This is a genomic window from Sanguibacter gelidistatuariae (assembly GCF_900096585.1).
Lineage (GTDB): Bacteria > Actinomycetota > Actinomycetes > Actinomycetales > Cellulomonadaceae > Sanguibacter > Sanguibacter gelidistatuariae.
Map to the genome: position 1 here is coordinate 510,813 of NZ_FMYH01000001.1, position 55,959 is coordinate 566,771.

Here is a 55,959-nt window from a genome sequence, read left to right on the forward strand (position 1 = left end):
CGTGCCGAGCAGGATCGGGGGGACCTGCGCGGGCGGGAAGCCGAGCCGGACGCCGTCGAGCTGGACATGGTGTCCATCGACCGTGACGGACTCCCCGTCGAGCAGGGCGCGCAACGCCGTCGTGGTCTCTTCGAGGGCGGTGAACCGCCGCGATGTGCCCGCGCCGATCTGGTCCATCCACGACGGGATCCCGTGGCCCAGTGCGATGGTCAGGCGGCCGGGCGCGATCCGGGCCAGCGCTGCGATCTCCATGGCCGCCGTCGCGACGTTGCGGGTCACCGCCGGCAACAGGCCGATCCCGACATGGACCCGCTCGGTGCAGGCCAGTGCGGTCGCGGCCATCGCGATGCCCCCGGCCCACGGCAGGTCCTCGCTGAACCAGATCTCGTCGAAGCCGGCCGCCTCGGCCCAGCGGGCGAAGTCGGGGAGTTCTTCGGGTGCCCAGTCGGGCTCGAAGCGCACGCCGATGCGCGGCGCGCGGGTGGTGGCGCCGTCGGGAAGGACTGCCTCGATCGCGGCGACCAGCGCGGGGTCCTCGGGGGTGACCCCCGAGCGGAAGCGGGTTACCTGTCCGCCGGGGGAGACGAGGAACTTCTCGAAGTTCCAGCCGACGTCCCCGGCCGTGCCTTCGGCGTCGGGCACCTGGGTGAGGTGGGAGTAGAGCGGGTGGCGGCCCGGCCCGTTGACGTCGATCTTGTCGAACATCGGGAAGGTCACCCCGTAGTTGCGCTGGCAGAACTCACCGATCTCCTCGGCGGTGCCCGGCTCCTGCGCCATGAACTGGTTGGACGGGAAGCCCAGCACGACCAGGCCGCGCTCGCGGTACGTCGTGTAGAGCTCCTCGAGGCCGGCGTACTGCGGGGTGAGCCCGCACCGCGAGGCCGTGTTGACGATGAGCAGCGCCTTGCCGGCGTAGTCGGAGAGCGCGGCGTCGGCGCCGGCAAGGGTGCGCAGGGTGATGTCCGGGAGCGTCATGGGATCAGCCTAGGGGCGGTCCACCTGTGTGAGCGGCAGCGTCGATCTCCGCTAGCCATTTGTTCAGTTCGGCGACGGCTTCCCCTAGCGTGGGCGTGACGTCGGTGCCCCGGGCAGCGCGGGCGTAGTCGATGGTCCAGTGCTCATGGGCGAGCGCGGTGCACGGCCAAGTGCGCTCTGGATTTCCCAGTTCGCGGGCCTCAGCGGCACGGGCGCTGAATATGTCGACGACGGCCTTGCGGACGCCTGCGGGGTCATCGCCGATCCCGTCGAGGCCGCGCAATAGCAGCAGGTCGACGACGTCACGTGCGCGGTCGTTCTTCGATGCCGGCGGGTTGTGCGGGTCCGTGCATGCGTGGATCTTCTGCGCGACCTGATAGCGCATGGTCAGCCCGGCGAGCGTCTGGGGACCGTCGAGGCCGAAGGGGGCAAGTGTCGGTGGTGTCACGAGTTCGGATTCGCGGCCGGCATGGCCCTCGTCAGGCGCTATCTCGACCTGGACTTTGCGCCATGTCTTGCCTTTGAGTTCGACGATGACGTTGAACCGCCGGGGCTTGATGACCTTGAAAGGCGTGTCGATGGTCTCGACGCCGGTTCGTCGAACAGTGAGCGGTCCCCAAGGCTCGGTCAGTACATCGTCGAGACAGATGATGAATTCGTCGATGTCGCCGCGAACCAGTCCATCGACGTCTTTGGTGGCTCGGGAGGAGAGGCCGAGGCGGTGCTGCAGCAGAGTTCCGCCCTTGAGAAGGAAACGTGGATGGCCCGTTGAGTCCAAGGTGCGTTGAAGCACCGCGACGACCACGGTCGAGGCGACGAGCCAGGCGAGGCGCTCGGCCGGATCGCCCATCTTGGCTGCCGCCTGGTTGATCCAGTCCGAGAGGATGCGCGTTGACGCAGGTTCCTTGTCCCTTGGTGTGAGTCCAGACAAATATCGTGATCCGTCATCAGTGGCGTCGTTCACGTCGCTCCAGAACTTGTCGGAGATTGTCCGCTACGGGCGCGGTGAGGCGTCCGGTGCCAAGCGCCTGATCGATGGCTTGCCGCAATAGGTATGTCGGGGTCCCGTAGTCGATGCACTGGGCGATCGCTGTCGCTGGATCCACGGTCGGGATCTGCTCGGCCCAGCCGATCTGGCGTTGCAGGAGGTCTTCGTGGTGCACCTGGTATCGGTCGCCGCCGCGGCGCCTGATCCGGTGCTTGCGAGGAATGGTCACGTGGATGCGGTCGGGGATCAGATCGCTGAGCTCGTAGAGCGCAAGTGCCGTCTCGTGAGAGAGGCAAGCGGTATCGACACCGGTCCACAGCACAGCAAGGTGTAGTTCGTCGTGCTCGGTCGGTGGTACGACTGGGTCGCGATAGACACCGTGGGCAGAGCGTTCGAGCGCGCCCCGGGTGACCAGCATGTCAAGTGCGGCCGGGGAGGCTCCGTTTCGCAGAGCTTCGGAGCGACGGATGTAGCCGTGGTTCTCGAACGCCTCCTCGCGAAGGCGATCTCGGGTCGTGGTCATGTCAATAGTCTATCGGAAACGATAGTATTTTGACACGCATCCGCAACGGACCGTCAGCCTAGGGGCGGTCCCGCGCGGAGCTGCGCGGCAAGTGTGTCGACGCGGCGGGCGATGTCGTCTCGCACGAGGCGCATCCGCTCCATCCCCTCGATGCCGCGCGCGGAGGGCTCGTCGGTCTCCCACGTCTCGAACCGCGGTCCCGGAACCGGCTCGACGTGGGCTTCGCTGCCCAGTGTCACGACGACGTCGACCCGGGCCAGCAGGGCGGCGTCGATCGGTTGCGGGTGCTCGCCGCGGATGTCGACGCCGATCTCGAGCAGCGACTCGACCGACTGGGCATTGAGGGCCCCGCCTGGGGAGGTCCCGGCGGAGTGCGCCTCGACGAGGCCGCCCGCCGCGGCGCGCATGAGACCGGCGGCCATCTGTGACTTGCCGCCGTTCTTGACGCAGACGAACAGGACGCTGGGGCGTGGGGAGGTCATGGCTGAAGTCTGCCAGCACGCCCGGGGGGACCTGCTAGAGGGCCGACCATCCCGAGGTCAAGAGGTCGAAGATCGCGTCGAGGGACTCGCGCGGGTTGGGGTCCATGCCAGCGATGTCGGGGATCTCCAGGACGTAGCGGGCCAGGGCGCGCGTGGCGGCTCCCGGGGCTTCCTGGTTCGCCTCCGCGGCGATCGCTGCGGCCAGGGCGTCCTCGCTCGCGACCCACAGGCGCCGTTGATAGCCGCGCAGGGCGGGGGTGGCCACGATCAGTTCCCGCTTGCCCTGGAGGTCCGCGGGCAGGTCGCCGGCGAACGGGCCGCGCCCCGCCATGTATGCGTGGAGCGCCTCGAGCACCGGTGTGCCGTCCGGTCGATCGCGGACGGCTTCCACCAGGGCATCGCGCCGTTCGGTCCCGTCGTCGAAGATCAACGCCTCCTTGCCGTCCGGGACGTGCTTGAACAGCGTGGCCAGCGAAACCTCCGCGGCGTCGGCGATCTGGGCGACCGTCACGCCGTCGTACCCGCGCTGGAGGAAGAGCTTCAATGCGGCGTCGGCCAGGGCCTGCCGCGTTCGTGCCTTCTTTCGCTCACGCAGTCCGGTCGTTTCCATGTCCCTATGCTAGCCGCTTTTGTAGACCGACTACTAAATCAGAGTGACTATCTTTTTAGAGTGACTACGCATATGGTGGTGGACGGGCCCCGCTCGGGCAGCCCGCGGCCGCCGTGGAAGGACAGAGATCATGACAACAACCGAACCGCAGGTGGCCGCGAGGACCGCCTCCGCCCGAGCGATGTGGGCGATCCTGGCGCTGGTGCTCCTGGCCGACGCCCTCGACATGATCGACTCCACGGTCACCAACATCGCCGCCCCGACCATCGTCGCCGACCTGGGCGGAGGTGAAGGGCTGATCAAGTGGCTGGGAACGGCATACATGCTCGCCATGGGCGTCCTGCTCGTGGTCGGGGGCCGGCTTGGCGACAAGTTCGGCCAACGTCGGCTCTTCCTCGTGGGGATGACCGGCTTCACCCTCGCCTCGGCGGTGGCCGGGCTGTCGCCCGATCCTGCCCTGCTGGTCGCCGCCCGGGCGGCGCAGGGTGCTTTTGGTGCGCTGATGCTGCCTCAGGGCATGGCCATCATGACCAGGACCTTCTCGAGGGACATGCTGTCCAAGGCGTTCGGGTTCTTCGGCCCGCTCCTGGGTGTGGCTACTGTCGGCGGCCCGGTGCTCGCCGGGTTCATCATCGACGCCGATCTGTTCGGGCTGACTTGGCGCCCGATCTTCCTGGTCAACGTGATCCTGGGCGTGATCGGCCTCGCCGTCGCCGTCCGGATCCTCCCCCACGACCAGGGCGACCGCTCGACCGTCGTCGACGGCTGGGGATCAGGCCTGCTCGCGGGCACGATGTTCGGGCTCCTGTACGGGCTGATCGAAGGCTCCACCAACGGATGGGGCCCACTGGCAGTCGGGGCGGTCGTCGCCGGCGTCGTGTTCTTCGTCGGATTCGCCTACCGTCAGCGCACCGCCCCCGACCCCTTGATCAAGCCCTCCCTGCTGCGCAACCGTGGATTCACCTCCGGCATGCTCGTCGGACTGGTCGTGTTCGCGGCCCTCACCGGCCTGGTCTACGTGCTGTCGCTGTTCATGCAGACCGGGCTGGACGCGAGTGCCCGCGAGGCTTCCTTGGCGCTGCTGCCGCTCACGCTGGGCATCATCGCCTCCGCCTTCGCCGCGATGGGCGGACTCGTCGCCAAGCTCGGCCGCACCCTGATCTTTCTTGGGCTGGCCGCGGTCCTGCTCGGCGCGGCCTGGGTCTTCGCCCTGGTCGTAGCATCGGGCACCGACGTCGGCCTCTGGTCCCTCACACCCGCCCTGTTTGTCATCGGCCTCGGGATGGGGTGCTGCTTCAGTGCGATCTTCGACGTCGCCCTCGGCGACATCGATCCCGACGAGGCCGGCAGCGCCAGCGGTTCTCTCAGTGCGGTCCAGCAGCTCGCGGCGGGCATCGGCTCCGCGGCCGTGACCTCGATCTTCTTCCAGACCGCCAGCGGCGGCATGGACCACGCCATGCGCGTCACGCTCCTGGTCGTCGTGGCCCTGATCGCGATCGCCGTCCCCGTCGTCACGCTCATGCCCCGCAAGGCGCCCCAGGAGACGCATCACTGACATGACCGGCAACGCCAGGGCTCACTCCGCGTCGCGCACGCAGTTCGCGACCTGCACCCGGTTGTCCACGCCGAGCTTGGTGAACAGGTGGCCCACGTGCGACTTCACCGTCGCCACGCTCATGAACAAGGTCTCGGCGATCTGGGCGTTGGTCAGGCCCCGGCTGATCGCGACGGCGACCTCGCGCTCACGGGTGGTCAGGCAGGTGAGGCGGCCCGCCGCCGCCTGGTCGACGGCTCGGGGGGTGGCGTTCAGCGCGGCGATCAGCTGACCGGTGACGCTGGGGGAGAGCATCGGTTGGCCGGCGGCGACCGCGCGGACCGCGGTGACGAGCTGAGCTGGCTGGGTGTCCTTGAGCAAGAACCCGCGGGCTCCGATGCGCAGCGCCTCGAGCACCAGGTCGTCGGTGTCGAAGGTGGTGAGGATGAGGATCTTGAGATCGGGGCGGGCGGCGAGGGCGCGGGCCGTCGCTGCGAGCCCGTCCGTCCGCGGCATCCGGATGTCCATGAGCACGACGTCGGGCACGGTCGCGGCGATGACCGTCAGGGCCTGCTCACCGTCACTGGCCTCCCCGACGACGTCGATGGTCCGGTCGCCACCGAGGATCAGGCGGAGCCCGGACCGGACGAGGGCGTCGTCGTCGACGATGACTACCCGGACGGGTGCGTCGTCGCTGGTCATGTGGCCCACGGCAACCAGGCTCTCACGGTGAACTGGCCGGCGTCCTCGCCGGCGGTGAGCGCGCCACCGGCGAGCGCGGCGCGCTCGGCGAGGCCGACCAGACCCAGTCCCGGTGTGGCGACGTCGCCCACGGCGCCGGCCGGGGACGCAATCGCGTTGTGCACGACGAGTTCGAGCCGGTCGCCCGGCGTCCCGGTGATCTTGACCTCGACCGCTGCGCCCGGCGCGTGCTTGCGCGCGTTGGTCAGGGCCTCCTGCAGGATCCGGTAGGCATGGCGGCTCGTGCTCGCGCCGAGCGTGGGCAGCAGGTCAGCTGTCGCAGCGTCGGCCGTCAGCGTCACGGGGGTCCCGGCCTCGCGGGTCTCGGCGAGCAGGTCGTCCAGGGTGGCCAGGGTGGGCTGGGGACGATCGGGAGAACCGGGCTCGACGGAGGTGTCCCGCAGGATGCCGAGCACCTCGCGCAGCTCGGCGAGGGCGAGGTGGGCGCTCTCCTGGACGGTCGTGGCGGCCACTCTCACCTGCTCGGGCGTGAGGTCGGTGCGGTAGGCGAGCGCTCCGGAGTGGATGGCGACGAGCGAGATGCGGTGGGCGAGGACGTCGTGCATCTCCCGGGCGATCCGGGTGCGCTCGGCGGTCCGGGCCTTCTCGATGCGCTCGGCCTGCTCCCGCTCGATCGCCTCGGCGCGGGCCTGGAGACTCGCGATGCGCGCGCCGCGGGAGCCGATGTACCAGCCCGCGACCACGCATGCCCCGTAGGCGATCACCACAAGCAGCACAAGCGTCGACGCCAAGAGCGACCATCCATTATTACGGCCCACCCCGAGGTAGTAGGAGCCGCGAAGGACCAGCCGAGCCGCGACCGCAACCCAGAGGACGCCGACGCCGACGATCTCCCAGGGGCGCCTGCGCATCGCGACCGCGACGGCCGCGACGACGGCGGGACCGCCGGCGAGGAGGGAGAACCCGAAGCAGGCAACGATGATCAGCGCGACGGGGACCGGCCACCGCAGGCACCACCCGACGGCCACGAAGGAGACCGCGGCAACGACGAGGACCCGATCGAAGGTGTGAGGCAGGAAGAAGAAGTTGGAGAACATCATCACGTAGAGGACGACCAAGAGCGCCATCACCGCGAGCGCGGCGAGCGCCGGACGGACCCGCCACCCGCCGGCGATCCGTCGCAGTCTTGCCCGGAGTGGTGCTGCTGCCTGTGGCGTCATGTGTGAAGGCTAGGGCGCGCCCGCCGCGTCCGGGAACCTCCCTGGGTCGAGCGGGTCTTCCGACCAAAGTTGTAGTTCGGGAGTGTTCCCTTCGGTCAGTGCAGCGTGAGCCACGTGATGTCGAGGTCGCCGTCGAGATAGGTCCCGCGGCGGGCGAGGAAGTCCTGCATGTGCGGTAGGTCCAGGTGTGCCTGCAGGTCCGCGGCCGAGCGCCAGTGCTCGTAGAACACGAAGTTCCCGGCCGGGTCGGTGTGCAGCAGGTACTGGACCGAGCCCGGCTCGGCGCGGGTCGGTTCCGCGAAGGAGAGCAGCAGCGAGCGCAGCGCCTCCTCGCGGCCGGGCAGTGGCCGTGCGGTCCCGATGAGGACGACGGGGCCGGCGGTCGTAGGTACGTCGATTGTCATACCTCGACCCTAGAGCGTCCAGAGGTATGATTCAAGTAGTACCTACAGAGGCGCGGCTCCGCGCCGGCCCACGACGATCGAGGAGACATGTCAGACGACCGCGACCCCCAGATCGAGCTCGGGCGCGTGCTCGCGGCCCTCGCCGACGGGTCGCGGCGGCTCATCGTCGTTGACCTCTCCCGGGACGCCTCCGACGCCGAGCATGCCTGCGGCTCCTTCGACCTGCCACTGGCCAAGGCCACCAAGACGCACCATTTCAAGGTGCTCCGCGACGCCGGGGTGATCTCCCAGCGCAACCACGGCAACGGCAGCGCCGTCCGGCTCCGGCGCGTCGAGGTCGAGCAGGCCCTGCCCGGCCTCCTCGCCGCCGTCGTCGCCGCCGAGGACCGTGCCCGGGACGACGCCGCTGTCTGAGGCCAGCGCTCGATCTACTCCGGACCCCGGCGTACGGCCCGGCGACCGAAGAACACGGTCAGGGCCAGCCCGACGGTCACGAGGACGACCATCGCGGGATACCCGCCGATCGGGCCAGACTGGCAGTCATCGATAAAGGTCCCGTCGACCGACGAAGCGCAGCTCCCGCTGCGGTACCCGAAGACCAGCACGGTGAACACGAGCGCCGCGAACGTAGCAGTCAGCCACCCCCAGTGAATCCTCATCGAAGCAACCTATTCCTCCCGACCTGAATAGACGCGCATTCCTCGGGCCACGAATTCACCCAATCTCCCCGCCCCCCACCGCAGGTCAGACTGGACATGACGGCCGAATCCGCGTTCCCTTATGCCATGCCCCACGCCGCGTGTGCTCCCACCCGCCTGCCCGCATCGCCTGTCCGACGACGCCCGCCCGCCCGGCGCGCCGGCGCGCTCGCCCTCGTGCTCGCACTCGTCACGGGAGGTCTCGCGGCCTGCGGCTCAGACGCACCCGACCCCACGGTCGCCGCGACGGCCCTGGCCGCGGGGATGGCGGGCGGCGACCTGACCGCCGTCGTCTTCGACGGGGCGAGCGCGGCCGACGCGACGACCCACCGAGACACGGTCCTCGAACCCCTCGCGGACGCGACCCGCACGGTGACCCTCGGCGACGTCGTCCTCGCCGAGGACGGCGCGACGGCGACCGCCACCCTCGACTACGCCTGGGTCATCGGCGGCACCCCGTGGAGCTACACCACGACCGCGCCCATGGCCCTGGTCGAGGACACGTGGCACGTGGTGTGGTCACCGGGCCTGCTCATCCCTGACCTCGCGATGGGGGAGCGGCTGCAGACCTCGCGCACGTCGGCCCCACGCGCCGACATCCTCGGGGACTCCGATGTCGTCCTGGTCACCCAACGCCCGGTCAAGCGGGTGGGCATCGACAAGACGCGGATCGCCGCGGCCGAGTGGGACGGCGCCGCCCGCGCGCTCGCCGCGCTGACCGGGATCGACTCCGAGGCCTACGCCGCGAAGGTGGCCAGCGCCGGGGAGAAGGCCTTCGTCGAGGCCGTCACGCTCCGTACCGAGGGCGACTACGACTGGCCTGCGATCGGGGAGTCGCCCGGCGTGCTGCTCGTCGACGCCTCCCTGCCGCTGGCACCCACCCGCCAGTTCGCGAGCGAGATCCTCGGCCGGGCGGGTGACGCGACCGCGGAGATCATCGAGGCGTCCGAAGGCGCGATCCAGGCGGGAGACCTCGTGGGCCTGTCCGGCGTGCAGCGCCAGTACGACGCCCAGCTGCGTGGCACGCCCGGGCTGGTCGTGGAGATCGTCGGCGCCGACGGCACCGCGCGGGACGCCTTCCGGGTGGACCCGGTCCCCGGCGAGCCGCTGCGCCTGACCCTGGACCCGACCGTGCAGTCCCTCGCCGAGAAGACGATCGCCGACCAGATCGTGCCGGCCGCGATCGTGGCGATCCGTCCGTCCACCGGAGCCGTGATCGCCTCGGCCAACTCGCCCGCGAGCGACGGCCTGTCCACCGCGACCACCGGGATGTACGCCCCCGGCTCGACGTTCAAGGTTGTCACCGCGCTCGCCCTGCTCCGCGGCGGATCAACCCCGGAGACGATGATGGAATGCTCGGCCGACACTGTCGTCGACGGTCGGACGTTCACGAACTATCCGGACTACCCGGCGAACCGCATGGGGCAGATCGCCCTGCGGGACGTCATCGCGAACTCGTGCAACACGGCGATCATCAACGCCGCGGGTCAGGTGTCTCAGGCCGACCTGGTCTCGGCCGGGCAGTCCCTCGGGCTGGGTCTGGCCCCGCAGGCCGGCCCGGGCGTCTTCACCGGCTCCGTCCCGGGCGACGCCTCCGGAACCGAGCACGCCGCCTCGATGATCGGCCAGGGCAAGGTCCAGGCCTCTCCGCTGGCCATGGCCGGGGTCGCGGCGTCGGTCGCCTCCGGGACGACGGTCCGCCCGACCTTCCTCGCCCAGGAGGCGGAGGCCCCGACCTCCGACCTGCCCGTCGCTCCCGGCACGGCGCTCACCACCGAGGAGGCCGCGGCGCTGAGCTCGATGATGCGCTCCGTGGTGACCGACGGCGGCGGTGCGTTCCTGCAGGGCGTGCCCGGCGGCGACGTGTCCGCCAAGACCGGCACGGCCCAGTACGGCGACGGCTCGACCAACCATGCCTGGGTCATCGCGATCCAGGGGGACCTCGCCGTCGCCGTCTTCGTCGAGACCGGGGACTACGGCTCGACGACGGCCGGGCCGCTGCTCAAGGCCTTCCTCACCGGGCTGGCCTGAGCCGGCTCGACCACACTGAGCCGGTCGACCGTCCTAGCGGGTCAGGCCGTGACGTCGACCGAGCCGCTCGCTGCCGCCTTGGCGGCCGTGACGGCCAGCTGGTCGGCCTGGATCTTGGCACGGTCCGCGGTCAGGACCGCTTCGCTCGCCTTGTCCCGCTGATCCTTGGCCAGCGTCTTGACGTCCTTCTCGTACGTCGCCTGGGCCTTCGTGACCGCAGCGCTTGAGATTTCCATGAGTTTCCTCTCCGTTGGTGTCCGGGCCGGTCGGCCCACTGGTCCCATCGGCACCCGGGCGCCCGGTGTGACGGGCATCAACCTGTGAGGACCATAAGTGTTCTCGGCTCTGCGGCTAGGGTCGGGGGATGCTCACCCCGCAGGCAGGACGGTTGCGGCTGGCGCGCGCCGTCGTCGTCGCGGGGACGACCCTGAGCCTCTCGCTCGGGGCGCACCTGATCGCGGGCGGCTCCGCCCCGGCAGCTCCGGTGCTTGTCCTGGTCGCCATGTTCATGCTGCTCACCTGCGTGGCGCTGGCCGGCCGCGGATTCACCCCCGTCCGGCTGCTCGCGGTGCTCGGCCTCGGCCAGGTCGCCCTGCACGGCGTGTTCAGCTGGCTCGGCACAACTGCCTGCGCGGTCGTCCCCGCCGCGCCCGCCTCAGGCCTCGGGCACGCCGCCACGCACGCCCACCATCAGCCCGACGTCGCGCTGGACCTCTCCACCTGCCTCGCCCCGGGTACGCCATCCCCGGCGGGAAGCGCCCCCGTGGAGTCGCTCGCCCATGCCGCGCACCTCGGCTCCGGGGCCCCCGCCACGGTCACGATGGTCGCGGCCCACGTCGTGGTGACGCTCCTCGTCGCGGCCCTCGTCGCCCGCGGGGAGCGGGCACTGTGGCGCGCCGCCGAGGTCCTTGTGGTCTGCGTGCGCGGAACCCGGCTGTCGGCTGTCCCGCTCGTCCTGCCAGCCCCCGACCTGGCGACCGTCATGGCCGGCAGTCCGGTACTGACCCCGCAGCCCCGGCACCACCTCGCCGTCGCACCGCGTCGCGGTCCGCCGAGGGATCGCCTAACACTCGCAGCCTGAGGCGGCACCGCCCCTCAGTCCCCACGGATCGAATCCACGCCGGCCTCACCGCCTCGGGTCATCCGTCGTAACCGAAAGCACGACGCCCACGGGCGTCTCTGACGCGCGCCCGGAATCCGGGCGCTGGAGAACCATGACACCCACCCAGCTCATCCCTGCCCGCAGCACCTCCCTATCGACCAGGACGACCCGCGCAGCCCACCCCGTCCCCGCGCCCCTCCGGGCGCTCGCCGCGCTGGCTCTCGCCACGGGCGTCGCCCTCCTGACCGGCGCACCGGCGAGTGCGCACGACTCGATCGTGGGGACCAGCCCCGAGGACGGCGCCGTGCTCGACGCCGCACCGGCGAGCGTCGCCGTGACCCTCAGCGATGTCCCGCAGGCGATCGCCCCGCGGATCATCGTCACCAACTCCGCGGGTGCCACCATGCTCGACGAGGAACCCGTCATCACCGACCGGTCGGCGAGCGTCGAGCTCCCCGCGCTCGAGAACGACACGTACCAGGTCGCCTGGCGGGTCGTGTCCTCCGACGGGCACCCCATCCAAGGCACGTACTCCTTCACCGTGGCCGCGCAGGTCGCCGAGGAGCCGGCCACGGATCCGGCGGCGACGCCCGCCGCCTCGGACGAGCCAGCCGTCGGCGAGACGGCCTCTTCGACCGCCGCAGCGGACCCGACCTCGACCGCCTCGACGTCGACCGACGCGGAGACGACCGACGCAGACGAGGGCTCGAGCTCGACCGCCCTGGTGGCGGGCGCGATCGTCGCGGTCCTCGCCGTCGCCCTCGCCGGGCTCGTCCTGGTGCGCCGTCGCAGCTCGCTCAAGGACGAGTCGTGAAGGCCCCGGGCGGGGCCGTGGCCCCGGCGACCGTCGTGCGGCTCGCGATGCTCGTCTCCGGCATCGGGGTGTCCTTGCTGCTCGCCGGGTGCGGGACCGACGAACCGGCGACCCATCCCGGGTCGACCCACGCGGGCGCGGCCGCCACGGGAATGACCGACCCGGACGCCCCACCCCAGGCGGACTCGCTGACCGTCACTGATCCGTGGACCAAGGCCGCCGAGGATGGCATGACGGCCTCCTTCGGCGTCCTGCACAACTCCGGGACGAGCGACGTGCGGGTCGTGGGGGCCAGCACGTCGACGGCCGCGATCGAGCTGCACGAGATGGTCACGGGAGCCGACGGCGCGATGACCATGTCCGAGGTCGAGGGCGGGTTCCTCGTCCCGGCCGGCGGTGAGCGGACGCTCGCGCCGGGCGGGGAGCACCTCATGCTCATGGCGATGACCGCTCCGGTCGAAGCTGGCACCGACCTTGAGATCACCCTCGAGCTCGAGGACGGTTCGACGCTCGTCTACACGGCACCCGGGCGCACCTACGCCGGTGCCAACGAGTCCTACGACGAAGGCATGGACATGGGCCACGGCGACGACACAGGGGGCGCCGCCGCCGCCCACGCCTCCCATGGCTGAGGTGAGCCGCCGGTCAGCCCTGTTCGGCGGGGTCGGGCTGGTCGGCGGTGCGCTCGGGGGAGCCCTCGCGATGCGGGGCGCCCAGGCGCCGTCTCCCGACCCGGGCTCTGCGCCGGGCGAGGGCGGCGGCGCTCCCTGGGCCGGCGTCGGGCAGGCGGTCGAGACGTTCTACGGGGCCAACCAGGGCGGGATCGCCACGGTGCCGCAGGCGCGGCTGGCGCTCGTCGCCTTCGACCTGCTGGCCGGGGCTTCGCGATCCACCCTCGTGCGGATCATGCGGATCTGGACCGACGACGCCGCGCGCCTGACGCGCGGGGCGCCGGGGCTGACCGACACCGAACCGGAGCTGGCCACCGTCCCGGCCCGGCTCACCGTGACGGTCGGCTACGGGCCCGGGGTCTTCGAGGCGGCCGGGCTGCAGGCGCGCCGTCCCGAGTGGCTCGCGCCCCTGCCGCCGTTCTCGGTGGACCGGCTCGAGGAGGGGTGGTGCGGGGGCGACCTCGTGCTCCAGATCTGCGCGGACGACGAGGTGACCGTCGCACACGCCGTGCGGGTGCTGGTCAAGGAGGTGCGCGAGCTCGCCCAGGTGCGGTGGGTGCAGCGGGGTTTCCGGCGTGGGATGGGGACGCAGGCGCTGGGTACGACGATGCGCAACCTCATGGGCCAGGTCGACGGGACGGTCCAACCGGACGTGGCCGGGGTGGACGTCGGTCTGCTGTGGGCCGGTCCCGGACCGCGGTCCGGGACGGGGTGGCTGGAGGGCGGGACCTCTTTAGTCGTGCGCCGGATCCGGCTTGAGCTGGATACCTGGGACGAGCTCGATCGACCTGCGCGGGAGCAGGTCGTCGGGCGGCGGCTGGCCGACGGGGCGCCGCTGACCGGGACCGCGGAGCACGACGACCCCGACCTCGAGGCCGTCAACACGCTCGGGTTCCCGGTCATCGACGTGGCGGCGCACATACGCCGGTCCCGCTCGGAGAAACCGGGGGAGCGGTTCCTGCGGCGCGGGTACAACTACGACGAGCCGCCCGGCGCCGGCGTGCCGGGATCGTCCGGGTTGGTCTTTGTCACCTTCCAGGCGGACCCGGTCGCCCAGCTCGTCCCGATCCAGCAACGTCTGGCCGAGATGGACCTGCTCAACACGTGGACGACGCCGATCGGGTCGGCGGTCTTCGCCGTCCCGCCCGGTTGTCAGGAGGGGGAGTATCTGGGGCACGGGCTGTTCGGCTGAGGCCGGGCCGCTGGCTTCGTCCGGACGACCGGGAGGACCCGCCGCGGTGTGACGTGTGCATCTGTGGGTGCGTCGATCTTGTCAGCGGCGCACCCACAAGGGATGCTGATCCACATGGACGCCCAGTTTCCGGTCATGAATGTCTCCCTGTGGAAGGCTGACGCCGTCGTGCTGCACTTCTGGCTGTCGACGGTCGACTTCGACGCGGTGCCCTTCGAGGACGAGAGCCAGCGTCAGGCGCTGCTCGACCTGCTCACCGAGCTGGACCAGACCGACGTCGCCGACGCCGACGATGCAGAGATCGTCGCCGCCCACGCCCTCGTCACCCGCGACCCAGCCGGCGCTGACCCAGCCTGACCTCACCCGCGACCGGTCACTCGTCTCCCCCAGCCGCCCCGCCCTGCCCGCCCCCACCGTAGGGGTACGGTTTCCGCCCCATTTCCCCGGGCAAACGGGGCGGAAACCGTGCCCCTACGGATAATCGCGGCGGTGCTGGCGGTGCTGGCGGTGCTGGCGGTGCTGGCGGGCTATGGGCTGGGGTGGGGGAGGGCAGGTTGAGGGGCGGGCGGGCATGTGCGAGAATCTGCGTATGGATGCAGATACGCAGGTGCGCGGGCTTGGCGAGGAAGACCAGCTCGTCGAGCTCGCGGTCGAGGTGTTCGCGATGTTTGCCGACGCCACGCGGTTGCGGATCATCCTCGCGCTGCGCGGCGGCGAGCTTCCGGTCAACGACCTCGCGCGCGTCGTCGGGAAGTCGCCGTCGTCGGTGTCCCAGCACCTCGCGAAGCTGCGCCTGGCGCGCATGGTCAGCACCCGCCAGGACGGCACTCGGGTCTTCTACCGCCTCGCGAGCGACCACATCCGTCAGCTCGTCACCGACGCGATCTACCAGGCCGAGCACACCCTCGAGGGCGCGCCCCGGCTGCACCATCACCACTCGGCCGAAGGGCTCTGAGATGGGGCACGACCACAGCCACAGCCACGGAACAGGGTCCGCCGGCGCCGACACGCGCGGCCACCGACGCCGGCTCGCGATCGCCTTCTCCATCACCACGACGATCCTCGTCGTGGAGATCGTCGGCGCCGTCTGGACCGGAAGCCTCGCCCTGCTGGTCGACGCCGCGCACATGCTCACCGACGCGGGCGGGCTGGCGCTCGCCCTCCTGGCGACCAACCTGACCATGCGTCCCCCGACCGCCAAGCGGACCTGGGGCTACCAGCGGGCCGAGGTCCTGGCGGCCATGGCGCAGTCGGCGATCCTGCTCTCGGTCGGCGTCTACGTCGTCGTCGAGGCGGTCCAGCGCCTCGCCTCGCCCCCCGACCTGCCCTCGACCGAACTGCTGGTCTTCGGGATCATCGGCCTCGTCGGGAACATCATCTCGCTCGCTGTCCTCGCCTCCAGCCGCTCGGACAACATGAACCTGCGGGCCGCCTTCCTCGAGGTCGCCAACGACGCGCTCGGCTCGGTCGCGGTGATCGTCGCGGCGATCGTCATCGCTACGACCGGCTGGACCGGGGCGGACGCCGTCGCAGCGCTCTTCGTCGGCGCGCTCATCGTGCCGCGCACCCTGAAGCTGCTGCGCGAGACGCTCGAGGTGCTCCTCGAGTCGACCCCGCGCGGCCTCGACCTGGACGCCGTCCGCGAGCACCTGCTCGGGGTCGAGCTGGTCCGTGGCGTGCACGATCTCCACGCGACCCAGATCGCCTCGCACCTGCCGGTGCTCACCGCCCACATCGTCGTCGACGAGGAGTGCTTCCGAGACGGTCACGTGCCCCGTATCCTCGATGACCTGCAGGAATGCGTGGCGGGGCACTTCGACGTGAACATCGAGCACTCCACCTTCCAGATCGAACCGCCTGCGCACAGCCGCCACGAGCCTGGGGTGCACGACTAGCAGGTGCAGATTCACGGCCCGGAGGCAGGCGTAGGGTGGCCACGAAGCTGCAGGTGATCGCGGCGGAATGCGCTCGCCAAGCCTGGGGGCAGCCTGAGGACGGGGCGCCCCAAGGGGGCACAGCGAACAGCCACAGACAGGAGAGAGGATGCAGATGGAGTCGACCGAACGCCGCGTGGCGGTGATCATCGAAGACGACGCCGACATCCGCCACCTCTTGGAGTCCGTGCTCACCGGCGCCGGATTCCACGTGGTCGCCACCGGCAACGGCCTCGACGGCATCGCGGCCGTCCGGACCCACGACCCGCTCCTGACGACTCTTGACGTGTCCATGCCCGGGATCGACGGGTTGGAGACCGCGCGCCGGATCCGGGAGTTCAGCCCGACGCACCTCGTGATGATCAGCGCCCGGACGTCGGAGGGCGACGCCCTCCGCGGGCTCGAGGCGGGCGCGGACGAGTACCTCACCAAGCCGTTCCGCCCCCGCGAGCTGCGGGCCCGCATCGAGGCGGCGCTGCGCAACCCCCGTGCGGCGAGGTCGACGCTCTAACTCTCCCGCAGCACCGCGGGGCCCGACGCCGCAGCCTCACTCACCGCTCCCCCGCGCACCTCCGCGCTCGCCACCCGGTTGCCGCCCGCGGCCGTGGCCTCGTCGGAGGCCGCGCGCGCAGCCCTGGACAGCTGCGCGACGTCGTAGCCGAGCCGGTGGGTCGTGGCCGCCCCGATGCTCGCGGTGACCTTGGCCCCCGGAGCCTCGGGGACAACGACGTCGAGGAGCGCCCGGCGCAGGACCGTCGCCAGAGTGATCTCCTCACCCGGCGCCGTGCCCGGGACGGCGACCAGCAGGCGCCCGGCACCGGCCTCCCCGATGATGGCGGAGACGGGCGCGACGCGGCGGACGGTCGCGGCGTACTCATCGAGCACGAGGTCGGCCGCCGAACGTCCGAAGGCGATGCCGATCTCCTCGAGGTCGTCCAGGTGGAGGTGCAGCAGCGTGAAGGCTTCCTCGGACTCGGCGGCCCGCGCCAGGCAGTCGTCGAGCACCTGCTCCAACACGTCGACGTTGATGAGACCTCGGCGGGAGAAGACTCGCGCGGTGCCACCCATCCGCGCGCGGGGGCCGGCCTCGGACCGCATGACGGACATCGTGACCGCGGCGACGATCATGAGGACGATCGTGACGACCGACATCGGTGTGGTCCCGAGGTACGTGCTGAAGACGACATGCTCCGTCCCCCAGCCGACCAGCACCACGAAGCGGGTCAGGAAGAGCACACCCTCGGCGATGAGCACGACCGAGAGTCCTCGGGCATTGATGTCCCGGCGCATCGAGCGGGTGAACGTCTCGGCGACGCCCAGCGCGGAGAAGGTACCGACCCCGAGGAGCCAGACGTGCGCGCCGGCCCACTCCCCGCCGTCGGGCCCGTCGAGGACGACCGCACCAGCGGCCAGCGCACCGGCAAGGAGCACCACGCCGATGAGGCTGCGCCGGCCGTTGAAGGAGCGGCACCCGCTCCAGATCGCCCCGGCGCTGACGACGAAGGCGCCGTTGCCCACGGCGACCGCCCACCAGGCCGTTGGCAGGGTCGCCCACAGCATGTAGGAGACAGACGTGAGGATCCCGGCGAGGTAGGCGAGCGACCACAGCCGGCTCGTCGTGCTGTCCCGCCTGAAGATCGTCTCCAGGACGAAGACCATGCCCGCGGTGAGCACCACGATGCCGGTCGCGACCGACAGCGTCTGCGGGTCGAGCGTCATGTGACCGCCTTCTTCGGGATCTCGATCGTCACGGTCGTCCCCTTGCCCAGCGTGCTGGCGACCGTCAGCTCACCGCCGTGCTTGCGCACGATCTCACGCGCGATGCCCATGCCGAGCCCGCTGCCGTGCACGCCGGTGTTGCGGACCGCCTCGGAACGGAAGAAGTTGTCGAAGAGCTTGGGGACCTCGTCGGCGGAGATCCCGATCCCGGTGTCCGTCACGGTCAGGATCAGCCGGTCACCGGCCTGGCCCAGGGCGAGGACGATGCTGCCTGCCTCGCGGTTGTACTTGATCGCGTTCGAGAGGACGTTGTCCACGACCTGGCGCATCCGGAACGGGTCGGCGACGGCGAGGTGGTTCTCGACGTCCGAGGTGGCGAGGTCGATCGCCCGCTCGGCGGCCCGGGGCAGCAACGACTCCGCCGACTGCAGCACCACCTCGCCCAGGTCCATCGGGACGGGGGAGATCTCGAGCGGCTTGGCCGCTCGGCTGGAGGAGGTGAGGATCTCCGAGACGAGGTCGAGGAGGCGGGTGCTGTTGCGCTCGACGATCTCCAGCCATCCCCGGGCGTCCTCGGGCAGGTCGTCCCGCTCGAGCGCGAGGTCGAGGTAGCCCAGGATCGAGGTGAGTGGGGTCCGTAGCTCGTGGGAGACCGAGGAGATGAGGTCGTCCCGGGCGGCGATCGCGTTGATCTCGGCCGTGACCTCGCCCGAGACGAGGATCGTGCCGTCGAAGGCGCCGCCGGAGTCGTACAGGCGCCGGGCGGTCATGAGATAGGCGTGGCGTTCCTGACCGGGGTGCCCGGTCCAGATGAGCACCCCGTCGAAGGGCTGTCCCTGCTGGGCGCGGACGTAGGGACGGTCCTCCTCCCGGAACGGGGTCACCCGGTCGCTCTGGTAGACGACGTCCATCACCGGGGGCGCACTGGCCCGCCCCGAGGACACGTGCATCCGCCGGTGCGCGCGGTTGATCAGGGTGATCTCGCCGCCGCGGTCGAAGCGGACGATGCCGAAGGTCACCGTGTTGAGCACCTCGGTGAGCAGCCGCTCATGCTGGTTGGCGGAAGCCAGCGCATGGGCGAGGAGGGTGGACTGCTTGCGCATGAGGACCCGCTGGGCCGATCCACGCCGAGCGCTCAGATGCGTCGACGCCGCCACGAAGGACAGCGCGATCGGCAGCAGGACCAGCAGCGTCATCGACGACAGGCGGATCGAGTGTGGCCCCAGGATGAGCACGCCCCAGCTGCCGCTCAGCGCGAGTGCGATCGACAGCGTGGTGCCGAACAGGCCGAAGTACGTCGAGAGCCAGATGATCGGGAGCACCCAGAGGACCCCGACGCCGATCTCGGGGACCCCTAGGCGCAGGCAGAAGATGACGAGCATGTCCGCGACCGGCAGCAGGGCGATCCACCGTTTGTCGAAGCGGTTCCACGGCACGACCAGCGCGGCACCGGAGGCGACGAAGGCCAGCACGACTCCGGCGAAGACGGTGGAGGAGATGAGGCGCTCGGGGCTGAACCACTGCAACGCCACGACCACGGCCAGCACAGCCGATCCGAAGAGCAGCTGGTTCAGTGTGACGGACCGGTTGATCTGCGGGCCGCGCCCGGGCGCACCGACCTCCGCCGAGCCGCGTCGCCGGCCGACGACCTGGTCCTCGTCGGATCCCGCAGTCCTCACGGGGACACCCTACGTCCCCGCGGCTGCCCGCCTCGGGCCCGCCCCGGGTGCGCCGAGCATCAGTGCTGATCGAGGTCCCGACGGCGGATCCCGACGAAGCCGGCCACGACGAGGGCGGCGGCGATCGCCGTGAGGATCCCCAGCGGGAGCACGTGCAGGCCCTGGGTGAGGTAGTCGGGGACGTTGTTGAAGGCTGAGAGGTCGAGGACGGCGTCGGGCAGGCCCAAGACCGGACCGAAGAGGGTGAGCACGAACGTCGCCCCGACCACGACCCAGACCGCGGCCAGGAAGCGCGGGGCGGCGCCCAGCAGCGCGACGCACAGCCCGACGAGGACCCAGATGGCGGGCAGCTCGAGCAGGCCCGCGATCAGCACCCAGGACAGGGGCGCCGTGTCGGTCGTGACCGCGGTGACCACACCGAAGGCCAGGGCCCCGGCCGCGTAGACGACGGTGCTCGAGACTAGTCCGGCCAGGCCGTGGCTGGACAGCCAGGCCGGGCGGGACACCGACGCGGCGAGCAGCGGCTCGGCGCGCCCCTCGATCTCCTCGGTGCGCCCGTGGAGCACCCGCTGCACGCCGTTGAGCGTGGCCACGAGTGCCAGGATCGTGAAGATCATGCCGACGAAGGCCAGCGTGAGATCGTCCGTGCTGCCGCCGCCCTGCTGGAGGATCTTCGCGAGCGCCGGGTTGTCCTTGAAGACGCCGGCGATCGAGGAGGTCACCGACCCGTACAGCGCCCCGAGCAGCACGAATGCGGACAGCCAGCCGGCAAGCGCGCCGCGGCTCAGCCGCCACGACAGGGCGCTCGCCCCGGCGAGCCGCGGCCCCGCGGTCGCCCGCCCGGGCCGCTGTCCCACGATCCCGAAGCCCAGGTCACGGCGGGCGAGCAGACGGCCGGCGACCGCGAGCAGCACGACCGTGGCAGCCACCGGGAGGGCCAGGAGCACCCACCGGTTCTCCAGGTAGGGCAGCACCTGCTCGCCCCACCCGAAGGGGGAGAGCCACTCCACCCACTCCATGCCCGACGTCGCGGCGCCCCACCCGCGCAGTACGTACGTCGCCCCGAGCAGCGCTCCGGCGAGGGCGCTCGCGGTGCGGGAGAACGACCCGAGCTGGGCGGTGACCGCGGCGACGCCCGCGAACACCACCCCGGTCGCGCCGATTGCGGCGCCGAGGGCGAGGGCGCCGGCCACGTCGGCCCCGCGCACCGCGCCGGCCTGCGCGCTCGACGCGATGAGCGAGGCGGCGACGGCGACCGCGGCGGTCAGGCATCCGGCGACGGCGAGCAGGACTGCCGCGGCCAGGGCGGCATGGCGCCCCACGACGCCGGAGGCCACGAGCTCGGCCCGGCCGGAGTCCTCCTCGGCGCGGGTGTGGCGCACGACCGTGAAGATCGCCATGAGGGACACCGCGATGCTCGACAGCCCCATCGAGCGCCAGGCCGTGAAGCCGCCCGGGGTGGCCAAGTCGTGGACCTGACCGAGCAGGAGGGTGAAGGCGGTGTTCGAGCTGAAGGACGCCGTGAGCTCGGCGGTCGCGGCGGCGTCGGGGAAGACGGTGTCGTAGGCGAGGTAGCTCGACGCGACGAGCAGCACGACCGCGGCGATCCACGCAACGATCCGCACCCGGTCGAGGCGCAGGGCGAGGCGGAACAGGGGGCCGGTGCCGGTCAGCGCGCTGGGTCCGGTCATGGGCGTGGGGTGGCGGAGTAGTGGCGCAGGAACAGCTCTTCGAGGGTCGGCGGCTGGCTGGTCAGCGACTGCAGCCCGGCCCCCGCCAGCACGGTCAGCACCTGGCCCAGGGAGACGGTGTCGACGTCCGCCCGCACGGTGACCGGTCCGCCGGGGGAGGCGGTCACCACGAGGTCGTGCACGTCGGCGCGGTCGGTGAGGCCGGGCGGTGCGGCGTCGAGCACCGCGGTGAGCGATGTGCGGGTCAGGTGTCGCATCTGGGCGAGCGACCCTGCCTCGACCACGTGCCCGGCCCGCACGATGCTCACCCGGTCGCACAGCGCCTCGACCTCGGACAGGATGTGGCTGGACAGCAGGACCGTCCGCCCGCGGTCCTTCTCCTCCGCGATGACCTGCTGGAACACGGACTCCATGAGCGGGTCCAGGCCCGAGCTCGGCTCGTCGAGGATGAGCAGCTCGACCTGGGAGGCGAGCGCCGCCACGATCGCGACCTTCTGCTTGTTGCCCTTGGAATAGGTGCGTCCCTTCTTGGTCGGGTCGAGCTCGAAGCGCTCGAGCAGCTCAGCGCGACGTCGCTGATCGAGGCCGCCGCGCAGGCGGCCCATGAGGTCGATCACCTCGCCGCCGGACAGGGACGGCCACAGGCTGACGTCGCCGGGGACGTAGGCCAGGCGGCGGTGCAGGGTCGTGGCGTCCCGCCACGGGTCGCCGCCGAGCAGGGAGACCGCGCCGGCGTCCGCGCTGAGAAGACCGAGGAGTACCCGGATCGTGGTCGACTTCCCGGAGCCGTTGGGGCCGAGAAAGCCGTGCACCTCGCCCGTGGCCACCGTGAGGTCGAGGCTGTCGAGCGCCTGGGTGCTGCCGAAGGCCTTCGACAGGCCCCTGATCTCGATCGCTGCGTCCATGAGCACTACTCTGCTCCCGCGGCGTCGCCCAGGCGCGGTGACCGGCGTCGGGCATCCGCCCCTGCCCGGCCCGCGCGGTACCGTCGAGGCGTGAGCGCACCCGAACCCGACATGACCATCTTCGACACTCTCTCCCTCGATCAGCTGCGCACGCGCACGAGCGAGAAGTGGCGTCAGTACGGCCCCGATGTGCTGCCCTTGTGGGTCGCCGAGATGGACGTCCCCCAGGCCGAGCCGGTGATCGCCGCGGTCACCGACGCGCTGCGTCGCGGCGACACCGGCTACCCCGGCGGTCGCGGCTACGCCGAGGCGTTCGCGGGCTTCGCCGCGGACCGCTGGGGCTGGGAGCTGGACCCGAGCAAGACCAGGATGCTGACCGACGTGATGATCGGCATCACGGACGTGCTCAAGGTGCTCACCCGGGCGGGAGACACGGTCGTGGTGAACACCCCGGTGTACCCGCCGTTCTACGACTTCGTCCGGGACACCGGCCGCGTGGTGCGCGCCGCGCCGCTCACGGCCGACCACCGACTCGACCTCGCGGCCCTGGACGAGGCGTTCGTCGGCGCCACGGTCTTCCTGCTGTGCAACCCGCACAACCCGACCGGCACCGCGCACACCCCGGCCGAGCTCGTCGGCCTCGCCGACCTGGCCCGACGCCACGGGGTGCGCATCGTCGCGGACGAGATCCACGCCCCGATCACGTCCCCGGCCGCAGCCCGCGAGCTCGGCCGCCCGGTCTTCACCCCGATCGTCACCGTCCCGGGCGCGGAGAACGCGATCAGCGTCGTCTCGGCCTCCAAGGCCTGGAACCTGGCCGGACTCAAGGCCGCGCTCGCGATCGGCGGCCCCGAGGCGGTGGCCGACGTTGCGGCCATCGCCGAGATCGCCGACCACGGCGCGAGCCACCTGGCCGCGATCGCCCATGCCGCCGCGCTCACCCACGCCCGCGGCTGGCTCGACGACGTGCTCACCGGCATCGACGTCAACCGCGCGTACTTCACCGGGCTGCTCGCCAGCCGCCTGCCCGACGCCGTGGTGCACCCCGCCCAGGCGACGTACCTCGCGTGGGTGGACTGCCGGGCGGTGCGCACCGCCGCTGGCGATCTGCTCGGCGACGACCCGTCGCGGGCCTTCCTCAAGCGCGGCCAGGTGGCATTCACCTCGGGCGTGCCCTTCGGCGCGGGCGGCGAAGGTCATGTCCGGATCAACCTCGCGACGAGCCGGGCGATCCTCGACGAGGCCGTCGCTCGCATGTGCGCGGCGCTGGAGCAGGCATGACCTACCTTCGGATCAACGGCGTCGACCTGTACTCAGAGGTCGACGGCGCGGGCGACCCCGTCCTCCTCCTGCACGGCGGCTTCTGTTCGCTCGAGTCCTTCCGAGCGCAGTCCGACGCCCTCGTCCCGGACTACCGGGTGTTCGCCTTCGAGCGTCCCGGGCATGGACGCTCCGCCGACATCGACGAGGAGTTCAGCTACGCGCGCGGCGTCGCCGACACGATCGCCTACCTCGACGCGCAGGGCCTCGACTCCGTGCACGTGATCGGCTACAGCGACGGCGCCATCATCGGCCTGCTGCTTGCCCTGCAGCATCCGGAGCGGGTCCGTTCGTTGGTCGCGATCAGCGCGAATCTCGACCCGTCCGGGTTCACGTTCTCGACCGACGCCACCCAGGGGCCGATGCTCCAGCCAGTGGCGCCGGCGGCGCCGACCGAGGTGCCCGCCGAACCGGAGCCCGACGTCGAGCGGGCATCCTACGGCGCGCTCTCGCCCGACGGCCCCGAGCATGCGGACGTCGTGCTCGACAAGCTGTTCCGGCTCTGGACCTCAGAACCCAGGATCGACCCGGGCGACCTCGCGAGCATCACGTCGCCCGTGCTCGTGATGTCGGGAGACCGCGACACCATCCGCCCCGACCACAGTCTCCTGATCGCCGCATCGATCCCCGGCGCGCAGCTGTGCATCGTGCCGGGAACCTCGCACGGCCTCGTCGCCGAGCGCCCGGAGCTCATCAGCACCCTCATCCGAGAGTTCCTGCGGTGAGGCCCTACTGCTCGCGCGTCCGGCGCAGCAACCAGACGAAGTAGGGGCCGCCGACCAAGGCGATCATGAGCCCCGCGGGCAGCTGGGCAGGGGAGATGAGTGTCCGGCCCAGAGTGTCCGCGACGGACACCAGCAGGCCGCCGAGCAGCATCGAGACCGGGATCAGGCGACCGTGCCGGGCGCCCACCAAGCTGCGGGCGAGATGAGGTGCGACGAGTCCGACGAAACCGACGGCGCCGATCGCCACGACGCTGAGGGCGGCGAGCACCGCCGCGATGGTGAGCAGCACGAATCGGGTGCTCTCCACCCGTACCCCGAGGATGCGCGGGGTGTCCTCGTCGATGGCCATCAGGTCGAGCTGGCGTCGCATCCCGAACAGCACCGGCACCGCGACGAGGAGACCCACGGCGACAGGCAGCACGTCGGGAAGTGTGCGCCCGTAGGTCGTGCCGGAGAGCCACGTGAGGATGCGGGGAGTGTTCCACGGGTCGGCGCGCAGCAGCAGGAACGTGGTCACCGCGCTGATGCCGTAGCCGCAGCCGATGCCTATCAGGACGAACCTGTCCGGCAGCAGACCACCGCGCCAGGACAGCAGGGCGATCAGGGCGAAGGTGGCCAGCCCCATCGCGACGGCCATGGCGATGAGCAACGGCCGGCCGCCGTCCAGGCCGGAGGTGACCACGATCACCGCACCCAGCCCGGCGCCGGCCGTGATGCCCAGGACCCCCGGCTCGGCCAGCGGGTTGCGGACTGTGCCCTGGACGACACAGCCGGCCAGCCCGAGCGCGGCTCCGGCGAGGACTGCGGCGAGGACACGCGGCATCCTCTCGTCGAGAGCCTGCCCGACGAGGCGGGGAGCCTCGCCCTGGAGCCAGAGCGCGACGTCGCCGACGCGCAGCCACAGGCCCCCCGCGAGCACGCCGATCACTGTCGCCGTGGCCAGGAGCAGCGCGGCGACGGTGACCGCGATGACGAACCGTCGTCGGGACCGGAGAGCGATCCGAGCGTGCGGCGGCTGGCGAGTGGACCCCGAGTCGCGCATGCGCAGGGCCAGGATCACGATCACGACGGAGCCCAGCAGGGCGGTGGGGATTCCCGTGGGGATCGAGGCGGCGCCCTCGGCGCCGAGGATGCCTCGCAGCGTGGCGTCGGCGAGCAGGATGAGCAGGGCGCCCAGCAAGCCGGAGACAGGCACGAGGAAGATGTGCCGGCGAAGCGCACCGACCCGACCGGCGAGGAGCCGCGCGAGCACGGGAGCCCCCAGCCCCACGAAGGCGATCGGGCCCGCGAGCGTCACCGAGATGCTCGTCAGCAGCACCCCGCAGACCACCGCGACGACGCGGGTCGAACGGACCGGGACGCCGAGGGACGACGCGGCGTCGTCGCCGAGTGCGAGCACGTCGAGGCGTCGGCTCAGCACCAGGGCGGCGCACAGCACCACCACGATGACCGGCGCCGCCCGCACGAACGCGTCGAGGTTGAGCTGGCTGAGCGAACCGCTTCCCCAGGCGAACAGCCCGGTCGTGTTCTCCTTGAACAAGATCAGCAGCATCGCCGTCGCGGCGTCCAGAGCCATCGCCGTCGCCGAACCGGCCAGGATGAGCCGCGTGGTGCCCGTCCCCGCCGCGCTGCCGGAGAGCCCGAGCACGAGCGCGGCCGCGAGCAGGCCGCCGGCGAAGGCGACACCGCTCGACGCCCAGAGCGGCACGGCGAGGCCGAAGGCGGCGACGGCCGAGAGCGCGAAGTAGGAGCCGGCGGTGACCGCCAGGGTGTCGGGAGAGGCGAGGACGTTCCTCGTGACGGACTGCAGCAGCGCCCCGGCGACACCGAGCGCGACGCCCACCGCCACCCCTGCGAGCAGGCGCGGCAGGCGGGAGCCGGTCAGCACGTTGCTGACCGGCACCCCGCCGGTGCTCTCCTGGGCTCCCGTGAACAGGCGCAGGAGGTCCCACATCCCGACGCTGGAGGTGCCCTGCGTCAGGTGCCACATCCCGGTCAGGGTGATGGCGACGAGGAGGGCGGCCAGCAGGGCCACCCCACTCGCGCTGCCCGCGTTGGTGCGGGGCTGGACATCGGTGGCCGGCCGCTGCTCGGGTGCGGTGACAGACCGCTGCTCGGTGGCGGCGCGGACCGGGGTGCTCACCCGTTCAGGAGGGCATCAACGTACGCGTCGATGGCCTGCTGGCACGAGAGCGGTCCGCCTGCGCCCCAGACGCCAGCGGGGAAGGCGTACGCCCGTCCTTCCTGCACGGCCGGGAGCGCAGTCCAGATGGGGTTCTTCTCGAGCTCGGTGACGTAGCTGCCGGCCTCCTCGTCGTTGGAGTAGAAGAGGGTGGCGCTGCTGACGGCGGTCAGTCCTTCGATGTCGGTCTGGCCGAGTCCGTACGCGGGGTCCACGCCGCCGCTGCCGTAGGCCGCATCGATCTCATCCGTCCACGCGGCCGTCATGCCGAGCTCTTCGCCGAGCGCGGTGAACAGTGCGCCCTTGCCGTACGGGCGGATGGTGACGTTGCCGCCCTCGATCCAGCCGTCGAAGAAGAGAAAGTCTGACGTCGGCAGCGCCGCGGCGGTCACCTTTTCCTTCGCGTCGGCCAGGTAGGCGTCGAACTCCTGCAGCACCTCCTCGGCCCGAGCGGTGCGGCCCGTCGCCTCGCCGATCATCTCGAACACGGTCTTCATGTTCCCGATGGGGTCGGCGCCGTCGGCACCAAGGGTGGCGAGCACGGGCACGCCGCGCTTCTCCAGCTGGGCGATGAGCTCGTCGTCGGCGCTGAACGCCTCCACGATGATGAGATCCGGGTTCGTGGCGTAGAGGGTGTCCAGGTCAGGCTCACCACGGGTGCCGACATCGACGACCCCCTCGGGGATCGTCTCCGCGCTCACATAGGTGGCGTACCCCTCGGCGTCAGACACCCCGACGGGCGTGACGCACAGCGTGAGCGCGTCCTCGATCTGCTGCCATTCCAGAACCACGATCCGCTCTGCGGGCTTGTCGAGCTCGACCGTGCGGCCGACGCCGTCCGTCATGGACACCGGGGCCGTCGACGTCGTCGTCGTGTCCGCTGCGCAGCTCTCCGACGACGGCGTGGTGGCGGCATCGGGGCCCGCCTCGGCGACAGTGGTCGTGCCGCAGGCGGTGAGGGTGAGGGTGGCGACAGCAAGCGTCGCGGCTGCGGTTGCGAACGTGTGGACGCGGATCATGAAGGGTCCTTTCATCAGGGCCGTGAGGAGAGAGGTGAGGATTCAGGTGCGGGCGGGATGTCGCCCGACGGGATCGATGCGGAGGCGATTCGTCCGAGGGTCGAGGCTGACCTCGACCGGTATGTCATAGACCTCGCTGATGTTCTTCGCGGTGAGGGTCTCGACCGGGCTGCCCGCGGCGTGGATGCGACCGGCGGCCATCAGCAGGAGCGTGTCCGCGACACGCGCCGCGTGGTCGAGGTCGTGCAGCACGATCCCGACGGCGACGCCGTGCTCGTCGGCGAGGTCACGCACCAGGTCGAGGGTCTCGATCTGATAGCGCATGTCGAGGTGGTTCGTCGGTTCGTCCAGGAGGATCACCCCGGTCTCCTGCGCCAGGCAGGCGGCGAGCCACACACGCTGGACCTCACCGCCGGAAAGCTCTCCGACGGCACGGTCCGCCATGCCGGTCACCCCGGTCGCAGCCATCGCATGATCGATCGCGCGCCGATCCTGTGCGGACAACCCGGCAAAACCACGCCGGTACGGGTGGCGTCCGAACGCGACGACCTCGCTCACCGCGAGACCTTGTGGCGCGGGCCGGGACTGGGCGAACAACGTGACCTCCCGAGCGAACTCGCGCGCGCTGAGCAGGGACGCCGGACGCGCCTTCTGCCCGTCGCGTGCGCCCAGGGTCACGTGTCCCTCGTCCGCGCGATGGAGCCGAGCCAGCGAACGGAGCAGTGTCGACTTACCGCTGCCGTTCGGGCCGACCAAGGCGGTCACCCGGCCGGGCATCAGCGTCGCCGAGACACCGTGGACCACGGTGTGCTTGCCGTACCGCAGCACCAGCTGCTCTCCGGTGAGAGAGGCTGCCGTCGTCATGCGGGACCGGTGGCGTCTGTGCCCGCACGGAATGGGGCAGGGGAGGCCGTGCGCGGATCGGCGCGCAGAAGGAGTGTCGAGAGCATGACCAGGCCTGTGTCAGAGCGGAAAGGGGCGGGCGTGGCACGTGTCCGGACGAAGCTGGCGGAACATGCCGCCGGGTTCTGTCGGAGTCCTGGCTTGACCGCACGCGCTGCGCGAGAGGTTAGGACTGCCTTGCCTTAGTGACAATAGACCCCGTGGTCGGGCGTCTGCAATCCTGATCTGGAGACAGTTGCTACGGGTTTTCGGACACTGGCGGGCGTGCCCGTGGGGTGCCGAGGAAGGCGCCCGGTGTGGTCCCCATGACTTGTCGAAAGGCCGCGATGAACGAGCTGGGCTGCGCATAGCCGATCCGTTCGGAGATGGTCTGCACGTCGCAGCCCTCCGAGAGCAACGTCAGCGCACGGTGCATGCGCAACGCCTGGCGCCACTGCACGAACGACAGACCGGTCGAGCGGCGGAACGCGCGCGTGATCGTGCGCCCGCTGACGCCCAGGGCCTGAGCCCACTCGTCCAGGGAGCGGTCGTCGGCGGGATCGTCCAGCAGGGCTTCGGCGATCGTGTCGATACCGGCGTCACCCGGGAGCTGCAGTGCGAGCTGCCGCTTCGACGGCTGCAGCACGTCGAAGACGACGGATTCCGCCCGGGATCGGGCCGCCGCGTCGAGATCCGTGCGAGCCAGATGGCTCAGCAACGACTCAAGTACGGGCGTCATCTCGATGATCGTCGGCCCGTCGAACACGACGGGTGTGCTCTCGGGAGCGAAGACGGCGGCGAAGAACTCGACCCTCGCCGTCAGCCGCCCCGCGTGCACCGCACCGGCGGGCAGCCACAGGCCGCAGCCCTCCGACACGGTGAAGACACGATCCCCGACGCGGGCCGTCAGCGTCCCGCCGCGCACCCACACCAGCTCGTGCATCGGATGCGAATGTGGTTCCCACTCCATCGGAACCTTGGGTGTCTCCGACTCGGCGCGGATGACGAACGATGCCGGCGTGCCCCCCGGCACGGTCGTCGCCTGGCGCACCACGGTCCTCGGCTCGCGCCGCCATGCCCCCAGACCCGCATCATCACGCAAGGACCGGGTCATGGCGATGAGTGTACGGGAGCCCGCATGGCGCCCACCCGACCCAGCCCCCCCGCTGAGTGCGGCCGAATGGCTGGATAAACCGGACGCCGGCCAGCCGTTTGGCCGCACTCAGCGATCGCTCGGCGGCGCCCGCCAGCCGCCGCCCGCCAGCCGCCAGCCGCCGCCCGCCAGCCGCCAGCCGCGCGCCCGCGAGTCGCCAGCCGCGCGCCCGCCGGTCGCCCAGCTCGGCGGCTGGCTAGCTGGGCGGTGTGGGGTCAGGTTCCGGGGACGCCCAGGTAGCCGAGCATGTGGCCGGCGGCGATGGCGCCCAGGCGGTCGTGGACACCGAGGGACCGGAACAGGTTCTCGACGACGACGACGGCGTCGGTCGCGGGGATCCCCAAGGACCTGGCGATGGTGTCGATCCTGGCCCCGGCGTCGAGGGCGCGCAGCAGATCCTGCTCGTCGGCGGCCAGGGAGACCATCAGCTGGTGCTCGACCAGGGTGAGGGTGATCCCGGCGGACTCGAGCCGGGCCAGCAGCACGGACGCCTCCGGCACCCGCGTCACCATCTCCTCGAGCAGTGCCCTGGGCACTGCCAGGAACGGGCGGAGCAGGAGCGGGTCGGCCAGGGTGATCGCCTCCCGCAGGTCCGCCGCGGCCCCGAACCGGTGACCCTGACGGTCACGCGCCACGGTGCGGGTGAGCAGCATCTCGACCCGGAGCCGGTCCGGCATCGTCTCCCCGGCCAGAGCCGTGTCCGCGATCGCCAGCGCGCCCTCGACGTCGCCCACCTGGAGGGCGACGTCCGCATGCACCGCGTTGACCAGCTCGCCCGGGGGGACGGCGCCGAGGAAGTTCTTCGCCCGGGTGGCGTTGCCGCCCCACACGTTGATGGTCGCCGCCGTGGCCGTGAGCATCTCCGAGGACAGTGTGCCCCGCCCGAGGCTCGTGCGACGGTCGTGCAGCGCGCGGCTCAGGCCGGTCGTCGCGGAGAACAAGTCTCCGCTGAGCACCCGCAGGTGTGCTCGGACGTACTCGTCGACGAACCACGCCGGTGGAACACCGACCTGGCGCCTCGGGTCCGGGGACGGGAGCAGCCGTCGAGCCTCCTCGAGGTCGAGCTCATCCAACGCGATCAGCGCACCGACCAGGCGGTCGAGCCGGTCGTCGACGAGCTCGAGGGTCACCAGCGCGCGGGAGAACCCGCGCGACCGCTCGAGCATCCGCCGTGCCCCCGAGAGGTCACCGCACAACGCCTGCGCGAGCGCGCTGTACTCCGCCGCCGCCCGTGCCAGGGGCTCCATCGCGGTGCTGCTGCGTTCGAGGCACTCCTCGAAGTCCGTGATCGCTGCCCCGAGGTCGCCGACCAAGCACCGCGCGATCCCGGCGTGCAGCAGGAAGAGCGGCAGCGCAGCCCCTGCCCCGAGCGGGTCCCCAGGCCCGAGCAGCGCCTGGGCGCACCGGGTCACCAGGTCGGCGGCGGCGACGTCGTGGTGGCAGGCCCGCAGCGCGAGGATCTGGGCGGTCGCCATGGTCAGGGCGCGGCGCAGGGTCGGCGGGTCGAGGACCTCGCCCGGGAGAGGCAGCGTCGTCGGACGGTCGAAGACGTCGTCGTCGAAGCGGGCCAGCACGTCTCGGAGCCGCACCAGGCCCAGGTGGCCCCGGAGCTCGGGCGCAGGGACGGCGGCGAGCGCGCCGAGCAGCCCCCGGGGATGGTCCAGGACCAGCGGCACGGTCTGCTCCTCGGCGATCGAGACGACCAGGTCCCAGTCCTGGGCGAGGACGGAGTGCCGGAGGGCATGCTCGGGCAGGTTCCGAAACATCTTCGCCGCATGGCGGTGGGCGGGGGCATGCTCGGCGGCGGCAGCCGGGCGCACCCGGATCGCGTGCACGACGGCGGGCAACAGCGTGTAGTGCCGTTCGCCGTCATGCAGGCGAGACCGCGTGAGACCGGAGCGCTCGAGGTCGGCGAGCGCCCGACCGGCGAAGGGCGACCCGGTGAGACGGCGCGCGAGCGGACCGGTGAGCGGGTCGAGGATGCTGACCTGACGGATGAAGTGGCCCACCTCGGGGTCCACACGCTGGGTGTCCAACGCGGCCAGGTAGCCACCCGCGACCTCCCAGCTGGTCTCGGTGTATCCGGTTCCCGAGGACGCGACACGGTCGATTACGGTGCGGGTCAGGACCGGCCACCCCCAGAGCCTGCTGTGCAGGTGGTGGGCCTGGGCTGGGGTGAGCGGGACGCCAGCTGCCGCGGCGAGTTCGAGGGTGTCCTCCTCGCTCAGGGCGAGCTCCGCGGAGTCGAGGATCTGGGCGTCCGGACCGAAGAGCGCGTCCATCGCGAGCGGTCCGTAGGGCCGGCAGGAGATCACGACCTGCAGGTGGGGCGAAGAACGGAGGAGGTCGACGATCTCGGTGACGATCGCCCCGACCGGGGACGGATCGCTTGTCGGAGTGCTTTCCGCGGCCTCCAGCCCGTCGATGACGATGAGCAGGGGAGCGGTGAGCGCGGCGACCAGGTCGCACACGTCGTCGTACGTGGTGGCTGGAGGTCGGCCGGGGGTGAGGCATGCGCTGAGGTCTGTGGCGAGGGCGACCCAGAAGGAGAGCGATGAGACGGGTGGGGCGCGCAGGCCGTGCCACGCCAGAGCGCGGCTCTGGTGCGTGTCGCCCAGCCACGAGGTGATCGCGGCGGTCTTGCCGAAACCCAGGGGCGCGCGCAGGACCGTCATCCGGTGCGCTGCGTCGAGCACCCGGCGGACCCTGGGGCGGATCACGTACGGCTCGGGGACGTGGGGGATTTCCGGCGTGGGGTGGCCCGGGCCGAGCGTGAACGCGTGGTCGGGCATGGATCGCCTGTCGATCGAGGACGTGCGGGCGTCGTTGCTGCGCGACGTCTTGGGGATGCACGTGTCGATCAGAATTTTAGCGGTCCGTACCACTGTCGAGCGACGTGGGCTCGCCGCGAAGCGCTGCAGGACGACGCAGGGCCCCGAAGAGGATCTCCTCGGGGCCCTGCGTCTCTCGCGTGCGGAGGTCAGCCCGCATGCGGGTCTGTGTTCAGCGCATGCTGCGGCGCCGTCGGGTCAGCACCACGAGGGCCGCTCCACCCGCCAGGAGAGCGGCGCCGAGCGCGATGATCCCCGCGACGTCCGATCCGGTGAGCGGCAGCGTCGGGGTACCCGACGGGGTGACCGCAGGCGGGGGAACGGCAGTCCCCCCGCCGGTGTTCGGGAGCGTCGGTGCCGGCGTGGGAGTGGGCGTCGGCTTCGGGTCAGGCGTGACGACCGGCTTCTCCTCCTCGGGGCGGAGAACGACGCCGGCGTCGAGGGTCGGGTCGATGAACCCAGCCCTCAGCGCACGCTTGGAGTAGTCGGTCCCGGCGACCATGTGGGGCAGGTCGGCCGAGGCGGCTCCGAGCGTGAAGACCTGGCTGCGGCCGTCCGGGCCCGCATCGGAGTCGTAGACCGCGGAGTCGACCTCCGGGTCGGCGCTCACGGCGTGGCGCGTCGTGAACGTGTAGCGCTCCTTCTGCTCGGGAGTCAGCGTGAACTCCACGAAGTAGTCCCCGGCGGGCAGCAGGTCGAAGACATAGTCGCCGGCTGCGTCGGTCTGCGTGGTCGAGACGAGCGTGGACGAACCATCACCGTTCACGCGGTACAGCGCCACATCGACGCCGGCCAGTCCCTCCTCGTCCGGACCCTGGAGCCCGTCCTTGTCGGCGTCGATCCAGACGCGGTCGCCGACGGCGTACTTCTGGGTGAACGCGATACCGGCCTTGTTCGGCTCGAGGGTCCCGTACTCGAGCACCCCGTTGTGGTCGGTCGTCACGAAGACCACCATGGAGTTCCACGCGGGGGCATTCAGCTCGGGTGCCTCGGGCGGAAGGCTCGTCCCGGACCGGGTGCGGAACGTGGCCTGGATGCCCTCGCCGGGCTGGAGCGCGTCAGCGAAGTCGAAGGTCAGCTTGAGGCCCTTGACCGTGGTGAGGTCCGCCGGAAGGACCGTGGTCCAGACCGACGCTTCACAGCCCGGACCGAAGGGGTCCGCAGACTTGGGGACTCCGGTGAAGACGCAGGTCTGATCTCCCACGAGGTACTCGGTCGTCGTCGTGGTGCCGGCCGGGACCTGGGAGAGGTCGAGGTCGCCGACATACGTCGGCGCCCAGGTGGAGCCGCGGGAGATGGAACTCAGCGCCTTCGACGTGCCGAAGTCCCCCGCGTAGGGGAAGACGTCGACGATCGTCAGCGTCGTGGCCGGGAGGTTCCCGGTGTTGGAGACCCGCAGACGCCAGGTCTCGGTCCCACCCGGCTGGGTGAGCACGAGGCATGGCACCCGGAAGAAGCCGCCGTCGTTCACGCAGTCCGTGGGGTCCAGCGGGTTGGTCTTGATGACACCCGTGGCTGTGCCGCCGTCGGGCACGTCTTCCTGAACGTCCTTGATCCGCAGATAGGACTCGCCCGCGAGGACGGCGACGGTGACCGTGTCCGTGAAGCTGACACCGGCGTCGGCCGTGAAGTGGAACTCGTTGGTCACCGACGTGCCACCGGCGACCCCCGCCCGGATCCGCATCGGCAGCGTGACTGAGTACGTCTCACCGGGCAGGAGCACCGTGCCCTCGGGGAAGGAGATCGTGATGGCCTGCCCGTCCGGTGACGTCTCGACGGTCACCTTGCTCGGGTCCGTGGTGATCGACGCCGTCGCCGGCGTCGCGGCGAAGGTCGCGGACTCGTAGTGGATCGGGTCATAGGTGATCTGCGCACCGGCGACGTCGTGGGGCAGGTTGTCGGTGAAGACGGGGTTCGTCATGACCGTCGTCCCGGAGTTCTTCACGGTGAGCGTGAAGTCGATCCGCGCACCCGGCTGGGACGCGGAGGTGGAAGAGGTCTTGGAGACCTCTGCCCCGATCGTCCCGGGGGTGACCGTGTAGGTCGCGGTCTTCGGTGCGGCGTCGACCGTGCGGCCGGTCGCGACGAGCGAGCCCGAGACGACGTTCGTCACGGTGCCCGGCGTGGTCTCGCCGGCGTTGGCGGTGGCACTGGCCGTGGTGGAGACCTCACCGCCGCTGCGCAGCTCGAGGCGTGGAGAGACCGCGAACTTCAGGTGGTATCCGGTTGTCGACGAATCCGAGACGCCACCGGGCAGGGTCGACCCGTCCGTCGTGGCCGCGACGAGGCGGATGCCGACGACCGTCTCGGGGGAGACCCCGGTGGGCAGGGCGGCAGCCTCGGGCGGCACCGATCCGGCCCCGGTCGGGATGGTGAACGGCGCTCCGGGGAACCAGTCGGAGCCGACGAGGAACTCCAGGTGGCCCCGTGTGGCGCTGTTGCTCCCGCCGCGGACCGCGGTCACCTTGGCGAAGGTGAAGGCGTTCCAGAATGTGGTGGTGTCATCGGTGATCGTGAGAGTCGTGGGTCGTCCTTCGTCGACCGTCCCGGTGAGATGCACGTTGACGACCCGGTCCGGGTCGGCGCTGCGCAAGGTTCCGGTCGAAGGGTCGAGGCGCTTGGCTACGGACATGGCGAGCGGCTGCTTGTCGGCCGGGTAGATGGTCGTCGTGTCGCTGTCTTCGTCTCCGGGGCCGGCGACGATCGTCCCGAGGACGACGTTGGTGATGTCGGTCGTGCTCGTGATCGGAGTCCCGGCGGTCCGGGTGTGGGTGCGCAGCGAGGTGAGGATCTTCACCTCGAGGACGCTGTTCTCGATGAGCCTTCCCCCGGACGTCACCGAGATCCCCGTCGCGTTCGCGAGCTGGGAGGAGGTCAGGGCCAGCGCCTGGGTCACCGCGGTTGCTCCGGTGAAGGTGAACAGCGCCCCGGCGGCCCCGTGCACGACGACGCTCGTCGTGGTCGGGTCGTAGCCGACCGGGATGCTGATCGCGGAGATCTTCTGGATGTCGACGAACTCGAAGCTCGACGTGGCCGGATCTGTGCTTGGAGCCGGATCGACGAGCTGGAGCGAGGGCACCCGGATCCCCGAGGTGTTCTTGACGCTGAACGTCATCATGGTCGTCGGGGCGGGCGCACCGTCTGCGGGGATGACGAGGTAGTCGGAGATCGTCTTCGTCGCCTCGACCGAGCGGATGTCGGTCGCGGTGGTGCCGGGGCCGGTCGTGATCGTGTCGTCGTCCTGGACGACCTCACCGATCGTGTCCAGCGTGCCGAAGCCCTGCGACGTCGCCACGTTCGTGATGGTGCCATCCTCGGTGCCCGCAGTGACCCGCGTGAGGAGGATCTTCGCGGTCAGGGTCTGACCATTCTTGAATCCGGCCGGGTCGGTGGTCGTCAGGACGAAGCGCACGCCGTCGAGACCGGTGGGGAGCGCGTTGTCATAGACCGTCATGGGGCCGGGGACGGTCGTGATCTCGGTGCCGGACCCGATGGGTCCGTCGGTCTTCTCGATCCGCAGCGTCGCCCCCGCGGGGACCTCGACGCGCGCCACGCTGGTGGCCACGAACGGTCCCCAGAGGTTGCTGCCCTCGGGGGTGTTGGCCTGGTCTTCGAGGACGAGGGTGTGGACGGGCACGGTGGACTCGTTCACCGCAGCTGACAGGGTCGCGAGCAGCTCCTGGCCGACCACGCCGGTGATGACGGACGGCGAGAGCGTCTTGGACACCGAGGTGGTGACCTTGCGCTCGCGGACGGTGAGCGTGGCCGTGACCTTCGCCGGCGCGGCCGAGGTCCCCGCGGCGACTCCGTCCACCTGGACTTCGTTCGGGATCGTGGTCTGGGCGATCGTGGTGCCCGGTGTGGTCGTGCCCGGGCTGGTGCTCACGAGGAAGGGCACCTCGGCCTTGGCGCCGACTGCGATGTCACCGGTGTAGGTGACGGTGAACCCGGACACCGGACGGCCTATGGCCGGTACGGGCCACGAGTCGCCGGGCGCCACCTGCACGGCGGTGGCCGCAGGGCCCGCGTCGGAGTACTTGAAGGTGACTGTGGCCGCGGTCGCGCCCGCTGGCCAGGTTGTGGTGCTCGCGCCGGAGGCGCTGGCGGTGGCCCCGAAGTTGACGAAGGTGAGCTTGTCGGCTCCGAAGGGGTTGGCCCCCGTGGCGGAGGGTTCCGTGATCGTCATAGACGACAGCGGCTGGTTCGAGGTGTTGGTGGCGGTGAGGCGCACGATGCTCGTGGACCCGGCCGTGATCGTCGACGGGGAGAAGGACTTGCCCGCGGCGACGCTCACCTTGAGCGGCTGGATCGTGAAGGAGGCGGAGGCGTCCTTCATGGCCTCACCCGCCTTGGTCACGACGGTCGCGGTCGCGGTGTTGTCGACCTTCGTCACGCTCGGGTCGATCGGCAGGCGCTGGGTGACCAAGACCTCGACCGAACCCTGTGTGCCGTCGGCGGTGAGGGTGGCGCCTGTGCTCGAGGTGAACTCGAAGCTGATACCGGTGACCTCGGAGAGCGTGATGCCGGCGGGCAGCGACGCCGTTGCGGACGGGCCGGAGGTGACGGGTCCGCTGGGCGTGGTGACGGTGACCGAGACGCGGTCGGCGCCCTGCGGGAACACGACCGCACCCAGTGCGGTCAGCGCGACGGCGTCGAAGGGGTTGGGCGTATCGGCCTTCGGGTCGGTGACGGACAACGAGGTCGCCGCGATGTTGGAGGTGTTGCGGAGTGTGAGGGTGACGGTGTTGGTGTCCGGGGACCCGGCCGTCTGGCTCGGTGATCTCCACGACTTCCCGACCTCGACACCCGGGGTCTCGGTGATGTCCGGGACGACCGTCTGGCTCGACTCCTCCTCGGTCTCGTGGGTCGAGGAGATCTTCGCGGTGTTGGTCACGTCCACGCCGTTCCACGACACGTTCGTCGATTCCGGCATCTTCGCGGTGATCGTGATCGTGATCTCCTGCCCGGCGGGCAGGCCGACCTTCCCGGGGAACCGTGGATCGGTCTCCTTCAGCGCGACGGTGAGGCCGTTGTCCGCGACTGTGACGACGGCCGGGTTCTTGAGGTTGGTGATCGTGTGCGAGACGTACACGAGCGGCGCGGGGACCGTGTCCTGGACGATGACGTCCTCGCACATGATGTCCAAGCTCGAGCAGCTGACCTCGACCTTCCAGGTCATCGAGTCGCCGGGCTTGATCCGCGTCGTCGTGCTTGTCTTGTCGATCGTGAGCTTCGCGGCGTTCGCGGCGTACGCGGTGGCTGGAACCAGACCCGCGAAGACAAGTGCGAGGAGCATGGAGAGCGCGGTGAGCACGGAGAACGACCGGCGCCGCCGGGCCGATCGGTCCGGCCGGTCGATGGGCATGGAGGGTGAAGGCATGGACAGCTCCGGGGTAGCAGAATGCCCAAGACAGGGGCGTCCCACCAGCCGATCACGGGATGGCGGGCCCGCAGCCAGAGATCAGCGTGAAATCCGGGGTGAGACCTCCTTCACCCGCTCCGTACCTTGCTGGTGCCCGGGAGCGGGTCAGCGCCCCGGGGAGACCCCCAAGAACCCCAGCCGGTAGCCCTCGGCGAGTGCGCTCTCCCGGCTGCCGACCCCCAGCTTGCGGTACAGCGATCGGACCTGGCTCTTGATCGTGTTGACCGAGACGAACAGGTGCCGCGCGACGAGCTCGATCGACGCCGTCGTCTCGAGCTCTGCGAGGACCGCGAGCTCTCGCTCGGACAGCTCCACCAGGGGCTCCCGTCCGGCCGGTCGTTCCGCGATCCCGGCCGCGTCGATCCGGGCCAGGACATGCCTCAGCTGGTCGACGTCGTCGGACAGGTCGACCAGGACGGCGCGGTCGGCCGTCGCGTAGGGGTAGAGCTGGTCAGGCCCGGAGGCCTCGAGCGCGCGCCGCAGCGCGGTGACCGCGGCGGCCCGCTGGCCGAGGGAGTATCGGACGTCCATGTCGACCAGGTGCAGGGCGATGCGTTCCTGTGTGCTGACCCCGGACCGCCACAAGCCGCTGACGATGATCGCGACGGCGTCGTCGGTCTCGCCGGCGCACAGCGCCAGCCGCGCGCGCAGGGACGGATGGCCGCTGTACATGGGGGATGCGGCGAGGAGGTTGCGGGCGCGGGTCGGGTTGCCCGCCTCGATGTTCAGCGCGGCGAGGGTCGTGGAGAGGATGCGACCGGCGAACGACTCCGCGTTGACCCGTTTGCTGCCGTCCTGGCGGGCGGCGTCGAGCAGGGACTGTGCGCCGTCGTGGTCACCGCGAAGGTCGCGGACCAGGGCGTGCATCGTGTCCAGGACGAACCACGGGGCGATCTTGAACCGCTGGGTGCTGCTCACCGATGGGAGGGCTGCGAGCAAGGCGTCGGCCGCGTCGAGGTCGAGCCGACGGATCGCGAGCAGGGCCTCGACCATCGTCGCGACGGGGTCGATGAACTTGCGCATCGCCAACGGCGCCGTGGCCAGCTCGAGGGCCTGGTCGAGCCGGTACCGCGCGGAACCGAGATCCCCGCGCAGCGCGTCGATGAGGGCGAGGAACTCGCAGGCGTTGCGGGCCAGGAACTCCAGCGCAGCTCCTGTGCCCATGTGCACGCACTGGAGGAAGTCGTCGTGCGCCCGGGTGAGGTTGCCCGCGACCAGGTGCGTCACGGCGGTCTGCATGAGCAGGAACGGGAGGGTTTCCACCAGCACGGCGCGCCATTGGCCGTCGTCGTCGCGGGCGACGGCGACGATCCGGTCGGCGAGCTCGGCTGCCGCCTGGAACTGGAAGGACGAGCGCAGCGAGATGACGTGCCCCACCGCGACTCCCGCCAGGTCGAAGAGCTGGGGATCGTTCAGGCGGACGCCCGGTTCGGCCCACTCGATCGGGTGCGCGGAGACGGAGTCGAGGCGCGCGTTGAGGAGCACGTCCCGGGCCATGAGCAGGCGGGGCATCGACTTGATGAAGCGTCCCGGCAAGTTGGACAGCGCGTTCTGGAGCTTGCTCGGGTGGTGGATGATCAGGTCCACCCAGTTCTTGTTGGTGATGTCGAGCATCTTGTCCCAGTCCTGGGCGGCGGCCAGGTGCTGGATAGCCGCCTCCGGCTGGTCCTGGAGCACCTCGGCTGCCCGCAGGTGCGCGGCCGCATCGACGGCGGCCGGGCTGGTCGAGCCACCGACGGCGGACCGCTTCTGGGCGTCGAAGGCCTTGCCGAGGGCGGGAAGGTACCGGTAGACGCGTTCGCCGCCGGTGACCTCGGACCGGGCGAGCCCGGCGATCTCGGTTCCCGCGAGCAGCTGGGCGGCGCGAGGGTTCCCGGTGAGCTGTTCGGCGACGTCCGCGGTGAGGTGGTCGAGGATGCGGGTCTGGAAGAGGAACCTCGTGGCACCGTCGGGGAGCACGTCGTGCATCTCCTCGAGGTAGAGGACGAGCGCGCCCCAGTCGATCGCGACGGTGTCGGTCCAGCTGGCGCTCATCGTGAGCAGGGCGCGGGTCGGCGCCGGCCACCCCCACAGCCCGTCGTGGATCTCGGTGAGGCTGGCCTCGCACAGCGGGCTGCCCAGCGACCGGGCGAGGGTCGTGACCTCGCCCGCGGTCAGGGCGAGGTCGCACGAGCGGACGACGACGGCGTCGACGCCGAAGCGGAGCCGGTCCGCCGGGCCCGGGCGTGGGTGCGTGCACACCACGAGGGACACCGCCGAGGTCTGCTCAAGGATGGCGGCGAGGTGCGGGGCGACGTCGACCGACCCCAGCCGCTCGACGTGGTCGAGGACGACGACGAGCGGCTCGGTACGCGCAAGAAGGTGCTCGCGGACCCGGGTGCGAGGGTCGGCGACGACCTGCCGATCGGGCGACCCGTCCGCGCGGAGAGCCTGTCCACGCTCGAGGGAGGCGAGCAGCTCCGCCCAGAAGTCGTCCGCGGTCTCGGAGGGGGTCGTGGCGTGCCAGACGGCGTCCCGCTCGCTCTCCCGCAGCCAGTCGGCGACGAGGGCGGACTTCCCGTAGCCGCGCGGTGCGTGCAGCACGACGATCGAGTTCCCGGCGTCGAGGACCTCTCGGACCCGTGCGCGGTCGACGAGGTGGGTCGGGACCCGTGGAAGCCGGGAGTGGCTCGGCGAGCTGGGGGAGGGGTCGAGAACTGTCATGGAGCCTCCTCGCCGGTGTGCAGGCAGGCGCTGGTGTGCGCCGCAACACGATGATGTTAGCGACAAGCCCACCGCCAAAACCGAGTTTCGGCACACTTCACCCTGTGCGCAGGTGCAGGTCACACGACTTCTTACACTTGATGCATGCCTCGCCTCACCGACGTCCCACCGGAGCCCTCCGTCCCGTCCGGGAGCCACGCGTTCGTGACAGCAGGCGCCCCTGGCCGCAGTCACCGACTGGGCCGTGCGCTGGCCTGGACGGCGAGCGGATGTGTGGTCCTGGGCGCGGCGATCTGGGTCGCGTCCCAGGTCAGCCGGTGGCCGTCGACCCTGGTCATCCGCACCGCCTTCGACAAGGGCGGGCGCGAGGCGAACGACGCGCTCACCGGCCGGGTGCCCGACGACGTCGCCGCCATCCGTGACGTCCCGTACCGCCCCGGGGACACCGACGCGGTCCTCGACGTCTACTTCCCGTCCGCGCTCGCCGCCGACGAGGCGCTCCCCACGATCGTGTGGACGCATGGCGGCGGCTGGGTCTCGGGCAGCAAGGACCACGTGGCGAGCTATGCCCAGATCCTCGCCGGGCACAGGTACACCGTCGTCGCGATCGACTACACGATCGCCCCCGAGGCGCGGTACCCAACTCCGGTGGTCCAGCTCAATGCTGCGCTCGAGTACGTCACCGCCAACGCCGCGGCGCTGCACGTGGACCCTCGCCAGATCATCCTCGCTGGGGACTCCGCCGGGTCGCAGATCGCCGCGCAGGTCGCCACGCTCGTGACCAGCCCCGACTACGCCAAGCTGGTGGGGATCACGCCGTCGATCGGTCCGGATGCGCTCGTGGGCGTCGTGCTGCACTGCGGTCCCTACGACATGGCCCTGGCAAGCGTCGACGGCGCCTTCGGGTGGTTCATCCGCAGCGTGCTGTGGGCCTACACCGGGGAGAAGAATTTCCGTGACGACGCGGCCTTCGACGCCGCGTCGGTGGTCAACCACGTGACGGGCGACTTCCCGGCGGCCTACCTCACCGGCGGGGACGGGGACGGGCTCACCGTCATGGGCAAGGCCTTCCATGCCCGGTTGGTCGAGCTGGGCGTCGAGGCGACCGGGGTGTTCCCCGAGCAGCCGGAGGCGCCGCTCGGGCACGAGTACCAGTTCGACCTGTCGGAGCCAGCCGGCCAGGAGGCCCTGGACGGCACGCTCGCCTTCCTCGAGGCGCACACCTCGCGCTGAGGCGCCCCGCCTCAGCCGCGCCGGACCGTCCGGGTCACGGTGAACTTCGGGTTCTGTCCCATCATCGTCGTCGGCCCGACGACGCGGCCCAGGTCGCGCTTGTAGAGCAGGTGGGAGTTGTACACGGTCCACAGCTCCCCGCCCGGGCGCAGCACACGGGCGGCCGCGGCGAACATCCGGTGCGCGGCGTCGGTGTGCAAAGCCGTCCCGGAGTGGAAGGGCGGGTTGCAGACCACGAGGTCGGCGCAGGCGTCGGGGCAGGTGGACAGCGCGTCGTCGCGCAGCACGGTGACGGCGCCGCCCATGCTGTTCGCCCGCGCGGTCGCGGCCGTCGAGGCGGTCGCGGCCGCCGACTGGTCGCTCGCCAGGACGTGCAGGCCCGGCCGGGCGCGGGCCAGGGAGGTCGCCAGAATCCCTGTCCCGCAGCCGACGTCGATCGCTTGAGCGGCGTCGGGCGCCATCTGGTCGAGGAACTCAAGCAGGTACCGCGTGCCGATGTCGAGCCTGGTCCCGGCGAACACCCCGCCGTGGGCCACGACCTCCAGGGCGATCTCGCCGACCTGCGCGCGCCGCGGGAACGTCGGCTCCAGGGTGCGCGCGGACGGCAGCGGCGAGCGCGCCACCAGGGCCCGAGCCTTGAACCGGCCCAGGCTCGCGCGGACGTCGCCAAAGGACTGGCCGAGCACCTCGTTCATCCCGCGGGTCATGTGCTTGATCCGCCCGCCCGCGTAGACCGTGACGTCTGCTGGGGCGTACCGGGCGATCGCCTGCACCTGCTCGGTGAGCGTGTCCAGGCTCTTGGGCAGGCGGAGCAGGACGACGCGCGCGCGTCCCAGCAGCTCGGCGTCGAGCCCGCGCTCGGCCGGGTGGCGGGTATAGGCGTCGGAGAGGCCGAACCGTTCGGCGTTGATGTCGAGCGCCCGCTCGGCGGTGATCCAGTCCTGGTGCACGACGACGCGCGCCGGGTCGGTCGCGCCGGGGGCGCAGCTCAGCGCGCCCAGGGTGAGCGCACCGAAGGCGTCGTCGAGCACGACGACGCTGCCGGCGTCGGATGCGCGGTCGGCCGGATCAGGGCGCAGGTCGTCGAAGGCCTCGGCGAGCAGCAGCCGGTCCACCCCGTCGACGGCGAACAGCTCAGGCCCCTGCGTCCCGGGGAACCGGCTGAGGCTGTCGAGGCTCTGGAACAGAGCATCGAGCTCCGGTGTGTCAGGCATGACTCAAGTGTCGCCGACAGCGGCAACAGTGGCGCTGGCGCACGCGAGGATCGACCGAGGTAGGGGCCGCGCGCACCCCACTTCGGCGGATCCGGTGGGCGGAATCTGCTCCGAGAGAGGTCGAAGAGAGGTGGATCAGGCCCCAGAACGACGAAAATTCACTATTTTCAGCGTTGAGAGAAACCCAAACGGCCGAAATGGCGCCGTGAGGGCCAATGATTACCTAGTGTTGTCCACGAAGACCGGTCACATGACTGGCAAAGTACGTCTGGTGCTGATCAGCGACCGCTGCTCGGCCCGGACCGAAGAAGGGATCCGCATGTCGCTCAACCGCACTGACCTCGTCTCGGCAATCGCTGGCAAGTCCGGTCTGACCAAGACCGACGCTGACTCTGCTCTCTCTGCCCTGCAGGAAGTTCTCATCGAGTCGCTGAGCAACGGCGAGGCCGTCAAGGTCACCGGCCTGCTCTCCGTCGAGCGCGTCGAGCGCGCCGCTCGTACCGGCCGCAACCCCCGCACCGGCGAGGAGATCCAGATCCCCGCAGGCTTCGGCGTGAAGATCTCGGCTGGAAGCCTCCTCAAGAAGGCTGTCTCCACCAAGTGATGTGAGGCTTACCCCGCCTCAGGGCGGAGGTCGGCCTGGAAGGCCCGGTCCGGGAGCATCCGCTCCCAGGCCGGGCCTTCGTCATGTGCGGGGGTGCCCTAGCGCACCGAGCTCGTCTGGCGCGCCTGGCCTGCCTCGGACGGGTGGCTAGAGATCCCCTTGCTTCTGCAGGTAGCGCATGGCCAGCCAGCCGATCGGGATGCGGCACCAGAACGTCACCACGCGGAACAAGATGACCGCTGAGGTCGCGATCGGCGCGGCCACGCCGGCGGTCGTAGTCAGGCCGGTGACGAGCGCGAACTCGATCGCGCCGAGGCCACCGGGGGTCGGGACCATCGCACCCGCGGTGTTGCCGATGAGGAACACCACCGCGACGTCGATCAGCGAGACGTTCTGCCCGAAGGCCGCCAGCGCCGCGTCGAAGGCGAAGACATACCCGAGGGTCATCACGGCATTCCCCGCCAGCCCGGCGGCGATCCGCCAGGGCTCACCGAGGATCTCCGAGAGCCGCGGCCAGACCTGCTTGTACATGGGCTCGATCTTGGACCGCACCCACCGGCGCACCCACGGCACCATGAACGCCGACGACACGACGAGCGCGACGATCACGACCGCCACGAGCACCGTGGCCGACGGCAGGCTGCGGAGCACCCCGCCGTCCCCGGTCGCGACGGACAGCAGCACCAGGAGCAGTACGGTCACGATGAACTGCGACACCTGGACGAGGGCGACCGTGGCGACCGCGAGGGACGTCGCGACCCCCCGCCGGGTGAGCATCCTCAGGTTGAGGGCGGCCGGGCCGATCCCGGCCGGGGCGGCGAGCGCGACGAAGGAGGACGCTGCCTGGACCAGGGTCGCCCGTACCACCGACAGCTTGACGGGGGAGAACGCGACGAAGGTGATCGCCCCCCCGAGCCAGGTGAGCAGGCCGAGGGCGAAGGAGACCGCCACCCACCACGGTTGAGCGCTGACCACGGCGTCTTTGATCTCGTTGAAGTTGATCGTGGTCACGACCACAGAGACAGCGACGATCGTCAGCGCGAGGGTGATGATCGTGCGCGCACCGAAGCGGATGAGGCTGACCGGCTCGACGTCGACCTCAGGCAGCTGGGCGACGAGGGCCTTGCGGAGGTCGGTGATGACTTCCTTGTGCTTGCGGACCTGCTCGCGGGTGCTCGTCGGCAGCGCGACGACCTGCAGCAGCGGGCCGATCGCGGCGAGGTCCTCGGCCGAGTGCACGGTCAGGGCTGATGCCACGGCCTGGTCCGCCCCGACCCGCAGCGCGAGCAGCGCGATCATCTGGGTGAGGTCGACCCGCCGGGCCAGCGACGACGACGCGACGTCTCCAGCCTCCCAGCCCGTCAGCCAGACCTCGGGCTCCCCGCTCTCGCTGGCGCCGACAAGGAGGACGTCCGAGGTCAGCGCACGGTGGGCCAGGCCGGCCGCGTGCGCGATCTCGAGCTGGAGCCACGCGTCGTGCAGGACGGCATCCGTGATCTGCTCGGTCGGGATGTCGCGCAGCGGCCGGGTGCCGACCGCGTGCTGCTGGATGAGCAGCATCGAGTCGTCGGCCTCCGCCATGCCCTCGAGGGTGGGAGTGCGCACGCCCGCCGCCTTGGCCGCGTAGGCGAGCAGCGCGGCACGCTCGGCGACGGCGCGCAGCGAGATCGCCGAGCGGCCGTCGATCCCGCGCATGCGCAACGAACGCCACATCCGGGTGAGGATGCCAATCACCTGGCGGTCGCCGTCGAGCACGACGACGTCCAGGCGGGGGCCGTCGACCTGGGTCAGGGCGTAGACGCGGTTGTCGGAGGCGCGGGTGATAGCCAGGGTCGACGGCTCGGCGGCGAGGTCAGAAGCCTCGGCCAGGTCGTGTGCGGCGAGCTCCTCCGCCGAGACCGCTGCCTGCTCGGCCTCGTCGGCGACGTCGCGCACGCGGACGAGCGCGGTGGGGGAGAAGCCTGCGCGCCGGACCCCGTCGACGAGGTCGTCGCCGTAGGCGCGTTCGCTGCGCACACCAGAGACGTACCGCACGGCGAGGCCGGACATGCGGCCCAGCAGCAGGGTGAGCAGGACCCCCGGCAGGGAGACCTGACCGGTGATGAGCACAACCCCCAGGGATACCCACAGCAGGTTCCAGGAGTAGGCGACGGTGCGGCGTCGGGTCCGCGGCCCCGACGCGGTCAGCAGGCCGGTGATGCCGGCGACGTAGCCGGGGACGGTCAGCGTCAGCGTGCCGCGCAGCGGCACGGACATGCCGTCGAGGAGGTCCTGGGAGCCCACGTTGACGATCAACCACGTCGCCAGGGCCGCAGCGGCCAGGCCGACCACGAGGGCGGCGATGCACTCGACCACCTGACGGCCCATCCGGCGCAGGGCGATCTCGGTGAGGACCGCGACCGGTACCACGAGGGTGACCAGGCCCTCGAGCACGGCGACCGGCAGGAACAGCACCCGGGCCAGGATCGAGGAGAAGTTCTGAACGTCCGACTGCACGCCCTCGGTCGTACCGTGCGCATAGACCGCGAGCACCAGGACGAGCGCCGCGCCGAGGGTGGCGAGGACGAGCGCGAGCAGGTCACGCGGCTGGCGCACCCGGTCGAGCGGGGTGTCGACGACAAGGACGTCTGGGGTCGACTCCGTCTCCGGGGGGGTCTCGTCTCCGTCTCCGGGGGACAGGGGCGAAGACCCCGATCCAGAGGAGTGGTGGGAGCCGACGTCGTGCACCGCCGCCGTGGTGCGTGGGACGTTTGACATGATTGCGATTCTAAGGGGGAGAGGCGGGCCCGCGCAGAGCGGGGTGAGGCGAGTCGGTCACAGGTGCGTAACCGCTGGCCGGGCGACCGTCGGGGGGCCAACTTAGGATGGCCGGGAACGCGGGACCCACCGCGTCGGACGGGGTGGACCATGACGCAGGACACGAGTGGCGCGTTCGGCGCCGAGGGTTCACCTCCCTCGGCCATTCGGCTGTCCCGGAACATGTGGCGGATGCCGTTGCTGCGCGGGCTGGCTCTGCTCGCCCTCGGCGTGCTGCTGCTGGTCCAGCCGCTGAGCACCCTGGCGAACCTCGTCTACCTGTTCAGCGCGTTCCTGCTGCTCGACGGGATCCTCGCCGCGGCACAGGGGCTGCTCAACCGCGATCAGATCGGCTGGCGGTGGTGGCTCGTCCAGGGCGCGGTCGACGCCGCCTTCGCCGTGGTGATCTTCGTCTGGCCGCACGCCACAGCCCTCGTGCTGTTCTATCTGCTCCTGGTCTGGGCCCTGGTGCTCGGCGTCGTGTCGATCATCGGAGGGGTCGCGCTCCTGCGCAACCGTGACCTGGGCTGGCCCTGGCTGCTGACCATCGGGCTGATCTCGACCCTCTTCGGACTCATGCTCACGACCAAGGCGCAGACCTCCGGGAGCATCCTCGATCTGGTGGTCGTGGTATTCGGCCTCTTCGCCTTTGTCGTCGGGGCCGTGCACATCGTGTCGGTCTTCTCCATGCGCTGGGTCGCCCAGGAGATCGACCGCGCGCTCGCCGGCGAGAGCCTCGTGGTGGCCGGGGTCGCCGAGCGCCGGGAAGCCGCGCGGCAGGCCACAGCCGCCAAGTCCGCCGAGCGCAAGGCCGCGAAGGTCAGCGCGAAGGAGGGGACGGACGAGGGGGCGACGGCACCGGTGAAGCCCGCACAGACGAGGCCGACCGAGGCCGTGGATCCCCGCGATCGTGTGCGCGACGACGAGCTCGCGGCATTTGCCTTCCCCGACACCCCGGGCCTGGTGGTCCCACCCGCACCGCCGGTCGTCCTCGACGAGGACGACCCTTCGGATCCGGAGTCTGGGCCCGCCGCGGGGCGTAGCTGACGCGTCGTCGGCTGACACCGAGCTGCTAGCTGAAGCCGAGGGCGCTGCGCCACGAGTCGGGCATGAGTGCGTACCCGACAAAGGCGACCACATCGAGGATGGTGTGCGCGATGATCAACGGCATGACGCGGCGTCGGCCCCATCGCGACTGGTAGAACCAGGCGAAGACGACCCCCATGACGACATTGCCCAGGAACGGCCCGTACCCCTGGTAAAGGTGGTACGACCCACGCAGCAGCGAGCTCGCGACGATGATCTTCACCGCTCCCCAGCGCAGGTCTTCGAGGCGTTCGGTGAGGTACGCCACGACGATGATCTCCTCGAGGAGCCCGTTCTGCAGGGCCGAGACCACGAGGATCGGGATGGTCCACCAGTGCGAGTTCAGGCCAGCGGCCTGGACCTCGACGGTGATGCCGAGCGCCCGTCCGGCGACATAGAGGCCCAGGCCGGGGATGCCGATGACGGCCGCCAGCGCCACGCCGTAGCCCATGTCTCGCAGGGGGCTGGCGAAGTTGAGCCCGATCCGGCGCAGCGTGCCCTTGCCGCGGGCGGAGAGCAGATAGAGGGCGAGGGCGACCGGCATGAGCGCAAAGCCGATCGACAGCACCTGGTAGGTGAGGTCGAGCAGCGGTCGCACCGACTGGCTGGTGTTGAGGGAGGCGGACTGGTCGCGCAGCGGAGGCCCGGCGGTGAGCCGGGCAACGATGTTGACGACCGCGTACACCCCGGACCTGCCCAGGCTCAGCCCGAGCAGGATCCAGATCTCGACCCCGATCCGCCGACGCTCGTGGCGGGACAGCGGGGGGAGCGTGGCGTCGGTCATCCTCTGGTTATAGCAGGGTGTCAGTCTTTGCGACCGCGACGCTTCGAGATGACCGTGATGGCGATCCCCGCGCCGATCCCGAGGACCGCGCCGATGATGATCCCGGGCCAGGGCAGGCCCTCCTTGGTCGAGTCGTCCGCCTCGTCGGCGGGCTCGGTCGCCATGATCGGGGTGGGGGTTTCCTCGGTCGCGGTCTCCGGGGTGGCGTCGTCGGCCGTGGGGGCGTCAGCCAGGGCTGTCATCTCAGGTTCTGGCTCGGGCTCGGCTGCCGGGTCGGCCACGGTGAAGGCGAAGGTGCCGTCGATCGGGTGACTGTCGGACGACACCGCCCGCCAGGCGACGGAGTACGCGCCGTTCGCGAGCGGGTCGGCGAGGGGGAGCGTGGCCGCCGGTCCCGTCACGGCCGGCGCGCCCGCGGCGACCGTGGCGCCGGTCGAGTCGGTCACGACGACCTGTCCGCCGAGGTCGGAGACGTCCTCGTTGAAGGTGAGTGTGATCTGCGTGGGGCTGGTGGTGAGCTGCGCGCCGTCGGCCGGATCGCTCGAGACGATGGCGTCGTGCGCGGCGGCCGGCGAGGCCAGGAGCGTGGCTCCGGTCGCGGCGAACGCGGCCGTGAGCAGCGCGAGGATCAGCGCGGCGGGGGCGAGGCGCGCACGGCGTGCGGGGACCAGGGAGGCGGCAGAGGAAGTCACCCGCCCACCCTAGCCCGACTGCTCTTCGGCTCTCGCTCCCGGCATGCCGTCGTCCCGGCCATGACAGCCGGCCGGCGCGCCGTCGGGAACCGTCGCCTGACGGGCCGTTCCCACCCCCTGGGACGGATCGACCCCGTGGGGCTGGGCGGAGATGGTTTGGGGGTTGTGACGGCGGATCGGACGTGCAAGACTGGCAAAGTAGTTTGTAACGCAAACCTTGGAGTTCAGATGAGTACCGATGGCACCGACGCCGCCGACAACGCCGCCCCGTTCGAACCCGAAGCCGACGCCGCCCCGCTCGACGCGGCCGAGAGCCTGCGGATCATCGCCGCTCAGGCGGACAGGGTCCGTTCCACCCAGGTGGACGGTCGGGTGCTCTTCGGGCTGTGGGGCGTGGCCTGGTTGCTGGGCTACCTCGGGCTATACCTCACCGCGAACGGCTCGCTCCCCGGCGGGCGGGCCACGCCCGAGGGAGTCCTGACCCCGGCGCCGCTCGCCTTCACCGTGTTCGCGCTGCTCATCGCCGGAGCTATGGCCGCAACGATCGTCTACAGCATCCGAGCGGGCGCCGGCGTGCAGGGGGTGAGCTCGCGGACCGGGGCGATGTACGGCTGGAGCTGGTGCATCGGCTTCGTCGGGATGAGCGTCATCCTCGGCGGGCTCGTCAACGCCGGGGCGAGCGACGAGGTCATCATCCTCGCCGCGAACGCGCTGGCCTGCCTCGTCGTCGGCATCATGTACATGGCAGGCGGGGCCCTGTGGCAGGACACCCGGCAGTACATCCTGGGCATCTGGATCATCGCCGTGGCTGCCATTGCCCTGTACGTCGGTCTGCCGAACACCTACCTCGTGATGGCGGTGCTCGGCGGCGGCGGATTCTTCCTCGGCGCCCTCGGCGACCACCTCGTCCGGGTGCGAGACAGGGCCACGGCGCAGGGCCATGTCGGCTCGCAGTCCGCGTCCAAAGCTCACCCGTGACCGACGCCGACCTCGACCCCGTCATCCATGCCCAGTCCCGGCTCCGCGTGGTCGCCACCCTGGCGGCGCTGCGCACCGGGGACCGGATCGCCTTCCCGCGGCTGCAGGAGTTGCTCGACATGACGGCCGGGAACCTCTCCACGCACCTGCGCAAGCTCGAGGACGCCGAGTACGTCCTCGTCACCAAGACCCACGAGGGCCGCAAGCCTGCCACCTACATCGAGCTCACCCCGCGCGGCAGGTTCGCCTTCGAGAACTACTCCGCGGCGCTGACCGCCCTCCTGAGAGGAAGCTCCTGATGACCGCTTCGCTCGCACCCGTGGTCTCCGTCGCCGGGGTCACTCGCCGCTTCAACGACGTCGTCGCCCTCGACGACGTCTCCCTGGACATCGCGGCCGGCGAGCTCGTGGGGATCCTCGGTCCCAACGGCGCCGGGAAGTCCACGCTCCTCTCACTCGTCTCCGGTCAGCGCAAGCCCGACAGCGGGACCGTGCGGCTGTGCGGGCAGGACCCGCGGCTCACCGCCGCGCGCGCGACGCTCGGCCTGACTCCGCAGGAGACCGGCCTGCCCGCGACCCTCAAGGTCCGCGAGGTCGTCGACTTCGTCGCCGGCCACTACGCCGACCCGGTGCCCACGGGCGAGCTGCTCGAGCAGTTCGGCCTCGCTGAGCTCGCCGGCCGGCAGACCGGCGGCATGTCCGGTGGCCAGAAGCGCCGCCTCGCCGTCGCGCTCTCCCTCGTCGGGCGGCCGTCCGTGATCCTCCTCGACGAGCCGACGACCGGGCTCGACGTCGGCGGCCGCCAGGCCCTGTGGTTGGCCATCCGGGAGTACCACGCCGGAGGCGGGACAGTGCTGCTGACCAGCCACTATCTCGAGGAGGTGCAGGCGCTCGCACACCGGGTCGTCGTCATCGACGAGGGCGTCGTCCGCGCGGACGACACCATGACGAACATCCTCGAGCGCGTCGGGCTGCGCCGCGTCGTGCTGCACTCCGCGGACCTTCCCGCGGCCGACGCCGTGCCCGCCCGCCTCCCCGGCGTCATCCGCGCGTCTCGCGAGGGCGACCGCTACGAGCTCTTCACGCCCGACGCTGATGCGCTCGTCCGCGAGCTCGTCACCTCGGGGCTGGACTTCCACGGGCTGGAGGTCCGCGGTGCCACGCTCGAGGAGGCCTTCGAGCAGATGGTCGCCCACCGATCGAGCGACCTGCTGAGACCTCCGGCCACCCCGGCCCGGACGGCGACCGACCCCGAGGCAGGTGCACGATGACCGCGACCCCCCACCAGCCCGCCGCCGCGAGCCCAGGCCCCAGCGTGACCGCCGCCCGCCCTGCCCGGGTGGGCGCGCCGTCGGGCACGCGGCTGGCCTGGCTGCATCTGAAGTACCAGTTCCTGGAGACCGTGCGGGTGCCCATCGCGGTGCTGGGGAACCTGCTGTTCCCGGCGCTGGCGATGTTCTTCTTCGTCGTGCCGCAGAAGGAGGTCGCGGGGGACCCGATCATGGCGACCATGGCCGTGGCCTCGCTCGGGCTGTTCGCGATCTGCTCGGCGAGCCTGTTCACCTATGGGCTGGGCGTCGCGGAGGACCGCGCGCTGCCCTTCGACCCGTTCCTGCGCTCTCTGCCGGCCGGGCCGACGCCGCGGATGGTCGCCCGGGTGCTCAACGGCGCCATCTTCTCCCTCTTCGGGGTGGTGCCGCTCGTGCTCATCGGGTGGCTGTTCACCGACGCGACCGTGACGGCCCGTCAGCTGCTCTCCGGGGTCGGGATCTTGCTCGTCGTGTCGGTGCCGTTCGTGCTGCTCGGCATGGCGATCGGGTACTCGCTGACGGCCAAGGCCGCGCTGCCGGTGGTCCAGGTCATCCTGTTCCCGCTGGCCTTCGCCGGCGGGCTGTTCATGCCGCCGATGTTCTTCCCGCACTGGCTCTCGCTGATCTCCCAGGCGACGCCGACCCGGGCCGGGCGTGACCTCCTCGTCGGAGCACTCACCGGCGAGCCGGTCTACGCCTTGGCGTGGCCGGTGTTGCTCGGCTGGACTGCCCTGTTCGCGGTCCTAGCGGTCACCGCCTACCGCCGCGACGAAGGCCGTCGCTTCAAGTAGCCGCCCCCGCCCGCCACTCGCGCTCCCCGCCCGCCCCGGGACTGCGATAGGTGTCCGATTCCCGCCCTGTTTCAGCGGTGAACAGGGCGGGAATCGGACACCTATCGGGGTCCGCAGCGGCCGGAGCCGGGCCGGGCCGGGTCGGGGGGAAGGGCTTGTCGGGCCGGGCCGGTCAGGCGGCCTTGCGCAGCCGCAACGAGTTACCGACGACGATGACCGAGCTCGCGGCCATCGTCGCGCCGGCGATCATCGGGTTGAGCAGGCCGAGCGCGGCGAGCGGGATCGCCGCGACGTTGTAGGCGAAGGCCCAGAACAGGTTCTGCTTGATGACGGCCAGCGTGCGCCGCGAGAGCCGGATCGCCGTCGCCGCGCTGCGCAGGTCGCCGCGCACCAGGGTGATGTCGCTCGCCTCGATCGCGACGTCGGTCCCGGTGCCCATCGCGAGCCCGAGATCCGCCCCGGCCAGCGCCGCGGCATCGTTCACACCGTCGCCGACCATGGCCACCACGTGCCCTTCGGCGCGCAGCCGCGCCACGATCGACACCTTCTCCTCGGGCAGCACCTGGGCGAAGACGTCGGCCTCCTTGATGCCGACGGCGCGCGCAGCCACCCGAGCCGCGCCCGGGTTGTCGCCGGTCAGCAGCATCGGACGCAGCCCGAGCGCGGTCAGCTGGGCGACCGCCTCGGCCGACGTCTCCTTGACCGGGTCGCGCAGCACGATCACGCCGCGGGCCGCGCCGTCCCAGGCGGCTACGACCGCGGTTGCCCCGGAGGACTCGGCGTCCTCGAAGGCCCGCACCAGCTCGGCGGTGTCGTCGGTGAACGGGATGTTCTGCTCGGCCAGCCAGGTGGGGCGGCCGACGAGCACCCGTGCGGACACGCCCAGCCCGGAGTGCGCCACCCGCACCACCCCGGACACGCCGCCGCCGGGGGCACTCGAGAACTCGAGCACCTGGTCGGAGCCGATGAGCACGCCGTCGGCGCCGTGGGTGTCGGTGGCAGGCTGCTCGTCAGCGAGGGGGAGCAGCACGCGCTGCGCAGGGGCTGCCTCGTGCGCGGCGGCGGCGATTGCCTGGGCGATCGGGTGCTCGCTGAGCGCCTCGACCGCGCCGGCCAGGCGCAGCGTGTCCGGGTGCCCGACGACGGATTCCACGGCCATCCGGCCCTGGGTCACGGTCCCGGTCTTGTCGAGGACGATCGTGTCGACGCGGCGGGTGGACTCGAGGATCTCCGGGCCCTTGATGAGGATGCCGAGCTGGGCGCCGCGGCCGGTGCCCACGAGCAGGGCGGTCGGGGTGGCCAGGCCGAGGGCGCAAGGGCACGCGATGATGAGGACCGCGACGGCGGCGGTGAAGGCCGCCTGCGCGGAGGGGCCCCACACCATCCACGCGGCGAAGGTCGCGATCGCGATGACAAAGACGATCGGCACGAAGACGGCGGAGATGCGGTCGGCCAGGCGCTGGACCGGGGCCTTGCCGGTCTGGGCGGCCGAGACGAGCTGACCGATCTGGGCGAGGGTGGTCTCCTCCCCGACGCGGGTGGCCTTAACCACGAGGTAGCCGGAGGTGTTGACGGTGGCTCCGGTGACGGGGTCGCCCGGGCCGACGTCGACCGGCATCGACTCGCCGGTCAGCAGCGAGGCGTCGATCGCACTCGTGCCCTCGACGACCACGCCGTCGGTCGCGACCTTCTCACCGGGCTTGACCGCGAAGAGGTTCCCGACGGTGAGCGAGTCGATCGGCACGCGCGTGCTGACGCGGCGTCCGCCCTCGGTCGTCACGAGGGTCGCGTCCTTCGCCCCGAGGGCGAGCAGGGATCGCAGGGCGTCGCCTGCCCGACGCCGGGAGCGCTGCTCCGCGTAGCGGCCGGCCAGCAGGAACGTGGTCACCACCGCGGCGACCTCGAAGTACAGCTCGGGTGCAGCAGAGGCCGTGTGCTCCGCGCCGGGGAAGCCGGGGAAGAGCGACGGCGACATCTGCATGCCGATCTCGCCCGCGCCGCCGAACAGCAGTGCCCACAGGGACCACGTCGTCGCGGCGATCACGCCAACCGAGACGAGGGTGTCCATGGTCGAGGCACCGTGGCGGCCGGCGCGGAATGCCGCCTTGTGGAAGGGCCAGGCCGACCATGTGACGACGGGCAGGGACAGGGCCGCGACGACCCACTGCCACCCGTCGAACTGCAGTGCGGGGATCATCGACAGTGCGACGACGGGTACCGCCAAGATCGTCGCGACGATGAGGCGGCGGCGCAGGTCGGCGCCGCGGTCGGGGGTCGGCGCGGAGGTGTCCTCGCCCTCGACCATCATGTGGCCCTCGCCCATCGAGTGGCCGGAGAGGGCCATCTCGCTGTCTGCGTGGCCCATCGCGGAGTGATCCATGTGGCCCATGTTGGTGTGGTCGGCGTGGTCGGCGGCCGATGCAGCGACCTTCGGGGCACGGCGTCTGGTCACGCGGGCGTCGTAGCCGGCCTTCTTCACGGCGGCGATGAGCGCGTCGTCGTCGACGTCGGCGGTCGCCACGACGTGCGCGGACTCGAGCGGCAGGTTGACGGTGGCTTCGACGCCGGGGATCTGGTTGAGGCGCTTCTCGACCCGGGCGACGCAGGACGCGCACGTCATCCCCTCGACGGCGAGGTCGATCTCGGTCGGTGCGACCGGGTGGCTGATGTGGCCAGTCATGAGTGCTCCAAGGGTGAGCGTGGGTGTCCAAGCGGGTACGGCATGGTTAACACCATACCCCCCTAGGGTATTCCTGTGCGGGACTTCTGTCCCGTCGGACGCCGGCGATGGGGACCTCTCCCCGCGACACCCCACAGGACCGATCTGGCCAGTAGGTTCACACCCATGCGCCTCTCATCACGTCTCTCCCGGCGGGCATCGGCCGCCCTCGCGGCGACCTTCACGCTCGGCCTCGCGATCACTGTGACCGGCACGCTGATCGGCTCGGCCGCCCCGCTCTCCGTGGTCGCTTGTGCGTGCGGCGGGGCGATCAGCGATCCGGGGAGCCAGGTGCAGATCCTCGACGAGACCGCGATCGTCGAGTGGGACGGGTCGACCGAGACGGTCACGATCGCGCTCGATGCCGAGACCGACGCGGCCGACTTCGCCTTGCTCGTCCCCACGCCTACCCCGGCTGAGGTGGCGCTCGGCGACGCCGCCCTCTTCGACGACCTGGCCGAGCTCTCCGCCCCTCGCCCGGAGGTCCGCGACCGGCGATGGTTCCCCGAGAGGGGAAACGGGACGTCGAGCGGGGCGGCCGGCGGCCCCCAGTCGTCCGCGGGCGTGCAGGTGCTCGGCGAGGTCCGTCTTGGCCCCCTCGAGGTGACCACGCTCGCGGCCTCAGAGTCCGGGGAGCTCACCGAGTGGCTCGACGCCCACGGCTACGCGATGAAGGAGTCCTTCGAGACGGCGTTGGCGCCCTACGTCGAGGAGGGCTGGTACTACGTCGCGGTGAAGATCGCCGCCGACGCCCAGGATGACCTCAGCGGCAAGTTGCAGCCCATCGAGCTAACCTTCGCCAGCGCCGAGTTTGTCTACCCGATGCGGCTGTCCGCCGCGGCCCAGACCCAGCAGGCCGTGCGGACTTTCGTCGTCGCCGATCACCGCATGGAGCGCACCGACGCCATGGCCAAGGGGGCCGAGGTGGTCTTCGCGGGCCCCCTGGCCGCAGGCGGTGAGGATCTCGACGAGGTCCTCACCGGTGGGCCGTCGTCGGCGCTCCTGGAGCTGGTGGGGCCGGGGCGATATCTCACGACGATCGACCAGCGCTTCACGGATCCGGGGACCCAGATCACGGCGGACTTCGCCTTCGCTCAGGCGGCCGACGACGCCGAGGTCGTGCAGACGTACGGGGTGACCGAGGACGTGAAGATCTTTGGCGTCTACGCCGGTCCGGTGCTGGTCGCGGCGGGTGTGGTGGCCGGGGTCGCCGGACTCCTGGCGACGTTCGTCGTCGTCAGGACCCGACGCGACCCTCAGGTGCGGTCGGCGGTTCTCAGGCCGTCGGGTGCTGCGCGGCGAACTCCTCGCGCTGTTCGTTGAAGCCGCGGCCCTGCTCGGCGATGGCGTCCATGACGACGTCGAGACCGCCGACCTCGTAGCCGGCCTCGACGACGGCGGCACGCAGCGCGGCCTCGTCGAGGGGCTCGTGGGAGAGGACCGTGACGTCGGAGACGGCCCCGGTGCGCAGCTCGACGCTGACGTGCTCGACGCCGTCGACGGTCTCGAGCTCGTTGGTCACGGACGAGACGCAGTGGCCGCAGGTCATTCCGGCGATACCGAGAGTGGTCACGACGGGCATGGTGTTCTCCTTCTAGATGGGTGATGCAGGTAGGTCAGGGGATGGGCAGGGTCAGCTGCG

The 55,959-nt window shown here is 71.0% G+C and carries 49 protein-coding genes (2 of these 49 running past the window's edge); 21 read left to right on the forward strand and 28 right to left on the reverse strand.

Annotated elements, in window-relative coordinates; all coding sequences use genetic code 11:
• The 5 genes in view from BLQ50_RS19270 to BLQ50_RS02335 are tightly spaced (at most 53 nt apart) and all read right to left on the reverse strand, a layout consistent with a single transcriptional unit that may run on beyond the window.
• Nucleotides 1-975: the 5' portion of an LLM class flavin-dependent oxidoreductase gene (locus BLQ50_RS19270; RefSeq protein ID WP_217629076.1), read on the reverse strand. The gene continues 462 nt to the left of window position 1, outside the view; 975 of the gene's 1,437 nt are visible here — the first part of the coding sequence; its start codon is at nt 973-975; its stop codon lies off the left edge, out of view.
• A gap of 4 nt (nt 976-979) precedes the next feature.
• Complete coding sequence (locus BLQ50_RS02320; protein ID WP_139185689.1) at nt 980-1,939, reverse strand: nucleotidyl transferase AbiEii/AbiGii toxin family protein; 960 nt, start codon at nt 1,937-1,939, stop codon at nt 980-982.
• The gene (locus BLQ50_RS02325) at nt 1,923-2,486 is read right to left on the reverse strand and encodes a type IV toxin-antitoxin system AbiEi family antitoxin domain-containing protein (RefSeq protein ID WP_093180895.1); all 564 of its coding nucleotides are present in this window, start codon (nt 2,484-2,486) and stop codon (nt 1,923-1,925) included. The genes BLQ50_RS02320 and BLQ50_RS02325 overlap by 17 nt, the downstream gene beginning before the upstream one ends.
• Before the next feature lie 53 nt (nt 2,487-2,539).
• On the reverse strand, nt 2,540-2,968 hold the full coding sequence (locus tag BLQ50_RS02330; RefSeq protein ID WP_093180897.1) for an arsenate-mycothiol transferase ArsC: 429 nt from the start codon (nt 2,966-2,968) through the stop codon (nt 2,540-2,542).
• 34 nt (nt 2,969-3,002) lie between these two features.
• Nucleotides 3,003-3,578, reverse strand: coding sequence for a TetR/AcrR family transcriptional regulator (locus BLQ50_RS02335; RefSeq protein WP_093180898.1), 576 nt, complete (start codon nt 3,576-3,578; stop codon nt 3,003-3,005).
• A 130-nt stretch (nt 3,579-3,708) separates the two neighbouring features.
• Between BLQ50_RS02335 and BLQ50_RS02340 the strand changes: the two genes are divergently transcribed.
• On the forward strand, nt 3,709-5,133 hold the full coding sequence (locus tag BLQ50_RS02340; RefSeq protein ID WP_217629077.1) for an MFS transporter: 1,425 nt from the start codon (nt 3,709-3,711) through the stop codon (nt 5,131-5,133).
• Nucleotides 5,134-5,154: 21 nt separating this feature from the next.
• Here the strand turns inward: BLQ50_RS02340 and BLQ50_RS02345 are convergent, their stop codons facing one another.
• The 3 genes from BLQ50_RS02345 to BLQ50_RS02355 all read right to left on the reverse strand — a co-directional run bounded on the left by BLQ50_RS02345 (nt 5,155) and on the right by BLQ50_RS02355 (nt 7,438).
• Nucleotides 5,155-5,814, reverse strand: coding sequence for a response regulator (locus BLQ50_RS02345; RefSeq protein ID WP_093181639.1), 660 nt, complete (start codon nt 5,812-5,814; stop codon nt 5,155-5,157).
• On the reverse strand, nt 5,811-7,034 hold the full coding sequence (locus tag BLQ50_RS02350) for a sensor histidine kinase (RefSeq protein WP_139185691.1): 1,224 nt from the start codon (nt 7,032-7,034) through the stop codon (nt 5,811-5,813). Before BLQ50_RS02350 ends, BLQ50_RS02345 begins: the two co-directional genes overlap by 4 nt.
• A 95-nt stretch (nt 7,035-7,129) precedes the next feature.
• Nucleotides 7,130-7,438 carry a putative quinol monooxygenase gene (locus tag BLQ50_RS02355; RefSeq protein WP_093180901.1) on the reverse strand — a complete coding sequence of 103 codons (309 nt, stop codon included), beginning with the start codon at nt 7,436-7,438 and terminating at the stop codon, nt 7,130-7,132.
• 87 nt (nt 7,439-7,525) lie between these two features.
• On the opposite strand from BLQ50_RS02355, the gene BLQ50_RS02360 reads away from it, so the two are divergent.
• Nucleotides 7,526-7,852, forward strand: a complete 327-nt coding sequence (locus tag BLQ50_RS02360; protein WP_093180903.1) for an ArsR/SmtB family transcription factor — start codon at nt 7,526-7,528, stop codon at nt 7,850-7,852.
• A gap of 14 nt (nt 7,853-7,866) precedes the next feature.
• Here BLQ50_RS02360 and BLQ50_RS02365 read toward each other — a convergent pair whose 3' ends face one another.
• Complete coding sequence (locus tag BLQ50_RS02365) at nt 7,867-8,097, reverse strand: hypothetical protein (protein ID WP_093180905.1); 231 nt, start codon at nt 8,095-8,097, stop codon at nt 7,867-7,869.
• Nucleotides 8,098-8,223: 126 nt separating this feature from the next.
• Between BLQ50_RS02365 and BLQ50_RS02370 the strand changes: the two genes are divergently transcribed.
• Nucleotides 8,224-10,167: a penicillin-binding transpeptidase domain-containing protein gene (locus BLQ50_RS02370; protein ID WP_093180907.1), complete on the forward strand. Its 1,944-nt coding sequence runs from the start codon at nt 8,224-8,226 to the stop codon at nt 10,165-10,167.
• Between the two features lie 41 nt (nt 10,168-10,208).
• Here the strand turns inward: BLQ50_RS02370 and BLQ50_RS02375 are convergent, their stop codons facing one another.
• Entirely contained in the window at nt 10,209-10,403 is a 195-nt protein-coding gene (locus BLQ50_RS02375) for a hypothetical protein (RefSeq protein WP_093180909.1), read from the reverse strand.
• Nucleotides 10,404-10,531: 128 nt separating this feature from the next.
• Between BLQ50_RS02375 and BLQ50_RS02380 the strand changes: the two genes are divergently transcribed.
• From BLQ50_RS02380 to BLQ50_RS02415, 8 genes are all read left to right on the forward strand, one after another.
• Nucleotides 10,532-11,248 (forward strand): hypothetical protein, encoded by a 717-nt coding sequence (locus BLQ50_RS02380; RefSeq protein ID WP_093180911.1) that lies wholly within the window; start codon nt 10,532-10,534, stop codon nt 11,246-11,248.
• Nucleotides 11,249-11,381: 133 nt separating this feature from the next.
• A complete protein-coding gene (locus BLQ50_RS02385; RefSeq protein ID WP_093180912.1) occupies nt 11,382-12,083 on the forward strand; it encodes a copper resistance CopC family protein in 702 nt (233 codons plus the stop codon).
• Nucleotides 12,080-12,715, forward strand: a complete 636-nt coding sequence (locus BLQ50_RS02390) for a copper chaperone PCu(A)C (RefSeq protein ID WP_093180914.1) — start codon at nt 12,080-12,082, stop codon at nt 12,713-12,715. The genes BLQ50_RS02385 and BLQ50_RS02390 overlap by 4 nt, the downstream gene beginning before the upstream one ends.
• Complete coding sequence (locus BLQ50_RS02395; RefSeq protein ID WP_093180915.1) at nt 12,708-13,946, forward strand: Dyp-type peroxidase; 1,239 nt, start codon at nt 12,708-12,710, stop codon at nt 13,944-13,946. Before BLQ50_RS02390 ends, BLQ50_RS02395 begins: the two co-directional genes overlap by 8 nt.
• Nucleotides 13,947-14,060: 114 nt before the next feature.
• A complete protein-coding gene (locus BLQ50_RS02400) occupies nt 14,061-14,303 on the forward strand; it encodes a hypothetical protein (protein ID WP_139185693.1) in 243 nt (80 codons plus the stop codon).
• Between the two features lie 232 nt (nt 14,304-14,535).
• Nucleotides 14,536-14,901: an ArsR/SmtB family transcription factor gene (locus BLQ50_RS02405; protein ID WP_093180918.1), complete on the forward strand. Its 366-nt coding sequence runs from the start codon at nt 14,536-14,538 to the stop codon at nt 14,899-14,901.
• 1 nt (nt 14,902) lies between these two features.
• A complete protein-coding gene (locus BLQ50_RS02410) occupies nt 14,903-15,841 on the forward strand; it encodes a cation diffusion facilitator family transporter (RefSeq protein ID WP_093180920.1) in 939 nt (312 codons plus the stop codon).
• Nucleotides 15,842-15,995: 154 nt separating this feature from the next.
• A complete protein-coding gene (locus BLQ50_RS02415) occupies nt 15,996-16,391 on the forward strand; it encodes a response regulator transcription factor (protein ID WP_217629078.1) in 396 nt (131 codons plus the stop codon).
• Here BLQ50_RS02415 and BLQ50_RS02420 read toward each other — a convergent pair.
• From BLQ50_RS02420 to BLQ50_RS02435, 4 genes are read right to left on the reverse strand one after another with little or no spacing between them, the layout of a single operon-like run.
• Nucleotides 16,388-17,599: a diguanylate cyclase gene (locus tag BLQ50_RS02420; protein WP_093180923.1), complete on the reverse strand. Its 1,212-nt coding sequence runs from the start codon at nt 17,597-17,599 to the stop codon at nt 16,388-16,390. The two genes, BLQ50_RS02415 and BLQ50_RS02420, sit on opposite strands and share 4 nt — an antisense overlap.
• Complete coding sequence (locus tag BLQ50_RS02425) at nt 17,596-19,278, reverse strand: sensor histidine kinase (RefSeq protein ID WP_093180925.1); 1,683 nt, start codon at nt 19,276-19,278, stop codon at nt 17,596-17,598. Before BLQ50_RS02425 ends, BLQ50_RS02420 begins: the two co-directional genes overlap by 4 nt.
• Before the next feature lie 59 nt (nt 19,279-19,337).
• Nucleotides 19,338-20,969 (reverse strand): ABC transporter permease, encoded by a 1,632-nt coding sequence (locus tag BLQ50_RS02430; RefSeq protein ID WP_093180927.1) that lies wholly within the window; start codon nt 20,967-20,969, stop codon nt 19,338-19,340.
• Entirely contained in the window at nt 20,966-21,874 is a 909-nt protein-coding gene (locus BLQ50_RS02435; protein ID WP_093181640.1) for an ABC transporter ATP-binding protein, read from the reverse strand. Before BLQ50_RS02435 ends, BLQ50_RS02430 begins: the two co-directional genes overlap by 4 nt.
• Nucleotides 21,875-21,964: 90 nt before the next feature.
• Here BLQ50_RS02435 and BLQ50_RS02440 point away from each other — a divergent pair, with 90 nt between their 5' ends.
• On the forward strand, nt 21,965-23,155 hold the full coding sequence (locus BLQ50_RS02440) for a MalY/PatB family protein (RefSeq protein ID WP_342672041.1): 1,191 nt from the start codon (nt 21,965-21,967) through the stop codon (nt 23,153-23,155).
• Nucleotides 23,152-23,919, forward strand: coding sequence for an alpha/beta fold hydrolase (locus BLQ50_RS02445; RefSeq protein ID WP_093180931.1), 768 nt, complete (start codon nt 23,152-23,154; stop codon nt 23,917-23,919). The genes BLQ50_RS02440 and BLQ50_RS02445 overlap by 4 nt, the downstream gene beginning before the upstream one ends.
• A 4-nt stretch (nt 23,920-23,923) precedes the next feature.
• Here the strand turns inward: BLQ50_RS02445 and BLQ50_RS02450 are convergent, their stop codons facing one another.
• The 7 genes from BLQ50_RS02450 to BLQ50_RS02480 all read right to left on the reverse strand — a co-directional run bounded on the left by BLQ50_RS02450 (nt 23,924) and on the right by BLQ50_RS02480 (nt 40,111).
• Nucleotides 23,924-26,062, reverse strand: coding sequence for an iron ABC transporter permease (locus BLQ50_RS02450; RefSeq protein WP_093180933.1), 2,139 nt, complete (start codon nt 26,060-26,062; stop codon nt 23,924-23,926).
• Complete coding sequence (locus BLQ50_RS02455; RefSeq protein ID WP_093180934.1) at nt 26,059-27,120, reverse strand: iron-siderophore ABC transporter substrate-binding protein; 1,062 nt, start codon at nt 27,118-27,120, stop codon at nt 26,059-26,061. The genes BLQ50_RS02450 and BLQ50_RS02455 overlap by 4 nt, the downstream gene beginning before the upstream one ends.
• A 42-nt stretch (nt 27,121-27,162) precedes the next feature.
• On the reverse strand, nt 27,163-27,984 hold the full coding sequence (locus BLQ50_RS02460; RefSeq protein WP_093180936.1) for an ABC transporter ATP-binding protein: 822 nt from the start codon (nt 27,982-27,984) through the stop codon (nt 27,163-27,165).
• A gap of 277 nt (nt 27,985-28,261) precedes the next feature.
• Nucleotides 28,262-29,116, reverse strand: a complete 855-nt coding sequence (locus BLQ50_RS02465; RefSeq protein WP_093180938.1) for a helix-turn-helix domain-containing protein — start codon at nt 29,114-29,116, stop codon at nt 28,262-28,264.
• Between the two features lie 254 nt (nt 29,117-29,370).
• The gene (locus BLQ50_RS02470; RefSeq protein WP_093180939.1) at nt 29,371-31,947 is read right to left on the reverse strand and encodes a winged helix-turn-helix domain-containing protein; all 2,577 of its coding nucleotides are present in this window, start codon (nt 31,945-31,947) and stop codon (nt 29,371-29,373) included.
• A 211-nt stretch (nt 31,948-32,158) separates the two neighbouring features.
• A complete protein-coding gene (locus BLQ50_RS02475; protein ID WP_093180941.1) occupies nt 32,159-37,366 on the reverse strand; it encodes an SdrD B-like domain-containing protein in 5,208 nt (1,735 codons plus the stop codon).
• A 147-nt stretch (nt 37,367-37,513) separates the two neighbouring features.
• Nucleotides 37,514-40,111 carry a winged helix-turn-helix domain-containing protein gene (locus BLQ50_RS02480; RefSeq protein ID WP_093180943.1) on the reverse strand — a complete coding sequence of 866 codons (2,598 nt, stop codon included), beginning with the start codon at nt 40,109-40,111 and terminating at the stop codon, nt 37,514-37,516.
• A 144-nt stretch (nt 40,112-40,255) separates the two neighbouring features.
• Here BLQ50_RS02480 and BLQ50_RS02485 point away from each other — a divergent pair, with 144 nt between their 5' ends.
• A complete protein-coding gene (locus tag BLQ50_RS02485) occupies nt 40,256-41,344 on the forward strand; it encodes an alpha/beta hydrolase (protein WP_093180944.1) in 1,089 nt (362 codons plus the stop codon).
• A gap of 11 nt (nt 41,345-41,355) precedes the next feature.
• On the opposite strand, the gene BLQ50_RS02490 is transcribed toward BLQ50_RS02485, so the two are convergent.
• Nucleotides 41,356-42,558: a class I SAM-dependent methyltransferase gene (locus BLQ50_RS02490; RefSeq protein ID WP_093180946.1), complete on the reverse strand. Its 1,203-nt coding sequence runs from the start codon at nt 42,556-42,558 to the stop codon at nt 41,356-41,358.
• A 319-nt stretch (nt 42,559-42,877) separates the two neighbouring features.
• Between BLQ50_RS02490 and BLQ50_RS02495 the strand changes: the two genes are divergently transcribed.
• Nucleotides 42,878-43,162, forward strand: a complete 285-nt coding sequence (locus tag BLQ50_RS02495) for an HU family DNA-binding protein (RefSeq protein ID WP_093181642.1) — start codon at nt 42,878-42,880, stop codon at nt 43,160-43,162.
• Between the two features lie 147 nt (nt 43,163-43,309).
• Here BLQ50_RS02495 and BLQ50_RS02500 read toward each other — a convergent pair whose 3' ends face one another.
• Complete coding sequence (locus BLQ50_RS02500; RefSeq protein ID WP_093180948.1) at nt 43,310-45,919, reverse strand: lysylphosphatidylglycerol synthase transmembrane domain-containing protein; 2,610 nt, start codon at nt 45,917-45,919, stop codon at nt 43,310-43,312.
• Nucleotides 45,920-46,069: 150 nt separating this feature from the next.
• Between BLQ50_RS02500 and BLQ50_RS02505 the strand changes: the two genes are divergently transcribed.
• Complete coding sequence (locus tag BLQ50_RS02505; RefSeq protein ID WP_093180950.1) at nt 46,070-47,005, forward strand: HdeD family acid-resistance protein; 936 nt, start codon at nt 46,070-46,072, stop codon at nt 47,003-47,005.
• A gap of 25 nt (nt 47,006-47,030) precedes the next feature.
• Here the strand turns inward: BLQ50_RS02505 and BLQ50_RS02510 are convergent, their stop codons facing one another.
• Complete coding sequence (locus BLQ50_RS02510) at nt 47,031-47,828, reverse strand: CPBP family intramembrane glutamic endopeptidase (RefSeq protein ID WP_093180952.1); 798 nt, start codon at nt 47,826-47,828, stop codon at nt 47,031-47,033.
• 20 nt (nt 47,829-47,848) lie between these two features.
• Nucleotides 47,849-48,520 carry a copper resistance CopC family protein gene (locus tag BLQ50_RS02515; protein WP_093180954.1) on the reverse strand — a complete coding sequence of 224 codons (672 nt, stop codon included), beginning with the start codon at nt 48,518-48,520 and terminating at the stop codon, nt 47,849-47,851.
• A 228-nt stretch (nt 48,521-48,748) separates the two neighbouring features.
• Here BLQ50_RS02515 and BLQ50_RS02520 point away from each other — a divergent pair, with 228 nt between their 5' ends.
• The 4 genes from BLQ50_RS02520 to BLQ50_RS02535 are packed head-to-tail and all read left to right on the forward strand — an operon-like array spanning nt 48,749 to nt 51,598.
• Nucleotides 48,749-49,498, forward strand: a complete 750-nt coding sequence (locus BLQ50_RS02520; protein ID WP_093180955.1) for a hypothetical protein — start codon at nt 48,749-48,751, stop codon at nt 49,496-49,498.
• Nucleotides 49,495-49,797 carry a transcriptional regulator gene (locus tag BLQ50_RS02525; RefSeq protein WP_093180957.1) on the forward strand — a complete coding sequence of 101 codons (303 nt, stop codon included), beginning with the start codon at nt 49,495-49,497 and terminating at the stop codon, nt 49,795-49,797. The genes BLQ50_RS02520 and BLQ50_RS02525 overlap by 4 nt, the downstream gene beginning before the upstream one ends.
• Complete coding sequence (locus BLQ50_RS02530; protein ID WP_093180959.1) at nt 49,797-50,768, forward strand: ABC transporter ATP-binding protein; 972 nt, start codon at nt 49,797-49,799, stop codon at nt 50,766-50,768. Before BLQ50_RS02525 ends, BLQ50_RS02530 begins: the two co-directional genes overlap by 1 nt.
• Complete coding sequence (locus BLQ50_RS02535; RefSeq protein WP_093180960.1) at nt 50,765-51,598, forward strand: ABC transporter permease; 834 nt, start codon at nt 50,765-50,767, stop codon at nt 51,596-51,598. The genes BLQ50_RS02530 and BLQ50_RS02535 overlap by 4 nt, the downstream gene beginning before the upstream one ends.
• A 172-nt stretch (nt 51,599-51,770) precedes the next feature.
• On the opposite strand, the gene BLQ50_RS02540 is transcribed toward BLQ50_RS02535, so the two are convergent.
• Nucleotides 51,771-54,278 (reverse strand): heavy metal translocating P-type ATPase, encoded by a 2,508-nt coding sequence (locus tag BLQ50_RS02540; RefSeq protein ID WP_093180963.1) that lies wholly within the window; start codon nt 54,276-54,278, stop codon nt 51,771-51,773.
• A 165-nt stretch (nt 54,279-54,443) separates the two neighbouring features.
• On the opposite strand from BLQ50_RS02540, the gene BLQ50_RS02545 reads away from it, so the two are divergent.
• Nucleotides 54,444-55,640, forward strand: coding sequence for a DUF2330 domain-containing protein (locus BLQ50_RS02545; RefSeq protein WP_093180965.1), 1,197 nt, complete (start codon nt 54,444-54,446; stop codon nt 55,638-55,640).
• On the opposite strand, the gene BLQ50_RS02550 is transcribed toward BLQ50_RS02545, so the two are convergent.
• Complete coding sequence (locus BLQ50_RS02550; RefSeq protein ID WP_093180966.1) at nt 55,594-55,899, reverse strand: heavy-metal-associated domain-containing protein; 306 nt, start codon at nt 55,897-55,899, stop codon at nt 55,594-55,596. The two genes, BLQ50_RS02545 and BLQ50_RS02550, sit on opposite strands and share 47 nt — an antisense overlap.
• Nucleotides 55,900-55,950: 51 nt before the next feature.
• Nucleotides 55,951-55,959 carry the 3' portion of a metal-sensitive transcriptional regulator gene (locus tag BLQ50_RS02555; protein WP_093181643.1) on the reverse strand. It continues 273 nt past the right edge of the window, so 9 of the gene's 282 nt are visible here — the last part of the coding sequence; the start codon falls outside the window, past its right edge — the gene reads right to left on this strand; its stop codon occupies nt 55,951-55,953.

Excerpts from the sequence above, each read along its gene's own strand:
- BLQ50_RS02325 (WP_093180895.1), bottom strand. The coding sequence starts at position 2,486 with ATGACCACGACCCGAGATCGCCTTCGCGAGGAGGCGTTCGAGAACCAC.
- BLQ50_RS02330 (WP_093180897.1), bottom strand. The coding sequence starts at position 2,968 with ATGACCTCCCCACGCCCCAGCGTCCTGTTCGTCTGCGTCAAGAACGGC.
- BLQ50_RS02335 (WP_093180898.1), bottom strand. The coding sequence starts at position 3,578 with ATGGAAACGACCGGACTGCGTGAGCGAAAGAAGGCACGAACGCGGCAG.
- BLQ50_RS02340 (WP_217629077.1), top strand. The coding sequence starts at position 3,709 with ATGACAACAACCGAACCGCAGGTGGCCGCGAGGACCGCCTCCGCCCGA.
- BLQ50_RS02345 (WP_093181639.1), bottom strand. The coding sequence starts at position 5,814 with ATGACCAGCGACGACGCACCCGTCCGGGTAGTCATCGTCGACGACGAC.
- BLQ50_RS02350 (WP_139185691.1), bottom strand. The coding sequence starts at position 7,034 with ATGACGCCACAGGCAGCAGCACCACTCCGGGCAAGACTGCGACGGATC.
- BLQ50_RS02355 (WP_093180901.1), bottom strand. The coding sequence starts at position 7,438 with ATGACAATCGACGTACCTACGACCGCCGGCCCCGTCGTCCTCATCGGG.
- BLQ50_RS02360 (WP_093180903.1), top strand. The coding sequence starts at position 7,526 with ATGTCAGACGACCGCGACCCCCAGATCGAGCTCGGGCGCGTGCTCGCG.
- BLQ50_RS02365 (WP_093180905.1), bottom strand. The coding sequence starts at position 8,097 with ATGAGGATTCACTGGGGGTGGCTGACTGCTACGTTCGCGGCGCTCGTG.
- BLQ50_RS02370 (WP_093180907.1), top strand. The coding sequence starts at position 8,224 with ATGCCCCACGCCGCGTGTGCTCCCACCCGCCTGCCCGCATCGCCTGTC.
- BLQ50_RS02375 (WP_093180909.1), bottom strand. The coding sequence starts at position 10,403 with ATGGAAATCTCAAGCGCTGCGGTCACGAAGGCCCAGGCGACGTACGAG.
- BLQ50_RS02380 (WP_093180911.1), top strand. The coding sequence starts at position 10,532 with ATGCTCACCCCGCAGGCAGGACGGTTGCGGCTGGCGCGCGCCGTCGTC.
- BLQ50_RS02385 (WP_093180912.1), top strand. The coding sequence starts at position 11,382 with ATGACACCCACCCAGCTCATCCCTGCCCGCAGCACCTCCCTATCGACC.
- BLQ50_RS02395 (WP_093180915.1), top strand. The coding sequence starts at position 12,708 with ATGGCTGAGGTGAGCCGCCGGTCAGCCCTGTTCGGCGGGGTCGGGCTG.
- BLQ50_RS02400 (WP_139185693.1), top strand. The coding sequence starts at position 14,061 with ATGGACGCCCAGTTTCCGGTCATGAATGTCTCCCTGTGGAAGGCTGAC.
- BLQ50_RS02405 (WP_093180918.1), top strand. The coding sequence starts at position 14,536 with ATGGATGCAGATACGCAGGTGCGCGGGCTTGGCGAGGAAGACCAGCTC.
- BLQ50_RS02410 (WP_093180920.1), top strand. The coding sequence starts at position 14,903 with ATGGGGCACGACCACAGCCACAGCCACGGAACAGGGTCCGCCGGCGCC.
- BLQ50_RS02415 (WP_217629078.1), top strand. The coding sequence starts at position 15,996 with ATGGAGTCGACCGAACGCCGCGTGGCGGTGATCATCGAAGACGACGCC.
- BLQ50_RS02420 (WP_093180923.1), bottom strand. The coding sequence starts at position 17,599 with ATGACGCTCGACCCGCAGACGCTGTCGGTCGCGACCGGCATCGTGGTG.
- BLQ50_RS02430 (WP_093180927.1), bottom strand. The coding sequence starts at position 20,969 with ATGACCGGACCCAGCGCGCTGACCGGCACCGGCCCCCTGTTCCGCCTC.
- BLQ50_RS02435 (WP_093181640.1), bottom strand. The coding sequence starts at position 21,874 with ATGGACGCAGCGATCGAGATCAGGGGCCTGTCGAAGGCCTTCGGCAGC.
- BLQ50_RS02445 (WP_093180931.1), top strand. The coding sequence starts at position 23,152 with ATGACCTACCTTCGGATCAACGGCGTCGACCTGTACTCAGAGGTCGAC.
- BLQ50_RS02455 (WP_093180934.1), bottom strand. The coding sequence starts at position 27,120 with ATGATCCGCGTCCACACGTTCGCAACCGCAGCCGCGACGCTTGCTGTC.
- BLQ50_RS02460 (WP_093180936.1), bottom strand. The coding sequence starts at position 27,984 with ATGACGACGGCAGCCTCTCTCACCGGAGAGCAGCTGGTGCTGCGGTAC.
- BLQ50_RS02465 (WP_093180938.1), bottom strand. The coding sequence starts at position 29,116 with ATGACCCGGTCCTTGCGTGATGATGCGGGTCTGGGGGCATGGCGGCGC.
- BLQ50_RS02470 (WP_093180939.1), bottom strand. The coding sequence starts at position 31,947 with ATGCCCGACCACGCGTTCACGCTCGGCCCGGGCCACCCCACGCCGGAA.
- BLQ50_RS02475 (WP_093180941.1), bottom strand. The coding sequence starts at position 37,366 with ATGCCTTCACCCTCCATGCCCATCGACCGGCCGGACCGATCGGCCCGG.
- BLQ50_RS02480 (WP_093180943.1), bottom strand. The coding sequence starts at position 40,111 with ATGACAGTTCTCGACCCCTCCCCCAGCTCGCCGAGCCACTCCCGGCTT.
- BLQ50_RS02485 (WP_093180944.1), top strand. The coding sequence starts at position 40,256 with ATGCCTCGCCTCACCGACGTCCCACCGGAGCCCTCCGTCCCGTCCGGG.
- BLQ50_RS02490 (WP_093180946.1), bottom strand. The coding sequence starts at position 42,558 with ATGCCTGACACACCGGAGCTCGATGCTCTGTTCCAGAGCCTCGACAGC.
- BLQ50_RS02495 (WP_093181642.1), top strand. The coding sequence starts at position 42,878 with ATGTCGCTCAACCGCACTGACCTCGTCTCGGCAATCGCTGGCAAGTCC.
- BLQ50_RS02500 (WP_093180948.1), bottom strand. The coding sequence starts at position 45,919 with ATGTCAAACGTCCCACGCACCACGGCGGCGGTGCACGACGTCGGCTCC.
- BLQ50_RS02505 (WP_093180950.1), top strand. The coding sequence starts at position 46,070 with ATGACGCAGGACACGAGTGGCGCGTTCGGCGCCGAGGGTTCACCTCCC.
- BLQ50_RS02510 (WP_093180952.1), bottom strand. The coding sequence starts at position 47,828 with ATGACCGACGCCACGCTCCCCCCGCTGTCCCGCCACGAGCGTCGGCGG.
- BLQ50_RS02520 (WP_093180955.1), top strand. The coding sequence starts at position 48,749 with ATGAGTACCGATGGCACCGACGCCGCCGACAACGCCGCCCCGTTCGAA.
- BLQ50_RS02530 (WP_093180959.1), top strand. The coding sequence starts at position 49,797 with ATGACCGCTTCGCTCGCACCCGTGGTCTCCGTCGCCGGGGTCACTCGC.
- BLQ50_RS02535 (WP_093180960.1), top strand. The coding sequence starts at position 50,765 with ATGACCGCGACCCCCCACCAGCCCGCCGCCGCGAGCCCAGGCCCCAGC.
- BLQ50_RS02540 (WP_093180963.1), bottom strand. The coding sequence starts at position 54,278 with ATGACTGGCCACATCAGCCACCCGGTCGCACCGACCGAGATCGACCTC.
- BLQ50_RS02545 (WP_093180965.1), top strand. The coding sequence starts at position 54,444 with ATGCGCCTCTCATCACGTCTCTCCCGGCGGGCATCGGCCGCCCTCGCG.
- BLQ50_RS02550 (WP_093180966.1), bottom strand. The coding sequence starts at position 55,899 with ATGCCCGTCGTGACCACTCTCGGTATCGCCGGAATGACCTGCGGCCAC.